This window comes from Pseudomonas sp. Irchel s3f19, from assembly GCF_900187555.1.
Classification (GTDB): domain Bacteria; phylum Pseudomonadota; class Gammaproteobacteria; order Pseudomonadales; family Pseudomonadaceae; genus Aquipseudomonas; species Aquipseudomonas capeferrum.
In genome coordinates, this window is sequence record NZ_FYDW01000003.1 from 228,012 (window position 1) to 284,395 (window position 56,384).

The window sequence follows — 56,384 nt, forward strand, 5'->3', positions numbered from 1 at the left end:
CGCTCGGGCTGGCTGGCGCGGTGGTCTGTGGCACATCGTATTCAAAGGCAACCGAAGCGTTACCGCTCGGGTCGGTCTGCACCAGGCTCAAGTGTTCGCCAGGTTGTACGGCAGGGTCCAAGTCGATCAGGAACGTGCCGTTGGCCAATACCGTACCGGTGCCAATCACATTGCCATTGGCATCGCGCACTTCAACCGTGGCACCCGGCTCGCCACGACCACTTAAGGCCACGCCTCCGGCACCGACGACGATGTTGCTGACGGCAGCAGGCGGCGTAATGTCCGGGGCGTCGAATTGCAGCGGAGCCGAGCTGTTGCCAGCAGCATCCACCAGGCGGATATCCAGTGCCTCGCCGTTTGCTTGAGCGGGGGCGAGGGTGACACTGAACAGGCCATCTGCGCCCACCAGGCCGGTGCCGATCACCGTGCCCGCTGCGTCGCGAACTTGAACCGTAGCCCCTGGCTCGCCACGACCGGTAAGGGTCACGCCTTCGGCCAGGGCCAGGTCGGTCGGCTGCGCCGGTGGCAGCAGGTCTTGCGAAACGACCGAGCCCGGCTGCGAAACGTTGCCAGCGGCATCGGTCAGAGTCACTTGCAAGGTGCTGCCGTCGATCACGGCAGGGTCGAGCGCGATCACGAAGGTGCCATCTGCAGTCACGGTGCCGGTCGCCAGCACATTGCCGGCGGCATCACGCACCTGCACGGTAGTGCCCGCTTCGCCACGGCCAGTGAGTTGATGGCCCGCGAGGCCGATCACCAGATCAACAGGGGCATCAGGCGGCGTGGTATCACCGCCGTCGATGTCCGGTGCGGTGACGGAGCTGGTGGTAGAGGTATTGCCTGCGGCGTCGGTAGCGGTGGCTTGCAGCACTTCGCCATCGACTTGCGGTGGAGCGAGGGTGATGTTGAATACGCCAGTCGGGCCGACTAGGGCAGTGCCCAGCTCGGTGCCGTCGGCGGCAAGAATACGCACGGTGCTGCCGGGTTCGGCGCGGCCAGTGACGACAGTGCCGTCAGCGCTGACGGCCAGCTCACTCGGTGCGGCCGGCGCGGTGATGTCTGGCGCGGTGATCTGCGCAGGCAGGGACGACAGCCCCGTGTCATCAATGGCGACTACGTCCAGCAGTTCGCCGTTGGCCTGGGCCGGGTTGAGTTCGAGAGTGAAGGTGCCATCGGCACCGGCAATGGCGCTGCCGATCAGCGTGCCATTGGCATCGTGGACTTCCACACGGCTGCCGGCTGAGGCGGTACCGGTAAGGGTGGTGCCGTCGGCGTCGATGGCCAGGTCGCTCGGGCTGGCTGGCGCGGTGGTCTGTGGCACATCGTATTCAAAGGCAACCGAAGCGTTACCGCTCGGGTCGGTCTGCACCAGGCTCAAGTGTTCGCCAGGTTGTACGGCAGGGTCCAAGTCGATCAGGAACGTGCCGTTGGCCAATACGGTGCCGGTGCCAATCACATTGCCGTTGGCGTCGCGCACTTCAACCGTGGCACCCGGCTCACCGCGACCACTCAGGGCCACGCCTCCGGCACCGACGACGATGTTGCTGACGGCAGCAGGCGGCGTAATGTCCGGGGCATCGAACTGCAGCGGAGCGGAGGTATTGCCAGCGGCATCCACCTGGCGGATATCCAGTGCCTCGCCGTTTGCTTGAGCGGGGGCGAGGGTGACACTGAACAGGCCATCTGCGCCCACCAGGCCGGTGCCGATCACCGTGCCCGCTGCGTCGCGAACTTGAACCGTAGCCCCTGGCTCGCCACGACCGGTAAGGGTCACGCCTTCGGCCAGGGCCAGGTCGGTCGGCTGCGCCGGTGGCAGCAGGTCTTGCGAAACGACCGAGCCCGGCTGCGAAACGTTGCCAGCGGCATCGGTCAGAGTCACTTGCAAGGTGCTGCCGTCGATCACGGCAGGGTCGAGCGCGATCACGAAGGTGCCATCTGCACCGACGGTGCCGGTCGCCAGTACATTACCGGCAGCATCGCGCACCTGCACGGTAGTGCCCGCTTCGCCACGGCCAGTGAGTTGATGGCCCGCGAGGCCGATCACTAGATCAACAGGGGCGTCAGGCGGCGTGGTGTCGCCGCCGTCTATATCGGGTGCGGTGACGGAGCTGGCTGTCGAGGTATTGCCTGCGGCGTCCGTTGCGGTGGCTTGCAGTACTTCGCCATCGACTTGCGGTGGAGCGAGGGTGATGTTGAATACGCCAGTCGGGCCGACTAGGGCAGTGCCCAGTTCGGTGCCGTCGGCGGCAAGAATACGCACGGTGCTGCCGGGTTCGGCGCGGCCAGTGACGACAGTGCCGTCAGCGCTGACGGCCAGTTCACTCGGTGCGGTTGGAGCAGTGATGTCCGGCGCGGTGATCTGCGCAGGCAGGGACGACAACCCTGTGTCATCGATGGCGACCACGTCCAGCAGTTCGCCGTTGGCCTGTGCCGGGTTGAGTTCGAGAGTGAAGGTGCCATCGGCACCGGCAATGGCGCTGCCGATCAGCGTGCCATTGGCATCGTGGACTTCCACACGGCTGCCGGCTGGGGCGGTACCGGTAAGGGTGGTGCCGTCGGCATCGATGGCCAGGTCGCTCGGGCTGGCTGGCGCTGTTATCAGGGGCACATCGTATTCAAGGGCAACCGAAGCGTTACCGCTCGGGTCGGTCTGCACCAGGCTCAGGTGCTCGCCAGGTTGTACGGCAGGGTCGAGGTCGATCAGGAAGGTGCCGTTGGCCAATACGGTGCCGGTGCCAATCACATTGCCGTTGGCGTCGCGCACTTCAACCGTGGCACCCGGCTCGCCGCGACCACTTAAGGCCACGCCTCCGGCACCGACGACGATGTTGCTGACGGCAGCAGGCGGCGTAATGTCCGGGGCATCGAACTGCAGCGGAGCGGAGGTATTGCCAGCGGCATCCACCTGGCGGATATCCAGCGCCTCGCCATTGGCCTGAGTAGGGGACAGCGTCAGGCTGAAGCTACCGTCTGCACCCACCACGCCGGTACCGATCACGTTGCCTGCGGCGTCACGCACCTGAACCGTAGCCCCTGGCTCGCCACGACCGGTAAGGGTCACGCCTTCGGCCAGGGCCAGGTCGGTCGGTTGTGCCGGTGGCAGCAGGTCTTGCGAAGCGACTGAGCCAGGCTGCGAAACGTTGCCAGCGGCATCGGTCAGGGTGACCTGCAAGGTACTGCCGTCGATCACGGCAGGATCAAGCGCGATCACGAAAGTGCCGTCTGCACCCACAGTGCCCGTCGCCAGCACATTGCCGGCGGCGTCACGCACCTGCACCGTGGTGCCTGCTTCACCGCGGCCGCTGAGTTGCCGCCCGGCCAGGGCGATCAGCAGGTCGGTTGGCGCATCCGGCGGGGTAGTGTCGGGCGGTGTTTCGACATCCGGGGCCGTGATACCGGCGGCTGGCGAAGTGTTGCCAGCCGCATCCTGGGCGGTCACTTCCAGGGCCTGGCCATCAGTCTGCGGAGGCTGCAAAGCAATGCTGAATTGCCCGTCGGCACCGGCCACCGCGCTGCCCAGCAGCACGCCACCGGCGCCCCGCACCGCTACCGTGGAGCCGGGCTCGGCACGGCCGGTGAGGGTTGTACCCTGTTCATTGATGGCAAGCTCGGTCGGCGCTACGGGGGCTGTTGCATCCGGGGCGGTAACACTGCCTGGGGCCGAGACATTGCCAGCGCCATCGGTCAGGGTGACTTGAAGGTTCTCGCTGTTGATCTGCGGGGGGGTAAGCGACACATTGAAACTGCCATCGGCACCCACCGTGCCGCTGCCGATCAGGTTGCCCGAAGCGTCGCGAATGTTCACCGTGGTGCCTGCTTCGCCACGCCCGGTCAGGCGCAGGCCATCGGGGGACACCAGCAGGTCGATGGGCGTGGCAGGGGCGGTGGTATCGCCTGGGTCCGAGCTGCCGCTGCTGCCACCGCCACTGTTGTCTGCAGCGGCCGCCGCGCCGCCGATACCCAGCAGGCTGAGCCCGGCAATCGCCCAGGTGGGCATCTCGCTACCGGCCACACCGATACCCGCGACCAGTTCATCCAGCGACGCCACTTCGTCGAAGGTAAAACCGGTGAATGCCGCTGCATCGTAGTTCGCATGCCACAGGGTGCCGTCTTCACCGACGAAGACGATGTCGCTGCCGACCCCCGCCTGATCCACGGCGAAGAAGTTGCCGATAGTGACCTTCTCGCCCGACTTCAAGGTGACGATCAGGTCTTGCCCGCGCTGGGTTACGGTTGCCACTTTATCGGGAGAAACCGGCATCTGCACGACGCCTGGCCCGTTGAGACTGACATTGCCCCAGGCACTCTGGGTGGCGACTGCGGATTGCTTATCGGCGACGACGATGTTGTCCATGGATGCTCCCTGCTGGTGTGCGGCTACACTGGCTCGACTTCGCGACCCAGGGCCGGCGCAACGTGAAAGAACGTGTTGCGCGCAGCCTCGACCATGACGGCCGTGATACCGGTGGTTAGGGAGATATAGCAGCCCAGCAGGAAGCAACCAGATGGCTTTCTGGGTTAATCCTTTGGTAGATAGCCCTCAGCGAAGCCCCAGCCGACGCGCCAGCCGACTGAGGTTGGCGCGGTCCAGGCCCAGTTCGCGCGCAGCGGCGGCCCAGTTTTCTGCATGCCGTTGCAGGCAGTTTTCGATGACCTGGCGTTGATAGTCATCCATGGCTTCACGCAGCCCACCCTCGGGCAAAGACGCCGCTTGCAGCGGGGTGGGTGAGGGCAGGGGGTGCAACGCGGGGGCGACACGCAAGTCCAGGTCGATGGCACCCAGGGTGAGGATGCGTGGCCGGTCAGGGTGCTGGCCCAGCGCCTTGAGTGCCGAGCGACCGATCAGGTGTTCCAGCTCACGCACGTTGCCTGGCCAGTCGTAGGCCAGCAGCGCGGCCTGGGCTTCGCTGCTCAGGCGCAGGCTGTTCAGGCCCAGGCGCGAACGGTTCTGTTCGAGGAAATAGCCCGCCAATAGCAGCACATCACGCCCACGTTCACGCAGCGGCGGCACGTGCAGCGGGTACACACTCAGGCGATGGTAGAAGTCGGCGCGGTAGTTGCCGTCGCGTACTTCTGTTGCCAGGTCACGGTTGGTGGCAGCGATCAGGCGCACGTCGACCCGGTGCTCACGGTCCGACCCCAGGCGTTGCAGTTGGCCACTCTGCAGCACCCGCAGCAGCTTGGCTTGCACCATCAGTGGCAGTTCACCGACTTCATCAAGGAACAGCGTGCCGCCATTGGCCAGCTCGAACTTGCCAAGGCGTTCGCCATGGGCGCCGGTGAAGGCGCCGCGCACGTGGCCGAACAGTTCGCTTTCCACCAAGGTGTCGGGCAATGCGGCGCAGTTGAGGCTGACCAGGGGCTTGTCGGCACGGTTGCTGGCCTGGTGCAGGGCTTGGGCCACCAGCTCTTTGCCGACGCCGGTCTCACCGGTGATCAGCACGGTCAGTTCGCTGCCGCCGACCAGGCGTATCTCCTCTTCCAGGCGTTTGTGCGCGGCGCTCTGGCCAATCAGCTGCTTGTCTTGGGTGCTGGCCTGGCGGTAGATCTCGGCGCGGTGGTGTTCGTCTTCTGCGCGCAGGGCCAGGTGTTCGATGCGCTCGGCCACCGTCACCGTGGCGGCGGCCAGGCTGGCGAAGGCCTGCAGGGCATCCAGTTCCAGGCTCTGGAACTGCCCTGGGGTGAGTGCGTCGAGGGTCAGCAGGCCCCACGGGCGTTCATCGACCATCAAGGGGCAGCCCATGCAGTCATGCACTTCAAGGTCGGCATCGGCGGCGGTGACCAGGCCGTCGTAGGGGTCGGGCAGTTCCGAATCGCTGGGGAAGCGAGTGGGTTGCGGGCGGCTCAACAAGACCTGGAAGCGCGGGTGCTCGTTGACCTTGAAGCGTCGGCCCAGGGTATCGGCGCTCAGCCCGTCCACTGCCAGAGGCACCAGCCACTCACCGTCCAGGCGCAGCAGCGCGGCAGCGTCGCAAGGCAACAGCCCACGCATGGCCTGAAGCAGTCGACGGTAACGTTCGTGGTCGCTCAGGTCGCGGGACAGGTCGCTGACCAGGGGGAGGAGGGCGGTGAGCAGGGGCTTTGCAGTCATAAGGACTCCTATTGGTCATTATGACTATACGCCGACCTAGGTCATTATGACATGGCCTGCGTCAACCCACTGATTTTGCTAGCGATAAAAGTTGGCACGATTGGTGAAATGCCTAATGCAATCATTTCAAGCCACAGGCTCAGGAGTCGTTGCAATGCTCAATGCCGAACAACGTGCAATCATCAAGGCCACCGTACCCCTGCTGGAAAGCGGCGGCGAAGCACTGACCACCCACTTCTACAAGATGATGCTCAACGAGTACCCGCAAGTACGCCCGCTGTTCAACCAGGCCCACCAGGCCAGCGGCGACCAGCCACGTGCGTTGGCCAACGGCGTGTTGATGTATGCCCGCCACATCGACCAGCTCGAACAGCTCGGTGGCCTGGTCGGGCAGATCATCAACAAGCACGTCGCGCTGCAGATCCTCCCGGAGCACTACCCGATCGTCGGCAGCTGCCTGCTGCGTGCCATCGAAGAAGTGCTCGGCAAGGAAATCGCCACCCCTGAAGTGATCGCTGCCTGGGGCGCCGCGTATGGCCAGTTGGCCGACATCCTCATCGGCGCCGAAGAAAGCCTCTATAAAGAGAAGGAACAAGCCGCCGGTGGCTGGCGCGGTACCCGCGCGTTTCGCCTGGTACGCCGCGAGCAGGAGAGCAGCGAGATCGTCTCGTTCTACTTTGCGCCGGTGGATGGCAAGCCGGTGCTCAAAGCCGAGCCAGGGCAGTACATTGGCCTGCAGTTGTTCATTGACGGTGCAGAGCTGCGTCGCAACTACTCCTTGTCGGCCCTGTGCGACGGCAAGCAATACCGCATCAGCGTCAAGCGCGAAGCCGGTGGCAAGGTCTCCAATTACCTGCATGACGAACTGGTCGTGGGCGAGACGTTGCAACTGTTCCCGCCAGCGGGCGATTTTACCCTGGCCGCCAGCGACAAGCCGCTGGTGCTGATCAGTGGTGGTGTGGGTATCACCCCGACCCTGGCGATGCTTGAAGCGGCGCTTGCGACCCAGCGCCCGGTGCATTTCATCCACTGCGCGCGCAACGGTGCCGTGCACGCCTTCCGTGACTGGATCGATGGGCTGGCCGAGCGCCACCCACAGCTCAAGCGCTTCTATTGCTACGCAGAGCAGGATGCCGACGACCAGGCCGATGCAGTGGGCCTGCTGAGCCAGGAGCTGTTGGCGCAGTGGCTGGGGCGTGAGCGTGACGTGGATGCCTACTTCCTCGGGCCCAAGGGCTTCATGGCAGTGATCAAACGTCACCTCAAGGGCCTGGGCGTGCCTGAACAGCAGAGCCGCTACGAGTTCTTCGGGCCGGCGGCGGCGCTGGAGTAACCTGCGCCTATTGTGGGTAGGCGCCCGACAAGGCCGTGCCTACCCAGAGCACCTCATCTATATAAAGGAGAGATGAAACAGGCCCCGAACCTTTCATCTTTAATCCTCCTTTAATCACGGTATCCTTCACTCCCGGGTGTCGAGGGGCTTGCCCCTGTGCGGCACCCGGGTAGCCGCTTTTTTGCCGTGGCGCGTTGAACCGACGTCGCCAAGGCCGGTCTCAGCCATCTCCGGATAACCCGCGCAGTGCCATCACGCCGCCACCTCGGCACGCTCAAAAGGCCCTGCCCAGCGTGTAGAATTGCGCACAGGCAGGCGGACCACGCGGCCACTATCCATCGAAGGAATCGGCAATGAACGAACAAACATCGCGCCTGAATCGGGAACGGCGCTTTCTGGTGCTGCTAGGGCTGATCTGCCTGTCGCTGATCGGTGGCGCCCTCTATATGCAAGTGGTGCTGGGCGAGGCGCCTTGCCCGCTGTGCATCCTGCAGCGTTATGCCCTTCTGTTTATCGCCGTGTTCGCCTTCATCGCCGCCGCGATGCCGGGGCGCCGCAGCCTGACCTTGTTCGAAGGCCTGGTGGTGCTCAGCGCGGTGGGCGGAATCGTTGCGGCCGGCAACCATGTGTATATACTCGCCAACCCCATGGTCAGTTGCGGCATCGATACCCTGCAGCCAATCGTCGATGACCTGCCCCTGGCCAAGCTGTGGCCACTGGCGTTCCAGGTCGACGGCTTCTGCAGCACGCCGTACCCACCGATCCTCGGTCTGTCGCTGGCGCAATGGGCACTGGTCGCGTTCGTGCTCACCGCCATTCTGGTACCGCTGGGTATCTACCGCAACCGACGTCAGTCTTAGACAAAAGTCCCGAATTGTGTGAGGTCTTTTGCACCGTGTGAGATGCGCAGAAAGTTGCTCCCCGCTTGATCCAGATCAATCACGAAGCCTTGTAGAATGCGGCTTTGAGGGCTACCGGGCGGGGTGCGACAAACTGTCGCGAAGTTGATTCTTCGGGGTGCATTGTTACGTATTCTGTAAAAGACTGTTGCTCAATAAGTCATAGTCAAGGGTTGGCGACCTATCTACAATCGCCCCCAATTTCCGTTCGGCACTGCTTGCGAGTCGCAGGATTGAAGGAAGCCCCAGCGCTCCCTTTTGCTGACTTCGTCAAGTTTCGCCCAGCGGCGATACCGAGCGGACACCCCTCCGCGTTTTCCCGCACCAAATGGACTTGGTCTGAAGTACAGGCCTGTTGCCTACGAAACCATAAGCACCGCTAACACGCTTGAGCCAAGGTCCTGCAGTCGGACCCCAGGCAGGAGCGAGTACGGGCGCGAAATGCCTCACTTGGCAGGACGAAGTGTTGGCTACCAAAACACAAATTGCATTGAAGCAAGCTGATCTAGAGGTCGTGAGATGAGTAAAAAGCGTTACCCCAGACTGTTTGGCATATTGCCCTTTTTAGGCATGCTTTTACTCAGTGGGTGCAACTGGACCCTGCTCGACCCGAAAGGTCAGGTCGGCATTGAGCAAAAGAACCTCATCCTCATCGCTACCGGCCTGATGCTGCTGGTGGTGATTCCGGTCATCATCATGACCGTGGCGTTCGCCTGGAAGTACCGTGCTTCCAACAAGGCTGCGACCTACACGCCTGACTGGTCGCACTCGACCAAGATCGAGGCTGCGGTGTGGATCATCCCGATCCTGATCATCATCGCGCTGGGTTATGTCACCTACAAGTCCACCCACAAGCTGGACCCGTATCGTCCGCTGGATTCGGACGTCAAGCCGATCCAGATCGACGTGGTCGCACTGGACTGGAAGTGGCTGTTCATCTACCCGGAGCAGGGCATCGCGACGGTCAACAAGATCAACTTCCCGGCTAACACTCCGGTCAACTTCCGCGTCACCTCCGACGCCGTGATGAACTCGTTCTTCATCCCGGGCCTGGGCGGCCAGATCTACGCCATGGCCGGCATGACCACCAAGCTGCACCTGATCGCCAACGAGAACGGTGTGTTTGACGGTATCAGCGCCAACTACAGCGGTGCTGGCTTCACCGGCATGAAATTCAAGGCTACTGCCACTTCCCAGGAAGACTTCGACAAGTGGGTCGCCGAAGTGAAGCAGTCGCCTCTGAAACTGGGCAAGGCCGAGTACGAAGCACTGGCCAAACCTAGCGAATACAACCCAGTCGCGCTGTACAGCGAGGCGCCAGCGGAGCTGTTCCAGACCATCGTCGACAAGTACGAAGGCATGAACCGCGGCAAGCCGGTCCACGAAGAAGCAGGCAGCAAAGATCTGGCCACCACCACGGGTGTGGAATCGAGTACGCAACCAGCTGCCGGTGCAGAGGAGTAAGAGATGTTCGGTAAATTAAGCCTGGAGGCGATACCCTATCACGAGCCGATAGTCATGGTGACGCTTGCCATGATCGCGCTCGGCGGTATCGCTGTCGTCGGCCTTATCACCTATTTCCGCAAGTGGACCTACTTGTGGACCGAGTGGCTGACCACGGTCGACCACAAGAAAATCGGGGTGATGTACATCATCGTCGCGATGATCATGCTGCTGCGCGGCTTTGCCGACGCCATCATGATGCGTACACAGCTCGCTGCTGCTACCGGCGGCTCCGAAGGCTACCTGCCGCCTGAACACTATGACCAGATCTTCACCGCTCACGGTGTGATCATGATCATCTTCATGGCGATGCCGTTCTTCACCGGCCTGATGAACCTTGCGGTTCCTCTGCAGATCGGTGCACGTGACGTTGCCTTCCCGTTCCTGAACTCCCTGAGCTTCTACCTGCTGCTGGCAGGCGTGCTGCTGGTCAACATCTCCCTGGGCGTCGGCGAATTCGCCAAGACCGGTTGGGTTGCCTATCCGCCGCTCGCGGGCATTCAGTACAGCCCTGGAGTGGGTGTCGACTACTACATCTGGGCGCTACAGCTCTCCGGATTGGGTACGACGCTTACCGGTGTGAACTTCCTCGTCACCGTGATGAAGATGCGCGCACCTGGCATGAAACTGATGGACATGCCGATCTTCACCTGGACCTGCACCTGGGCCAACGTGCTGATCGTTGCTTCCTTCCCGATTCTGACCGCTGCACTCGCTCTGCTGACTGTTGACCGTTATCTGGACTTCCATATTTTCACCAACGAGCTTGGTGGGAACCCGATGATGTACGTCAACCTGTTCTGGGCGTGGGGTCACCCTGAGGTTTACATCCTGATTCTGCCGGCCTTCGGCGTGTTCTCGGAAGTGACTTCGACCTTCTCCGGCAAGCGTCTGTTTGGCCACCACTCGATGATCTACGCATCGGGCGCAATCGCCATCCTGGGCTTCGCGGTATGGCTGCACCACTTCTTCACCATGGGTGCCGGCGCCAGCGTCAACACCTTCTTCGGCCTGGCGACGATGCTGATCTCCATTCCGACGGGTGTGAAGTTGTTCAACTGGCTGTTCACCATGTACCAGGGCCGTGTGCGCTTCACCGCGCCGATGCTGTGGACCCTGGGCTTCATGATCACCTTCTCCATCGGTGGCATGACCGGCGTTCTGCTGGCAGTACCAGGTGCCGACTTCGTTCTGCACAACAGCCTGTTCGTAATTGCTCACTTCCACAACGTGATCATCGGTGGTGCGGTATTCGGCTACATCGCCGGCTTCGCCTACTGGTTCCCGAAAGCCTTCGGTTTCACCCTGAACGAGAAGTGGGGCAAAGCTGCCTTCTGGTTCTGGATCTCGGGCTTCTACGTTGCGTTCATGCCGCTGTACGCCCTGGGCTTCATGGGCATGACCCGTCGTCTGAACCACTCCGACAACCCACTGTGGGAACCCTACCTGTACGTAGCCGTTGTCGGCGCCGTGCTGATCCTGTTCGGTATCGCTTGCCAGCTGATCCAGCTCTACGTTTCGGTCCGCGACCGCAACCAGAACCTGGACGTGACCGGCGACCCATGGGGCGGTCGTACCCTGGAATGGTCGACTTCGTCGCCACCTCCGTTCTACAACTTCGCCCACATGCCTGAGCAGGTTGGTCTGGATGCATGGCATGAATCCAAGGAAACCGGCGTTGCCTACAAGCCGGCGACCAAGTTCGACGCCATCCACATGCCGAGCAACACCTCTACCGGTTTGTTCATGGGCCTGTTCCTGACCGTCTTCGGCTTTGCCTTCATCTGGCACATCTGGTGGCTGGTTGGCGCAAGCCTGGTTGCAACCATCGCTGTCTTCGTTCGCCACGCCGCGCGTGACGACCAAGGCTTCATGGTTCCGGCCGAAGAAGTGGCGCGCATCGAAGGCGAGCGCATGAAAGCGCTGGCCAAAGCAGGTGCTCTGCCTGCCGGCGCACGTGTCGAATCGTTTGAGCGGGTGTAATCAATGTCCAGTCAAGTAATGCACGGCGCTGCTCATGGTCACGACCATGGGCATGACGACCACCACCACGACTCGGGCCAGATGACCGTACTCGGTTTCTGGCTGTACCTGATGACCGACTGCATCCTGTTTGCGTCGCTCTTCGCCACCTACGCGGTGCTGTCCGGCAGTTTTGCCGGCGGCCCGTCGGGTCATGACATCTTCCAGCTCGATTTCGTGCTGGTAGAAACCGCGTTCCTGCTGCTGTCCTCGATCACCTTCGGCTTCGCCATGCTGAAGATGTTCGCTGGCAATAAAGCAGGTGTACTGGGCTGGTTGGCTGTGACCTTCCTGTTCGGTGCAGGCTTCATCGCGATGGAAATCTATGAATTCCATCACCTGATCGCCGAGGGCTTCGGCCCGCAGCGCAGTGGCTTCCTGTCGGCGTTCTTCGCGCTGGTCGGTACCCACGGCCTGCACGTGACTGCCGGCCTGATCTGGATGGCAATCATGATGTACCAGATCAACAAGCACGGCATCACGCCGACCGCCAAGACCCGCATGAGCTGCCTGAGCCTGTTCTGGCACTTCCTGGACGTGGTCTGGATCTGCGTATTCACCGTCGTTTACCTGCTGGGGGTTCTGTAATGGCTAACGCACACGACACTCATCACGAAGGTAATCACGGTAGCGTGAAGTCCTACATGGTCGGCTTTGTTCTGTCGATCATCCTGACCGCGATCCCGTTCGGCCTGGTGATGTTCCCAAGCCTGCCGAAGAACCTGACCGTCCTGGTCGTGGTGGCCATGGCCGTCATCCAGGTGGTAGTGCACCTTGTGTACTTCCTGCACATGGACCGCTCGCAAGAGCAGCGTTCCAACGTGTCGACGTTCCTGTTCACCGCCATGGTAATTGCACTGCTGGTCGGCCTGTCGCTGTGGATCATGTTCAACATCCACATCGAAATGATGGCCAAGTGAGGTAAGACTGCATGTCCGTTAAGCACTTTATCCAAATCACCAAACCGGGGATCATTTTCGGTAACGTGCTTTCCGTGGCAGGCGGATTCTTCCTTGCCGCGAAGGGCCATGTGGACTTCGCCCTGTTCCTGGCGGTGGTGGTTGGTACTTCCCTGGTGGTGGCGTCCGGTTGTGTGTTCAACAACTGCATCGACCGCGACATCGACATCAAGATGGAACGTACCAAGAACCGCGTCATGGTCCAGGGCGGCATGTCGCTGACCCTCGCGCTGATCTACGCCACCCTGCTTGGGGTGGCGGGTTTCAGCCTGCTGTATGTCCAGGCCAACCCACTGTCGGCGTTCTGTGCGCTGATCGGTTTCATCGTCTACGTCGGTTTCTACAGCCTCTGGCTGAAGCGTAAATCGGTGCACGGCACGTTGGTCGGCAGCCTGTCCGGTGCCATGCCTCCTGTGATCGGCTACTGCGCCGTCAGCAACAGCTTCGACCTGGCTGCAGTGACCCTGCTGGTGATGTTCAGCCTGTGGCAGATGCCGCACAGCTTCGCGATCGCCATCTTCCGCTTCAAGGATTACAGCGCTGCCAACATCCCGGTTCTGCCGGTGGCGCGCGGCATTCTTGCTGCCAAGAAGCAAATCGTGCTTTACGTGCTGGCCTTCGTGCTCGCGACCCTGATGCTTACCCTCGGCGGTTACGCCGGCCTCGGCTACATGGCCGTGGCGGCAGCCATGGGCCTGTACTGGCTGTATATGGCCTGGGGTGGCTACAAGGCCGAGGACGACAGCAAGTGGGCCCGCAAGGTGTTTGGCTTCTCCATCCTCACCGTTACCGCCCTGAGCGTGATGATGTCGGTGGACAGCCAGACCGCTGCGGACGTGCTGATGACCTACGCACGCTGATACCGCTGCCTGTTACACGAAAACCCCGGCCATGTGCCGGGGTTTTTTTATGGGTGTTCTCCTGTGCCGGCCTCTTCGCGGGGCAAGCCCGCTCCCACAGGTGTAGGGCAAGTCCCAATGCCTGTGTATAACCCTGTGGGAGCGGGCTTGCCCCGCGAAGAGGCCGGCCCTGAAAACATAAAATTCTAATTTTCAAAAAATACATCTGAAAAAATATAATAAAACAGGAAATTGTCCTTTACAGGTATCCTGTTTCGGCACTATCTTCTGATCCAGGCCGCTATATCGGCCAACGTCGCTCGGACGGTTCCGGGCGCTTACGTCTGCAGAGGAAACCATGGCCAACCCAGGTTTGCCGCGCCGCTTCGCGCGCATCGATCGTCTCCCCCCTTACGTCTTCAACATCACTGCCGAGCTCAAGATGGCCGCCCGCCGCCGTGGCGAAGACATCATCGACCTGAGCATGGGCAACCCCGATGGCGCCACCCCGCCGCACATCGTCGAGAAGCTGGTGCAGGTCGCCCAGCGCGAAGACACCCACGGCTACTCCACCTCCCGCGGCATCCCACGCCTGCGTCGGGCCATCTCCAACTGGTACAAGGAGCGCTACGAGGTCGACATCGACCCGGAAAGCGAAGCCATCGTCACCATCGGCTCCAAGGAAGGCCTGGCCCACCTGATGCTCGCCACCCTCGACCAGGGCGACACAGTGCTGGTACCCAACCCCAGCTACCCGATCCATATCTATGGTGCAGTGATAGCCGGTGCCCAGGTGCGCTCGGTGCCACTGGTGCCGGGTGTGGATTTTTTCAATGAGCTCGAACGGGCCATTCGCGAGTCCATCCCCAAGCCGAAGATGATGATCCTCGGCTTCCCGTCCAACCCCACCGCGCAGTGCGTCGAGCTGGACTTCTTCGAGCGGGTGGTGGCCCTGGCCAAGCAGTATGACGTGCTGGTGGTGCATGACCTGGCCTACGCCGATATCGTCTACGACGGTTGGAAAGCGCCGTCGATCATGCAGGTGCCCGGGGCCAAAGACATCGCGGTGGAGTTCTTCACCTTGTCCAAAAGCTACAACATGGCCGGCTGGCGTATCGGCTTCATGGTGGGTAACCCAGAGCTGGTCAATGCCCTGGCACGCATCAAGAGCTACCACGACTACGGCACCTTCACGCCCTTGCAGGTGGCCGCCATCGCCGCGCTGGAAGGTGACCAACAGTGCGTGCGGGACATCGCCGAGCAGTACCGTCAGCGCCGTAACCTGCTGGTGAAGGGCTTGCACGAGCTGGGTTGGATGGTCGAGAACCCCAAGGCGTCGATGTACGTCTGGGCGAAGATTCCGCCGGAGTATGCGCACCTGGGCTCGCTGGAGTTTTCCAAGAAGCTGCTGGCCGAGGCCAAGGTCTGCGTGTCGCCAGGTATTGGCTTTGGTGATTACGGCGACGACCACGTGCGCTTTGCTCTGATCGAGAACCAGGACCGTATTCGCCAGGCGATCCGCGGTATCCGCCAGATGTTCAGGGCCGACGGCCTGACCCACAAGTAAACCGCGCGGGGCCGCAACGCGGCCCCCATTGGGCAGGAGGTTGGCCTTCCGTCTGCCTGCCCGTTATGCACGCCAATACCTTCAGCACTCATTCTTCCTGTTCAGGTATTCCAATGAGTGTATTCACAGCCTATTTCTGCGGTACCGCTTCCAACCGTTTCGATGATGCAAACCCCAATTTCTGGAACGGTGAACTGGTCTCGACGTTGGCCAGCAACGATAAAGGGTTCGAGTTCGCTCATTGGATTGCAGTCGATGGGCCTGGTAGCGGCAACCTTCAGGACGACAACCTGTTCGTCGAGCCAGGCGGCTACTTCAACTGGAGTGGCCAGTTGTTCGGTCGCGGTTGGGACGAAAACGTGAACCATGTGCTGCAAGTCATCAAGGGCGAAAGTAACTGGCAGCGCACCAAGCTTAGCGAGGACGCGTACACAAGGCTCAAAGACGCGGGCGTACCGATCCCGGATGCGTCCGCAACGGCATCCTGGTTCTGGCGAACCTACGACTATGGAGACCGCCACCCAACCCCGCAGGAATTGCAGGAGCGGATCATCAGCATCTTCCGCAAGCCGCGCCTGCCCACCCAGGTCAACCTGGTGGGCTGGAGCCGGGGTGGTATCAGTTGCCATATGCTGGCCAATGCGATGGCGCAAGACCCGGTGCTGCGAGATATCCCGGTCAACATTTTTGCCATCGACCCGGTGCCAGGCATTGGCAACATCCAGACGCAACGGGTGAAACTGGCGGGCAATGTCAGAGAGTACGTCGGTTTCTATTCGCGGGATGAGCGCTCCAAAGGTTTTGCCTGCGTGATCCCCTCTGTAGAGAGCGGCACGCACATGTGCATTTATCCGATGCCGGGCCGGCATGCCACCTTGGTCGGCAATGCGTCGGCCAATGGCGCGGGCGACGGCAAAGTGCTGACTGAGCCCGGTTTGATCGTGCGGCATTTCGCCGAAGTCTGCCTGACCCGTTGGGGTGTCGATTTGGACAGGCGACTGGCGCTGGATGACGAACAGTTGATGCAGCATCACCTGGCCATGGCCGCTGCCGATGAGCAATACCAGGCCATGCGTAGCGAGTCGTATACCGTCTTCACCGAAGGCAGCAAGGAGGACCGGCTGGTGCACTGCGGCGAAGCCCAGGCGCACTTCAGCCAAGTGAGCGGCGAAAGCTATGACCCAGGAGAAGGCCTTGGCCTGCAACACTGGGATGCCAGCACTTACAAGGCCCTGCGATAGGTCAGGCGGGCGGCCATCCAGTGGGCTGGCCGCCTGTTTTTCGGGCTTCGGGCTTCCCGGATCAGCGGCGATTTTTTTTGCATTGCCCCTCTATCCAGCCGGCCCCGGTTGGATTGAAAATGGCGCAGCGGGCCCTGCCCCGATAACAACAACCTTCCCTCCGTGGCCTCATGTCCGAATATAACCCTTGCCTTGACTGCGGCGCCTGCTGCGGGTACTTCCGTGTGTCCTTCTTCTGGGGCGAATGCCAGTCTGCCGGGGGCGTTGTGCCTGACGACCTGGTGGTGCAGATCAACCCCACCCGGGTCGCCATGATCGGCACCGATGCCAAGCCTTGCCGCTGCGTGAGCCTTGCGGGCGAGATCGGCAAAGAGGTGGCGTGTACCATTTACGCCAACCGCTCGAGCCCTTGCAGAGAGTTTGAAGCGTCGTGGGAGGGTGGGTTGCATAACCCCAGCTGCGACGATGCTCGCGCGGCCTATGGGCTACCGCCGCTGACCCCGCCAGGGGCTAACGAGCCACATTGGCCGGATGACGGGGCTGAGGTAGCTTGAGGTTACTGAGTGGCCTGTACCCGCGAGAGGGGCATCCTGAATGGCCTGTCGGGGCGCGAGTAATGGCTGAAAGGTGCATGACGCAAGGGCTGCAGCGCTCTTGAGATCGAGCGCCGCCCGCGCGGCGCGGGCGGCGCTCGATTTGCGCCCCACCGCAAGACCCCAAAATGATCCCTAAAACACTATAAAAACCCAAGGCATCCCCCAGCCGCCCCGCTTGACGTTAAACTGTCATCTCCCCAGCAATGGACAGGAGATCCGGCGTGACCCCACCCCGCAGTTTCCCCAGTGACCTCTGCCTCGACAGCCCCCGCCTGCAATTGCGCCCGATGCGCCATGGCGATGCCGCGCAATGGCTGGCGATCATGGCCGACCCCGAGGTCATGCGTTATTGGCATCATGCGCCCTGGCAAGACCTTGCCGAGGCTGAAAGCGCACTGGCCGCTGACCGCGAAGCCTATGCCAATGGCGACCAGCTCAAGCTAGGCATGTACCGCCGTGACAACGGCGAACTGATCGGCATGGTCCAACTGTTCAATATCGACGACGTTTCCCGCCGTGGCGAAATCGGCTACTGCCTGGCCAGCGCCGTGCAGGGCAGGGGCTACATGGACGAGGCATTGACCTGCTTCATCGACTACCTTGCCCATACCCTGCACATGCGCCGCCTTGAGGGCGAAATCGACCCGCGCAACCAGGGTTCGGCACGCACGCTGGAGCGTCAAGGCTTCGTGCTCGAAGGCACCTTGCGGGCGCGTTGGTGCGTGGCCGGCGAGCTGTCCGACTCGGGTATCTACGGCTTGCTGCTGGAGCCACCTGTTGCTTGATGTTGTAGCGAGCATCAACGTTCGCCGAATATCACACCACCGTAGTTGGCCTTTCGCGGCACCTACTTAGATCTGGAAGCGGGGCAGGGCCTGGGTTATGGTCGCAGCCTGTCCCGTTTTCCCCCAGGTGTGCCCCTTGCCCGTTTTCTACCTGAGCATCAGCCTGCTTTTGTACTTGCTCGCGCTTTTTTTCGATGGCGCGCTGATGAGTGGCGGCCGCCACATGCCGGCCTTGCAGATGTTGCTGTATGGGCCCTGGGGCATGCCGTTCGGGTTGTACCAGTGGTTTGCCAACCCGTTGTTGGCGGTGGCAATTCTTGCCCACCAGCGGTTCCGTCGGATGGCGTTGGGGTGCGGGCTGGCCGCGCTGTATCTGGCCGCCAGCAGCTTTGGCATCGACCGCCTGCCAGACAGCCAGAGCTACGACTTCAATGCACGCACCGGCTTTGGTGCGGGCTTTTATCTGTGGCTTGCGGCGATCTTAGTGTTTTGCGCGGGCCAGGCCTGGCATTGCTGGAAGGCCCGCAGCGCAGCCGACATGCCTGGCTGGCGCTGGCTTGATGTGGCCTTGATTGCTGCGCTGGGGGTGGCGTTGTATGCCGCCACGCAGATGCCGTCGTTGCGTTTCGAGCCGGGCAAGGTGCTGATGCCGCCGGAGCAACCGCAGTCATTTTGATACTCACAAGGAGGGTTTGCATGATCAAGCATTACCTGGCAGGCCTGGCACTGGCCTGCGTGCTGCCGCTGGCTGTGGCGGACGACTATACGCCGGCCTATGGGCAGTGCATGGACAAGGCTTCAAGCACCCTGGCCATGAGCGAGTGCATCAACGCCGAGACCCACGTGCAGGACCAGCGCCTGAACCGGGTGTACAAGCAACTGATGGGCAAGCTGGATGCCGGGCAGCAGAAGACCCTTCGGGATGTACAGCGCAAGTGGATGGCCTACCGTGATGGCAACTGTATGTTCCATGTGCAGGCCAGTGGCGGAACCATGGCACAGCTGGAAGGCGGCACGTGCGTGATGGACATGACCCGTGACCGGGCGGCGGAGCTGGAGCGGGTGTTGGGGCCCGTGTAGGAGCGGCCTTGCGTCGCGAAAGGGGCGCGTAGCGGCCCCAAAATATTCGCGGCGAAGCTGAAATCTGGGGCCGCTACGCAGCCCTTTCGCGACGCAAGGCCGCTCCTACGACGAGCGGGCCTTGAGGTATTCGCGCACCTCTACAGCGTCCCCGGCAAACTCGATACGCTCGGCCTTGGCATCGCGCTGATAGGCATACATCGGGTCGTAATACTCCGTCAGCAACCCTTCGATCCAACCCCTGTGCAAATCCACCGAGCCACAGCGCAGTTGCTCGTCCAGCGCTTCACGCATGACCGCCGACAACCGCTGGAATCGCTCACCGCCCAGGCGCTTGTGGATATTGGCCAGGCTCTGCAGCATGCGCTCGGCGAACAGCCGCCGCCCCAGCTCTTCGCCGTGCAGCGCGACGAATTCGGCGCTCAGGTTGACCACGTAGTCGCGCAGGATACGTTCGACACGGTTCTCGAAGCTGTCCTCCAGCCACACCAACGGGTACTGCTGCATGCCTTGGTACAACGCCAGCGGCACCGTGCAACTGCCGACGATACGGCCTTCATCTTCGAGCACGAACTGCTCGATGCCGCGTGCGCGCTTTTTCAGCACATCGACGGCCAGCTTATTTTCGAAGTCGATCTGCGCAGGTTGCGCCGTGGCGCGTTTGCCGAAGCTGGAACCGCGGTGGTTGGCGTGGCCTTCAAGGTCGAGCACGTTGCTCAGTTGCTGCAACACATCGGTCTTGCCGGTGCCGGTAAGGCCACCCAGCAGGACGAAATCGCAGTGCTCCACGGCGTCCTGGGTGGTATCGAGGAGGAAGGTGCGCATGGCCTTGTAGCCGCCCTTGACGCGGGGGTAGTCGATACCCGCTTCATCACGCAGCCACTGCTGGACAATCTGCGAGCGCAGGCCACCGCGCGCGCAATACAGATAGCCGTCAGGGTGGGCCCGGGCAAAGCTGGCCCAGGCGTGCAGGCGCTCACGCTTGGTCGTGCCTCTGACCAGTTGGTGGCCGAGGGTGATGGCGGCGGCCTGGCCCTGCAGCTTGAAACAGGTGCCGACCTTCTGCCGCTCCAGATCGTTCATCAAGGGCAGGTTGACGACACCCGGGAAGGCACCTTTGGCGAATTCGACGGGCGCGCGCATGTCCATCATCGGCACGTCGTTCAAGAACAGCTGGCGGTAGTCGGTGCAGTCGGGGCGCATCAAAGCACCTCGACTGCATGGCCCTGTCGCTCGACCAGGGTGCCGATGGGGGCCAGTGCCAGGCCCAGTTCGGCGGCCACAGCCAGAAACTGCGCTTCACCCTCAGGGCTGACCGCCACCAGCAGGCCACCGCTGGTCTGCGGGTCGCACAGCAGGTGCTTTTGCTCATCGCTCAAGGCGCCGATCTTGTGGCCATAGCTGTCGTAGTTGCGCAGCGTGCCGCCTGGGATGCAGCCCTCGGCCAGGTAATGCTCGACGCTCGGCAGGCGGGGGACTGCAGCGAAGTTCAGCTGGGCGGTGAGGCGGCTGCCTTCAGCCAGTTCTACCAGGTGGCCCAGGAGGCCGAAGCCGGTGACGTCGGTCATCGCCATGACACCGTCGAGCTTGCCGAAGCGGCTGCCGGGGGTGTTGAGGGTACACATCCAGTCGCGTGCCAGGCCCTGGTCCTGTTCACGCAACTTGGCCTGTTTCTCGGCGGTGGTGAGGATGCCGATGCCCAGCGGCTTGGTCAGGTACAGCTGGCAGCCTGCAGTGGCGGTGTCGTTGCGCTTGAGGTGGCGCTTGCTGACCACGCCGGTGACGGCCAGGCCGAAGATCGGCTCCGGGGCATCGATGGAGTGGCCGCCTGCCAGCGGGATGCCGGCTTCGGCACACACCGCACGCCCGCCGCGAATCACTTCGCGGGCGACCTCCGGCGGCAGTACGTTGACCGGCCAGCCGAGGATGGCGATGGCCATCAACGGGTCGCCGCCCATGGCGTAGATGTCGCTGATGGCGTTGGTGGCGGCGATACGGCCGAAGTCGTAGGGGTCATCGACGATCGGCATGAAGAAGTCGGTGGTCGAGACCACGCCGCGTTCCTCGTCCAGGGCATACACGGCGGCATCATCGCGTGAAGCATTGCCAACCCAGAGCTTGGGGTCCAGGGCCTGGGCGCCGCTTTCGGCCAGGATCACGTCCAGCACCTTGGGGGAGATCTTGCAGCCACAACCGGCACCGTGGCTGTACTGGGTCAGGCGGATTGGCTCGCTCATACGTTCCTCAGCAGATCAAATTGTTGCGCGATTGTAGCAAAGCTGGTCATTGCGCCGTGGCCCCTTATACTTTGCACGGACGGCGTGGCAGCCGCCCCTTACCCCGCCACTGTCCCGGAGAATGCCCATGCTCAAACCCCCTCTGGCGCTCGTCGCCGGCCTCGTGTTGTCCTGCTGTGCCGTTGTCGCCCAGGCCGCAGAAACGCTGCGGGTCAGTGCCATCCCCGACGAAGCACCCACTGAACTGCAACGCAAGTTCAAGCCGTTGGGGGAGTACCTGGCCCGTACGTTGGGCATGGAGGTGAAGTTCGTGCCAGTCTCCGACTACCCGGCGGTGGTCGAGTCGCTGGCCTCGGACCGCCTCGACCTGGCTTGGCTGGGCGGCTTCACCTTTGTCCAGGTGCACCTCAAAGACCCCAATGCCACGCCGTTGGTGCAGCGTGAGCAGGACGCGCAGTTCACGTCCAAGTTCATCACCGCCAACCCCAATGTGAAGCGCCTGGCCGACCTCAAGGGCAAGTCGTTCGCGTTCGGGTCGATATCGTCCACCTCGGGCAGCCTGATGCCGCGTTACTTCATGCTCAAAGAGGACAAGATAAAGCCTGAGGACTACTTCAGCCGTGTGGCTTACTCCGGTGCCCACGACGCCACCGCAGCCTGGGTGCAGGCGGGCAAGGTCGATGCTGGGGTGCTCAATGCCAGTGTCTGGCAGAAGCTGGTGGATGCCGGCAAGGTCGATACCAGCAAGGTCAAGGTGTTCGCCACCACGCCCACCTATTTCGACTACAACTGGACCGTACGCGGCAACATGGACCCGGCACTCAAGGCGAAAATCAAAAAGGCATTCCTCGACCTCGACCCGGCCAACCCCGAGCACAAGGCGATTCTCGACCTGCAGGCCGCCAGCCGTTTCATCGAGACCAAACCTGAGAACTACCTGGGCACCGAACAAGCCGCGCGTGAGGCCGGCCTGCTCAAGTGACGGCTATTCGTTTGCACGGTGCCAGCCTGCGCCACGGCCAGGTGCGTGCGCTTGAAGCGGTGAGCCTGAGCATCGAGCAGGGCGAGCGGGTTGCGATCATCGGCCCGTCAGGGGCGGGCAAGTCCAGCTTGCTGCACCTGATGGCCACCGCTATCCAGCCCAGTGACGGGCGGCTGGAGCTGTTCGGTGAACTGCCCTGGGCGCTGTCTGGCAGGGCGCGTCAGCGGTTGCGGGCGCGGGTTGGCTTGGTGCACCAGGCGCCGCCCTTGCCGCCGCGCCAACGGGTGGTCACGGCGGTGCTGGCGGGGCGGCTGGGGCAGTGGGGCACCTTGCGTGGCTTGCTCAACCTGTTGTACCCGACCGATGTAGCGGGCGTGCGCCAGGCGTTGGCAGAGTTGGGGCTGGCCGACAAGCTTTTCGTGCAGTGCGGGCAGCTGTCTGGCGGCCAGTTGCAACGGGTGGGCATCGCCCGGGTGTTGTATCAGCGGCCGGCACTGCTGCTGACCGACGAGCCTGTGTCGGCGATGGACCCGGTGCTGGCCGACCACAGCCTGGCATTGCTCAACCGTCACGCCCAGGCCAACGGCGTCACGCTGGTGGCCAGCCTGCACGCGGTAGAGCTGGCATTGGCGCACTTCCCGCGGGTGATCGGTATCCGTGAGGGGCAGGTGGTGTTCGACAGCCCCGCCGCAGCCGTCAGCCCGCAGATGCTGGCGGCACTCTACGCCAACGAACAATTGGCGCCGCCGCCTACGCCGGGGCCTACGCCTGCGTTGACGGTACAGATCCCGCGATGCTGAAGGCCGATACCCGCGACCCAGCGGCGCTGCCACGGTTGCTGCTGACCCTGCTGGCCTTGGCGGTGTTATGGCCGGGGGTGCAGTTGAGCGAGCTGAACCCGGGTGTGCTGTGGCAGGCCGAGAACCGTCAGCAGATCGCCAGTTTCACCCAGGCGTTCTGGCCACCGGCGCATGATGCCGAGTTTTTGCTGCTGCTGTTCGAGGCCACGCTGCAGACCCTTGCCGTGGCCACGGCCGGCATGGCCCTGGCGCTGCTGCTGGCGGTGCCGGCCAGCCTGCTGGCCAGCCGCGCCTTGTCGTTGCGGGCGGCCTCGCGCGGCGGCCGGGCCGGGCTGTTGTCGCGGGTGCTGCGCATGCCGGTGCGCGGGCTACTGATCTTTCTGCGTAGCGTGCCGGAAATCGTCTGGGCCTTGCTGTTCGTGCGTGCCGTAGGGCTTGGGCCAACGGCCGGTGTGCTGGCCATCGCCATTACCTACAGCGGCATGCTCGGCAAGGTCTATGCGGAAATCTTCGAGTCGGTCGACCAGCGCCCGGCCCATGCGCTGTTGCAGGCGGGCAGTGGCCGGCTGATGGCTTTCTTCTACGGCATCTTGCCCAATGCCGTGTCGGAGGTGGTGTCCTACACCGTCTACCGCTGGGAGTGCGCGGTGCGGGCTTCGGTGGTGATGGGCTTTGTCGGTGCCGGCGGCCTGGGGCAGCAGATCGACCTGTCGATGCGCATGTTTGCCGGTGCGCAAGTGGCGAGCATGCTGCTGACATTCCTGTTGCTGGTGTCTTTTGCTGACATGCTCAGCCGCTTCCTGCGGGCGAGGCTGGCATGAACCGGGTGATCAACCTGCTGGTGCTCGGCGCGCTTGTGGCAGCGGTGGTGGCCTCGTTCGCTTACCTGGAGCTGGACCTCCAGGCGCTGGTAGGTGACGGCGGGTTGGGGCAGATGGCCGAATATGCGCGGCGCTTCCTGCAGCCAGACCTGTCCGCCGAGCATTTGCGCGCGGTGGGGCGTGGCGCCTTGGAGACCTTGGCCATGTCTGGCCTGGGTACCTTGCTGGCGGTGGTGCTGGGGATGCTGCTGGCGTTGCCGGCGGCGGGCCGGTTCGGCTGGCCGCTGCAGACTGCGGCGCGGGTGCTGCTCAATGCCTTGCGGGCCATCCCCGAGCTGGTCTGGGCGGCGCTCACCGTGCTGGCAGCAGGGCTTGGCCCGAATGCCGGCACCCTGGCCCTGGCGTTGCACACCGCCGGGGTGCTGGGCCGGTTGTTTGCCGAGGCCCTGGAGAACGCGCCGGCCGAGCCTGCGGCCGCCATTCGTTTGCAGGGTGGCAGCCAGGTTGCGGCGTTCTGCTTTGGCACTTTGCCCAACCTGTGGCCGCAGTTGTTGGCCTACAGCCTGTACCGCTGGGAGAACAACATCCGCATGGCCAGCGTGCTGGGGTTTGTTGGGGCGGGTGGCTTGGGGCAGATGCTCTATACCACCTTGAGCCTGTTCCAGGAGGCGCAGGCCAGCACGGTGATCCTGGCGATGCTGGTGCTGGTGTTGCTTGTGGATGCGTTGAGTGATGTGCTGCGCCAGCGCTATGTGCGCGCCTGATCGGGGCTGCAAAGAGGCCCCGACAGCCGTCAGGTCACCTGTTCCCCATGCTGCGCCTCCCGTTGCATCGACTCCAGGTTGCGCTCGATCGTCTCGCAGATGGTATCCATCTGGATCTGGTGCTCGCTGAACCGGAACGGGCTCTGCAGGTCGGTGCCGATGCGCTCGATGGCCAGCAGCATGAACCCCACCACCGTCGAGGCCAGCGGGGTAAACCAGCCCAGCGACTCGACCAGCCCCACCGGCACGATCAGGCAGAACAGCGTGATGAACAGCCGCGGAAAATACACATAAGGGTAGGGCAGCGGTGTGTTGGCAATCCGCTCCATTCCGCCCTGAGCATTGGACAGGTCCACCAGCGTCGACTCCAGCCTCGCCAGGCGGATGCTGTCCAGGCGCCCGGCCTGGTACTCCCGCGCCAGCAGGGCCGCCGAGCCGCTGAGGATGTCATTGGCGAAGTTGTTCGAGCGGTTGCGCCGTTCGAACTCCGCTGGGGGGATGAACGCCATCAGTTCATCCGGGCAACGCTCACCTTTGAGGTGCGCCGCCAGGCAGTTCACATAGGCGATATGGCGGCGCAGCAAGGTGGCTTTGGCCGGGTTCAGGCTATCGTCCGGGTCGTCGATCAGGGTCAGCGTCTGCCGGGCAAAGCTGCGCGAACTGTTGACCAGGGCACCCCACAACGTGCGCGCCTCCCACCAGCGGTTGTAGGCACTGCTGTTGCGAAAGCTCACCAGCACCACCAGCGCCGAACCCAGCAAGGTCAATGGAATCAGCGGCAGGGTGAACTTGCTGTTGAAGAACAGCATGAAGTCGATGGTGACCAGCACATCCCAGATCAGCAGCCAGAACAGCGACCAGCCGATGTAACCGATGGTCTTCACGACCAGGCGGTACTTGCGGGCGATGATCTCTTTCACACGGGGTACCTCGGAACGCGGGGGATGCAGGATCGGACGCCGAGTGAGGGTTATGGTTCGGTGTAGTCTCTCTTAGGGTGTTAACAGAAGTGTCGAGCTACCCAAGTATTTGCCTCATCTGCACCAACGCCACCCGCTTCCCATCCGGCGCCTGGCGCGCCTCGATGCCGAACGGCACAAAGCCCATCTGTGGATAAAGCAGCAACCCCGCCGTGTTGTGATTGAAGCACGACACCCAAACCTCCCGTGCCGCAAACTGCTTGCGGGCCAGCTCGACCATGGCGTTGACCAGGTAGCTGGCCACACCATGGCCGCGGGCCGCTGGGGCCACGACCACGTTGCCCAGGGCGCATACACCGCCGTGCTCGGCTTTGTAGAAGTTGGCGAAGGCCAGCACCATGCCGCCGCCTTCCACCACCGTGGACCCGTTGCGCTGGGCGATGGCGTCGGTCAGTTGCGCGGGCGTGAGCGGGTAGGTGGCCTTGGGGAACATGTAGAACAGTTCGTCCGGGCCTTGAGGGAAGCAGCAGATGGCGGGGATGTCATTGGGCTGTACAGGGCGGTGGCTGAGGTGCATGGCAGGTCCTTTTACAGGCGTGTGGCTGGCGCTCACAGCGTAGCACTGCGCATGGGGCGCGGGCCTGTCGGGAGCGCCTGGCCGCCGCTCAAGGTTTGGCGGCCACCGCCACAAACCCCTTGATCGCGGCAGGCGCATGCGGTTTGGCCTTGCGTGCCAGCAGGTACTGGAAGCGCCGCCATTCCTTGTCGATCTCGCTGTACGACATGAACACGCTGACGCGCTCTTTATCGGCGAGGTCCGGGCGAGCGCGCACGTCGATCTCGTTCTTGGGGATGAACGCGACATTGATACCCACCACCTGGCCGTCATCGGCGAACACCGGCCCGCCCGACATGCCCTTGACCATGGGGCCGTCGTGCAACGAGTAGAAGACACTGCCCGGGGTGCCTTCGAGGCGTACCAGTGATGGCATGGCATGGCCCTTGCCCTGTACGGGCATCATCAGGCTGTTGAAGCCGACGGCCGTCACCGACTCACCTGGCACGTATTGCCGCCAATGCGGTACCTCACGCGCCTTGTGCTTGAAGAACACGACATCACCGAGGCCCTCGTGGACCACGTTGCGCAGGAAGGGTGTGTGTTTTGCGGTCACTGCGTAGTCTTCGTTCCACTGGATGGCACTGGCCATCAGCAACATCGGCAACGGCGCACCTGAGGTGACCACGAAAGCCTGGCTGTAGACGGGATCGGAGACGTAGGACGTTGGCACTCCATTGCACCCACTGAGCAGCATCATTGCCGCCAGACAGGGCACGGTTGTTTTCATGTGTCACACAGTCATGGAAAAATGGGAGCGCAAATATGGCTAAGTGATATCACTCTGGCAATACTTTGTGCATATATCCGACGAGTAACATCTTAAGTAGGGGGGAGGAGGCTAGCCAATAGATTCGAGGCATGGCTGCTGCCCCGCTCGTCAGGCACGCGGCGTCAATTTGATGAGGGATCAAGGGCGCGATTTTCGTGTTACTCACCACTCGCGATGAGGGTGATGAGCTCCATTGAGCTCTATTGAGCTGTATTGAGCTTGTCGGACAGTGAGAAGCTGCAGTTTGAGCCCTTGTTGCAGGCTGAACTGGATACCCTGACACTGCATAACTGGTATCGGCTGGGCATGAGCCAGGTGCAAGCGTGGATCGAGGCCGGACGCCCACGTTGACGAGGCGTACGCAGGGCATTGGTCGCACGTATTCATAGATCAAAACTGAAAGGAATCAAACATGCTGAAGCTCAATCCCCTGGTCCCCGAACTCATTGTTTCCGACCTCACACGAAGCCTTGCCTTCTACTGCGACATACTCGGCTTCAAGGTCGAGTACGAGCGGCCAGAAGATCATTTCGCTTTTCTTTCTTTCGGCGGCAGCCAACTTATGTTGGAACAGGACTGGCACAGTGAATCGCCTTGGCGGGTCGGGCCTCTTGAGCCGCCTTATGGGCGTGGTATCAACCTGTCCATCGAATGCCCGAACGCTTCAGCGCTGGTGTCGGCACTGGAGGCGGCCGGGTATCCCCTCAGAAACCCGGTTGAAGAGCACTGGTACCGCAGCGGTGAACTACTGTTTGGTCAGCGCAATTTTCTGCTGCTCGACCCGGATGGTTACTTGCTCCGTTTTGCAGAAGCTATCGGCAGCAAACCCTGCTAGCCGCACCTGTCAAAGCGACTACCCATTCGGGTTGATTGGATCATCGCTATCATCCAAGGCGCCATTCGATGTCCCGGTGTGTGCTGGCCATTTCTACGGATTGCCCAATTCGATCACGCTATAGGTGAACTCGTTGGCCTGCTTGGCCTTGCCGCGCGCAGACTCGGCAACCTGAACCCGGTCATCATCGTGGACCACCATTACCTGGCGGGCATTCAACGCTACAACGCCTTCCGGTTTGTTATCGAACCACAAGGGCGAGCCGTCGGGCCCGAGGAACGGTAGCGGTGTACCCGACCCGTCCGGTTCAAGCAGTGGCAGTGGCAATGCCCACAAATAGCCACCAATCTGGTCACCCTGCTCATGGCTGGTGGTGGCCAGCAGGCGCTTGTTGAAGGGGTCGTATTCCAGGCTGGAAAGGCTCAGTGGTCTGTCGTCGCCCTGCACGCGCGGTTCGAATTGATAGGCCAGTTCGAAGGCGCCACTGATCTCGGGCTCACCGGCCTGCACTGTGATCGGCGCCTGCAGGGTTAATTTTCATTTTGCGGCTCCTTGCACGAGAGATGAAGGCAAGGGCCAGCGTAGGGAAGGGTGCTGAGCCGGGGCAGAGGGCAGTTGTGCCAAGGGGCCGCGCGACGGTGCTTGAGGATTGCTAAACGCCAGGCACAAAAAAACCGACCATAAGGTCGGTTTTTTCTGGATTTTGGTGCCCCGAGGGAGACTCGAACTCCCACTCCTTTCGAAAACGGATTTTGAATCCGCCGCGTCTACCAATTCCGCCATCAGGGCTTGTGGCGCGCAGTATAGAGAGGTGCCTCGGGTCGGTCAATCGGGTTTCATGGTCAATTTTCACACATTGGGCTAAACTTCCCGGCCCTGCCGAACCGAACATCATCATGCGCGTCGCCGATTTTTCCTTCGAACTCCCCGATTCCCTGATCGCCCGCCACCCTCTGGCCGAGCGCCATGGTAGCCGTCTGCTGGTCCTCGATGGGCCGAGCGGCGCCTTGGTACATCAGCAATTCACCGATCTGCTCGACTATTTGCGCCCGGGCGACCTGATGGTATTCAACAATACCCGGGTTATCCCGGCGCGCTTGTTCGGCCAGAAAGCCTCCGGCGGCAAGCTGGAAGTGCTGGTCGAACGCGTGCTGGACAGCCACCGGGTATTGGCCCACGTGCGCTCCAGCAAGGCGCCCAAGGTGGGTGCTCAGATTCTCATCGATGGCGGTGGCGAGGCCGAAATGGTCGCGCGCCACGAAACGCTGTTCGAGCTGCGCTTCACCGAAGAGGTGCTGCCACTGCTCGAACGCGTCGGGCACATGCCGCTGCCGCCCTATATCGACCGCCCCGACGAGGGCGCCGACCGTGAGCGTTACCAGACCGTCTACGCCGAGCGTGCCGGAGCGGTCGCAGCGCCCACGGCCGGCCTGCACTTCGACCAGGCGCTGCTGGAGCAGATTGCCGCCAAGGGCGTGGAGCGGGCCTTCGTGACACTGCACGTCGGCGCGGGCACCTTCCAGCCGGTGCGGGTCGACAAGATCGAAGACCATCACATGCATAAAGAGTGGCTCGAAGTGAGCCAGGATGTGGTGGATGCGGTTGAGGCCTGCCGTGCCCGCGGCGGGCGTGTGGTGGCCGTGGGCACCACCAGCGTGCGCTCGCTGGAAAGCGCGGCGCGCGACGGCGTGCTCAAGGCATTCAGCGGTGATACCGACATCTTCATTTACCCGGGCCGGCCATTCCATGTGGTCGATGCCCTGGTCACCAACTTCCACCTGCCGGAGTCCACGCTGCTGATGCTGGTCTCGGCCTTCGCCGGCTACCCCGAGACCATGGCCGCCTACGCGGCTGCGGTCGAGCAGGGGTACCGCTTCTTCAGTTACGGTGATGCCATGTTCATCACCCGCAATCCGGCGCCACGCGGGCCCGAGGATCAAGCATGAGTCGCACCTGTCGAATGTCCTTCGAACTGCTGGCCACCGACGGCAAGGCCCGTCGTGGTCGCATTACCTTCCCCCGAGGTACCGTGGAAACCCCGGCGTTCATGCCGGTAGGCACCTACGGCACGGTCAAAGGCATGCTGCCCCGCGACATCGAGGCCATCGGCGCCGAGATGATCCTGGGCAACACCTTCCACCTGTGGCTGCGCCCGGGCACCGAGGTGATCAAGAAGCACAACGGCCTGCACGACTTCATGCAGTGGAAAGGCCCGATCCTCACCGACTCCGGTGGCTTCCAGGTGTTTAGCCTGGGCGCCATGCGCAAGATCAAAGAGGAAGGCGTGACCTTCGCCTCGCCCGTCGACGGCTCCAAAGTGTTCATGGGCCCCGAAGAGTCGATGCAGGTCCAGCGTGACCTGGGCTCGGACGTGGTGATGATCTTCGACGAGTGCACCCCTTACCCGGCCGAGCACGACGTGGCACGCACCTCCATGGAGCTGTCGCTGCGCTGGGCCCAGCGCTCGAAAAACGCCCACGCCGACAACACAGCGGCGCTGTTCGGCATCGTCCAGGGCGGCATGTACCAGGACCTGCGCATGCGCTCGCTGGAAGGCCTGGAAAACATCGGCTTCGACGGCCTGGCCATCGGCGGCCTGTCGGTGGGCGAGCCCAAGCACGAGATGATCAAGGTGCTGGACTACCTGCCGGACCAGATGCCTGCTGACAAACCTCGTTACCTTATGGGGGTAGGCAAACCGGAAGATCTCGTTGAGGGTGTGCGCCGCGGCGTCGACATGTTCGACTGCGTGATGCCGACGCGTAATGCGCGCAACGGCCATCTGTTCGTCGATACCGGGGTGATCAAGATCCGCAATGCGTTCCATCGCCACGATGAGTCGCCGCTGGATCCGACCTGCGATTGCTATACCTGCACCAACTTCTCCCGCGCGTACCTCCACCACCTGGACAAATGCGGCGAAATGTTGAGCAGCATGCTGAATACCATCCACAACTTGCGCCATTACCAGCGCTTGATGGCCGGTTTACGCGAGGCTATTCAACAGGGTAAATTGGCCGCCTTTGTCGACGCCTTCTACGCCAAACGCGGGCTGCCTGTGCCGCCTTTGGGCTGATTGTCAGCACTTAAATATTAAAACTCAGTAATGGAGTGCCTCATGAGCTTTCTGATTCCCGCCGCTTACGCGGACGCAGCAGCACCTGCCGCCGGCCCAGCCGGTACCGGTTTCGAGTGGATCTTCCTGGTCGGCTTCCTGGTCATCTTCTACCTGATGATCTGGCGTCCACAGGCCAAGCGCGCCAAAGAGCAGAAGAACCTGCTGGGCAACTTGCAAAAAGGTGACGAAGTTGTCACCAACGGCGGCATCGCCGGCAAGATCGTCAAGGTCACCGATGATTTCGTGGTGCTGGAAGTTTCCGACACCGTCGAGCTGAAGTTCCAGAAGGGCGCCATCGCCGCGACCCTGCCAAAAGGTACGCTCAAGGCTATCTGAGTTACCGGTTTTATTTTTCCAGTCGGGGCGCGCAACGCGCCCCGCGTCTTGAACGGGCGGCGTGATGCTGAACAAATACCCTCTGTGGAAATACGCACTGATCCTGCTGGTACTGGCGATCGGTTTTATTTATTCCGCTCCCAACCTCTACCCGGATGATCCGGCGGTGCAAGTCAGTGGTGCCAGTTCGGCGCTGCAGGTAAACCAGGCCGACCTCGATCGCGTCTCCAAGGCGCTGACCGATGCCGGTATCACCGTCAAGGGCGCCAGCCTGGGTGAAAAGGGCAGTGCGCTGATTCGCCTGACCAACCAGGAAGACCAGCTTCCAGCCAAGGATGTAGTGCGCAAGGCACTGGGCGATGATTACGTCGTGGCCCTGAACCTGGCCCAGACCACTCCGCAATGGCTGCGTAACCTGGGTGCAAGCCCGATGAAACTGGGCCTGGACCTGTCCGGTGGTGTGCACTTCCTGCTGGAAGTGGACATGGACAAGGCCATGACCGCCCGTATGAAGGTGTATGAAGGGGAGGTCAAAACCCTCCTGCGCAAAGAGCGCATCCGCTACCGCAGCCTGCCTCAGCAGGATGGCGGCATCATGCTGGGCTTCGCTGACGATGCAACCCGCGAGCAGGCACGTGCCCTGATCCGCAAGAATTTCTCCGATTTCGACCTGACTGCCACCGAGCGCAATGACCTCGCCGTGCTGCGTCTGGCGCTGACTCAGGCGAAAGTCGCCGAGATCCGCGAATACTCGATCAAGCAGAACCTGACCACCGTGCGCAACCGCGTCAACGAGCTGGGCGTGGCCGAGCCGCTGGTTCAGCGTCAGGGCGCCAACCGTATCGTGGTCGAGCTGCCAGGCGTGCAGGACACTGCCGAAGCCAAGCGTATCCTCGGCAAGACCGCTAACCTTGAGTTCCGCTTCGGTGCCGAACCTGGCGCGTCCAAGGCAACCACCGAGGTCTTCGAGTTCCGCGAGGGCGGCCGCTCCGCCCCGGTCGAGCGTGGCCTGATCATCACCGGTGACCAGGTTACCGACGCCCAGGCCAGCTTCGACGAGCACGGCCGCCCGCAAGTGAACATCCGCCTGGATGGCCACGGCGGCGAGCTGATGAGCCGCGCCACGCGCAGCAACGTCGGGCGCAGCATGGCGGTGATCTTCATCGAGCAGAAGCCGGTCACCCGCTACGTCAAGCAGACCGTCGACGGCGTCGAGAAGGAAGTGCCGGTACAGAGCTTCCAGGAAGAGAAGAAGATCATCAGCCTGGCGACCATTCAGTCGCCGCTGGGTAGCCAGTTCCGCATCACCGGCCTGAACGGCCAGGGCGAATCGTCCGAGCTGGCCCTGCTGTTGCGTGCCGGTGGTCTGGCTGCGCCGATGTATTTCGCTGAAGAACGTACCATTGGCCCAAGCCTGGGTGCGGACAACATCACCAAGGGTATTGATGCGTCGCTGTGGGGCATGCTGTTCGTCTCGCTGTTCATCATCGCCATCTACCGCGGCTTCGGCGTGATCGCCACCATCGCCCTGGCGGGCAACATGGTCTTGCTGCTGGCGCTGATGTCGCTGCTGGGCGCGACCCTGACCCTGCCGGGTATCGCGGGTATCGTGTTGACCATGGGTATGGCGGTAGACGCCAACGTGCTGATCTTCTCGCGTATCCGTGAGGAGCTCAAAGCCGGCATGTCGGTGCAGCGCGCCATCCATGAAGGTTTCAACCGCGCCTTTACCGCGATCATCGACGCCAACCTGACCAGCCTGCTGGTCGGCGGCATCCTGTTCGCCATGGGTACCGGCCCGGTCAAGGGCTTTGCGGTCACCATGTCCCTCGGGATTTTCACCTCGATGTTCACCGCCATCATGGTGACCCGCGCAATGGTCAACCTGACCTGCGGCGGGCGTGACATCAAGAAGCTGTGGGTTTGAGGGAGCTGCGATGAAAACCATCAACTTCATGGGCGTGCGCAATGTCGCGTTCGCCATCACTGTGCTCCTCACCGTCCTGGCGCTGTTCAGCTGGTGGCAGAAGGGCCTGAACTTTGGCCTGGACTTCACCGGCGGTACGCTCATCGAGCTGACCTACGAGCGCCCGGCCGACCTCAAGGCGGTACGTGCCGAACTGGTCAACTCCGGCTTCCACGAGGCCGTGGTGCAGAGCTTTGGCGCAACCACCGACCTGCTGGTGCGTATGCCGGGCGATGACCCGCAACTGGGCAGCAAGGTAGCCGAGGCACTGCAAAAAGCCGGCGGCGACAACCCGGCCACGCTCAAGCGCGTCGAGTTCGTAGGCCCGCAGGTGGGTGAAGAGCTGCGTGACCAGGGTGGCATGGGCATGCTCCTGGCCCTGGGCGGCATCCTCATCTACCTGGCCTTCCGCTTCCAGTGGAAGTTCGCCGTGGGCGCGATCATCTCGCTGATCCACGACGTGGTGGTGACGCTGGGTATCCTGTCGTTCTTCCAGATCACCTTCGACCTGACGGTATTGGCGGCGGTGCTGGCGATCATCGGTTACTCGCTCAACGACACCATTGTCGTATTCGACCGGGTGCGTGAGAACTTCCGTGTGATGCGCAAGGCGTCGCTGATCGAGAACATCAACGTCTCGACCACCCAGACCCTGCTGCGTACCATCGCCACCTCGGTGTCGACCTTGCTGGCCATCGCCGCACTGCTGTTCTTCGGTGGCGACAACCTGTTCGGCTTCTCGCTGGCGCTGTTCATCGGGGTCATGGCCGGTACCTACTCGTCGATCTATATCGCCAACGTGGTACTGATCTGGCTGAACCTGAACAGTGAAGACCTGATTCCGCCAGCCAAGACCGAAGGCGTGGACGAGCGTCCGTAAGGGCTTTTCCTACGCCGTTTGGCGAATCAAGAGGCGCGAGTATTGAACTCGCGCCTTTTTTTTTGCTCCAAGGCAGGGAGAAGGCGGGCTATGTCCCGCAGGGAAGATCAGGAGGTTCAGGTGAATAAATCAATGCTGGTGGGTGCGGTACTGGGTGCTGTCGGTGTAACTGCCGGAGGTGCTGTGGCGACCTACAGCTTGGTGAACAAAGGGCCGGAGTACGCCCAGGTCACCGATGTGCAGCCGATCAAGCAGCAGGTCAAGACACCGCGTGAGGTCTGCAAGGACGTCACCGTGACGCGTCAGGCGCCGGTCAAGGACCAGCACCAGATCGCCGGTACCGTCGTGGGTGCCCTGGCCGGTGGCCTGCTGGGTAACCAGATTGGTGGTGGTACCGGCAAGAAGATCGCCACCGTGGCCGGTGCGGTCGGTGGTGGCTATGCCGGTAACAAGGTGCAGGAAGGCATGCAGCAGCGTGACACTTACACCACGACGCAAACCCGCTGCAATACGGTCAATGACATCAGCGACAAGGTCGTTGGTTATAACGTGAAGTACACCATTGGTGACCAGGCGGGGCAGGTGAAGATGGACCGCGAGCCGGGCTCGACCATCCCCCTGGACAAGAATGGCAAGCTGATTCTCAGTGACAACCAGGCCGGGCAGTAAAGCTCACATTGGCCAGTTTGAGGAGGCGGGCTGGCGAGCCCGCTCCCAAGCCGGTCTAGCGTAGTTGTTGCTGCGCGCCTAGCTGCTTGCGAAGCCGGACGCGGTCCGGCTTGCCGGTCGGCGTCATGGGTATCCGTTCAAGCACTGCGATACTGGCACTAATGCCCAGGCGTTCCAGCCCCCCGGTCAGTTTCGCCAACCGCTCATGTGCGTCAGCCGTGTTGCCTTGCACGATCACATGGGCGCGCCGGCGATCCTGCTCGTCTACCAGTACCACCACGCGCTCGAACTTCATGGCCTGTGCGATCTGCGCTTCCAGGGCGGGGGCAAACTGCATGCCTTGTTGCGTGAGCAGGGCATCCGTCGCGCGCCCCAGCGGCATCAGGCTGCCGTCGGCAAGGCGCCGGGCGATATCGCCGGTGGCATAGGCCTGGTCCTCGCAAGGGATCGGTGCAGGTGGGAAGTACCCCGAGCCGCGGTGCGTGGAGCGGGCGATGATTTCGCCTACTTCCGGTTGCGCGGGGTCCAGCGGTTCCAGCGTCACCTCGACATCACCTACCGGGCGCATGCCGCAGCCGACCTGCAGGTTCGGCGTGAAGTTTGCCAGGACCATGCCGAACTCCGTCGAGCCGTAGATCCTTTTCAGGTGCACGCCCAGGTGGCGCTCGCTTTCCAGCACCACATGGTCGTCCAGGTAGGCGCCGCCGCAGAAAGGTTTGCTCAGTGCTGGCAGGCGGATGCCGGTGTTCTGTGCGGCCTGTGCCAGCTCCAGGTACTGCGACGGCAGTGCGCTCATCACGCTGATGCGCTGTTCGTGCAGGGTGCGCAGGGTGTGCTCAACCTGGGTCGCATCACCCAGGTACAGCGTCGCACCCGTCAGCAAAGCCGGGAATACATGCAGGTCTACTGCATGCCCGCCATCGAGGCTATGGATATTCAGGTAGCGCGCACCGGCGTCCAGGCCGGCGCTGTCTACCCAATGCATGATTTCACGGTACAGCCGGTCCTGGCGCCACAGCGCAAGTTTGGGTGCGCCGGTGCTGCCTGAGGTTTCCTGCATGCGCATCAGCCCGGCGCAGTCGCGCCACGCTGGGGTCTTGAGGTTGACAGGTGTGGGCGAATAGAGGGTAAAGCCTGGTACACCAAGGCCCGCCGGCACTATGCCGGCTTCGGTGATCAGTAGGGCGGCGCCGACCTGGCCCAGGCGCATTGCCCGCTGGTGTGTGCTGCTGGCCACGCTCACGGGGCAGTGAATCAGCCCCAGGCTTGCCATGGCAAACAGCAGCGCCACATAACCGGTACTGTTGCCCAGTTGAGTGGCTACCACATCACCTTCGCGCAGGCCTGCAGCATGCAGCCTGGCGCGCAACTGGTCGATGTCCTGCAGCAGTTCGCCGTAGCTGCGGGTTTTGCCATGGCTGTCGACGACCGCCGGGTAGTCGCGATGGCGCGCAACCATGCTGAAGAACTGTTGCTGGAACATGCAGGAGGGCTCCTTGTGGGTCAGCCGAAATACAGCTTCAGGTGTTTTCCCGTGCCGTCCATGTGCATCGTGGTGCTGCCTGCCGGTGCAGGCTGGTGCCACGCTAGTAAATAGGCTGCGCGCAGCGCCTGGTACCTCCCAGAACAGGGAGGTTGTGGCGGGTTGGGCAACTGACTAGTGTCTGCGACCGCTTGCTTCTCGTCGGCGAGCACTCTATGCACGTTGATTTCAATGTGCCATGTAACTATCTTATCGACCCACCTGAATGAGGGAGTCGATATTCCCTCGCGTGTTGTCTCGCCATGAGACCACCGTCAAACGGTGCCTACGAGGAAGGGAATGACCCTACTGGTAATGGATGAGCTGCTGCGACTCAGCGAAATGGAGCGCTTTGAGGACTGGCTGGCTCACCTTAAAATCCTGACCCGCAAGCTGGGATACTCGAACTTTCTGATCGGTCTCAAGCCTGCGCCCACTGACGCCAATCAGCAGGTGCTGATCTACAGCGACTACCCTGATGCGTGGCGCACACGTTACGACGCCGAGTCCTACGCTGCGGTCGATCCGGTGGTTCAGCACTGCCTGAACGCAAACCGGCCACTGCTCTGGGACCGGGACAACTACCGCCGTCCCTCAGAGTCGGAATTCTTCGAAGAAGCCGCCGCACATGGCTTGCAGCAAGGCCTTGCGCTGCCCTTGCATGGTCCGCGCGGCGAGGCGGGCATGCTCTGCCTGAAACCCTCTGAAAGTGGTCCGCGAGCGACTGCTACGATGATCGAGTCCTTGCCTATGGCGACCCTGCTGCGCGATTACGCGATGGAAGGGATGCTCAAGGCACGCATCGAATGCTCCACACCCGTGCACCTGACGAGCCGGGAAAAAGAGGTGCTGCAGTGGAGCGCAGCAGGCAAGACCACCTGGGAAATTTCGATGATTCTGTCGTGCACGACCTCGGCCATCGACTTCCACTTCAAGAACATCCGCCGCAAGTTCCAGGTCAGCTCGCGCCAGATGGCGGTGCTCAAAGCCATCCAGCAAAAATCGATCACGCCCTGAGTGTCACTGCGGGCGTTGGGCCAGGTCGCTTTCCTCCAGGCGACCGCTGAGGTAAAGGCGCAGCAGGATATACACCGGGGCGGGCACTTGACTGGTGCATTCGATGCGGCTGGCGCAGGCCTGGCTGATGCCGAACCTTGACCAGAATTCGGTCTGGCTCTGCTTGAGGCCCAGGCGCAGGCTGATGGCTTGATGGGCGACCTCGCGCACAGCTGAGGTATTGAGTAGCTTCATCGGGAATCAATCCTGCAAAAGCCGAAAAATTAACAAGTCTGGTTAATGTCGGCCACCTCCCAAATTAGGTAGGATTTTATTTAACCGGCATGAATATACCGTGGGTGGCAATTCAAACCCCTGCCGGTAATTGCCCCTATGCTTATCTCCATTGATCGCCGCACTAACATCGACCCGCAAGCGCTGAATGCCATGCATAAACTTCGGGCACGTATCTTCAAAGTTAAAAAGATGTGGGACATCCCGCTGATCAATGACATGGAGATCGATGGCTACGATGCGCTCGACCCCTATTACATGATCATCAACCGCGATGACGAGGCGGGCTATGTCTGTGGGTGCTGGCGGATACTGCCGACCACGGGCCCGAACATGCTGGCGCATACCTTCCCCGAACTGCTGCATGGGCATCCTGCACCGTGCTCCGACGCCATCTGGGAGCTGAGCCGCTTTGCCATCGAGCTGCCGGACGGCAATCGGTTCGGCTTCTCCCAGGGCACCACGCAGGCTATTCATGCGATCGTCAGCTATGCCATTGGCTGTGGCGTGAAACAGTTCGTCACGGTGACCACGGTGGGGGTCGAGAAAATGTTGATCCGCCTGGGGTTGGATATCAGCCGCTTCGGCCCGGCGTTGCAAATTGGTGTCGAGCGTGCGGTGGCGTTGCGCATCGAGTTGAATGAGAAGACGACGTCGGCATTGGAGGCGGCCATCAAGAATAACTGCCATTGAATAGGCCGCGGCTGCCGTGCGGCTGTTATATCAATACGTTGTAAGGCTGGTGAAGTGTCGAGCACAATACGTCGCCATAAAAAAAGCACCCCGAGGGGTGCTTCTTTATAACGCCAACGGTACTTAGCGCTTCATGCTCTCTGGCAGGTGCGGCTGGATAGCCGTCAGTACTGCCTTGAAGCACTTGATGTTGCCCGCGACGATGTGGCCCTTGTCGAGGAAGTCGTGGCCACCGTTGAAGTCGCTTACCAGGCCGCCTGCTTCTTGAATCAGCAGTACGCCTGCAGCCATGTCCCACTCGGACAGGCCCGACTCCCAGAATGCATCGAAGCGGCCGGCGGCGACGTAAGCCAGGTCCAGGCTGGCGGAGCCTGCGCGGCGGATGCCTGCAGTCTGGCCAGTCAGGGCGCGGAACATGCCCAGGTAGTTGTCCAGGTCGGCCATCTGGCTGTCACGGAACGGGAAACCGGTGCCCAGCAGGGCGCCTTCCAGGCTGGTGCGCGAGCTGACGCGCAGGCGGCGGCCATTGAGTTGGGCGCCACGGCCACGGCTGGCGGTGAATTCTTCCTGGCGAACCGGGTCGAGAACCACAGCGTGCTCAAGGCGACCACGGTATTTGCAGGCGATGCTGACAGCGAAATGAGGGATGCCGCGCAGGAAGTTGGTGGTGCCGTCCAGTGGGTCGATGATCCACAGGTAGTCCTTGCCTTCTTCGCCGGTGCCCGCGTGCATGCCGGTCTCTTCACCCTGGATGGAGTGGTTCGGGTAGGCCTTGCGCAGGGCGTCGACGATTTTCTGCTCGGCGGCGCGATCGACTTCGGAAACGTAGTCCTTGGCCTCTTTCTCATCGACCTTGATGCTATCCAGGCGTTCGATGGAGCGGAAAATCAGTTCACTGGCGCTGCGAGCGGCGCGCAGGGCGATATTCAGCATAGGCTGCATGGGCGGGTCACCTGGAGATGTTAAAGAAGAAAGCCGATCATTCTAGCAGAAAACTTTGACGGCAGAAGTGTCACATTTGCTTTCATGGCGTTACGTCTGTCGGTTCTGTAAGATCGAAGGCCCTGATATCTGCCTCTGAGAGCACAACACCGTGCTGCAAAATATTCGTGTTGTTCTGGTCAATACCAGCCACCCCGGCAACATCGGCGGCGCTGCGCGTGCCATGAAAAACATGGGCTTGTCGCGTCTGGTGCTGGTGCAGCCAAAAGCGTTTCCCGATGCCGAAGCCAGTGCCCGGGCCTCGGGCGCCGACGATGTGCTGGGTAACGCCCAGGTTGTCGACAGCCTTGAGCAGGCGCTGGTCGGCTGTAACCTGGTGATGGGTACCAGTGCCCGCGAGCGCAGCATCCCCTGGCCATTGATCGACCCTCGCGAATGCGGGGCCAAGGCTGTGGAGCATGCGCTGGGCGGCGAGGAAATCGCCCTGGTGTTCGGTCGCGAACACGCCGGCCTGACCAACGACGAACTGCAGCGATGTCACTTCCACGTGCACATTCCCTCGAACCCCGACTTCAGCTCGCTGAATCTGGCCGCCGCGGTCCAGGTGCTCTCTTATGAGGTGCGCATGGCCTGGCTGGCAGCCGAGGATGCCCCGGCGAAAGTCGAGAAGGCCGACGCCAGCGAGCTGGCGACCATGGACGAAATGGAGCTGTTCTACGACCACCTGGAAAAGACCCTGGTGGACATCGGCTTCCTTGACCCCGAGAAGCCCAAGCACCTGATGGCGCGCCTGCGTCGGCTGTACGGGCGCAGCTCGGTGAACCGTCCGGAAATGAGCATTTTGCGCGGCATCCTCACCGAGACCCAGAAAGTGGCTCGGGGCGAACCGCATAAAAGGAAGGACTGACAGATGTTCGAACGCCTGCGTGAAGATATTCAAAGCGTATTCCATCGTGACCCGGCAGCGCGCAACGCCTTCGAGGTGCTGACCTGCTACCCGGGCATGCATGCCATCTGGCTGCACCGGCTGGGCAATGCCTTGTGGACGCGTGATTTCAAGTGGCTGGCCCGGCTGGTGTCGAACTTCGGGCGCTGGATGACCGGGATCGAGATCCACCCTGGCGCCACCATTGGCCGGCGTTTCTTCATCGACCATGGCATGGGGATCGTCATCGGCGAGACTGCCGAGATCGGCGACGACGTCACGCTTTATCAGGGTGTGACCCTGGGCGGCACCAGCTGGAATAAAGGCAAGCGCCATCCGACCCTGGAAAACGGCGTGGTGGTGGGGGCGGGGGCCAAGGTGCTGGGCCCGTTCACCGTCGGTGCCGGGGCCAAGATCGGCTCCAATGCGGTGGTGACCAAGGCCGTGCCGGCGGGGGCGACCGCAGTGGGTATCCCGGGCCGCATCATCGTCAAGAGCGAAGAAAACGAAGTCGAAGCCCGGCGCAAGGCCATGGCCGAGAAGATCGGTTTCGATGCGTATGGCGTCAGTGGCGACATGCCAGACCCGGTCGCACGTGCCATCGGGCAGATGCTCGACCACCTGCAAGCGGTGGATGAGCGCCTGGAGGGCATGTGCGGCGCGCTGACCAAGATGGGCAGCGACTACTGTGCCAAGGAGTTGCCGGCACTGCCGGAGGATGACTTCACCGAAGCTGCCCAGGCCGCCCAGCGCGACACTCAGGCGCATTGATCGCGTCGCGCTGAAACCGTGGTGACATACGGGGCGTGTGCTCACGCCCCTCGTCTGCTACAATCGCGCCCGCCTCCCGACGTAAAACCCGACTAAAGCAGTAGGTCTAATAGTTGACTTAAATGCTCGGGAATCGCATACTCGCTCACATCCTGTAACTCCCGTGGTACCCAATAGCCATGCGACTGACTACTAAAGGCCGATACGCCGTGACAGCCATGCTCGACCTGGCGTTGCACGCGCAGCATGGGCCCGTGTCTTTGGCCGACATTTCCGAGCGCCAGGGCATTTCCCTCTCTTATCTGGAGCAGCTGTTCGCCAAGCTGCGCCGCAGCAGCCTGGTATCCAGTGTGCGCGGTCCAGGCGGTGGCTATCAGCTGTCGCGGGGCATGGAAACCATCCAGGTGGCTCAGGTCATCGACGCGGTCAACGAATCGGTCGATGCCACCCGTTGCCAGGGCCTAGGGGATTGCCATGCCGGTGATACCTGTCTGACCCACCACCTGTGGTGCGATCTCAGCCAGCAGATCCATGAATTCCTCAGCGGCATCAGCCTGGCCGACCTCGTCAAGCGCCGTGAGGTGCAGGAAGTCGCCCAGCGCCAGGACCTGCGTCGTGTCGCAGGCCGATCCGCCCAGTTGGACAAGATTGAGACGTCCGCCGTCGACTGACCTTTATAACAGCGACGAGCGACGCCACCGCCTGATAGGAGATATCCATGAAGTTGCCGATCTACCTCGATTACTCCGCGACCACCCCGGTCGACCCACGTGTCGCCCAGAAGATGGCCGACTGCCTGCTGGTCGACGGAAACTTCGGTAACCCGGCTTCGCGCTCCCACGTCTTCGGCTGGAAAGCCGAGGAAGCGGTCGAGAACGGTCGTCGCCAGGTCGCCGAACTGATCAACGCCGATCCGCGTGAAATCGTCTGGACCAGCGGTGCCACCGAGTCCGACAACCTCGCTCTCAAAGGTGTCGCGCACTTCTATCAGACCAAGGGCAAGCACATCATCACCTCCAAGATCGAGCACAAGGCGGTCCTGGATACCGCTCGCCAGCTCGAGCGTGAAGGTTTCGAAGTCACCTACCTGGAGCCAGGCGAAGACGGCATCGTCACCCCGGCCATGGTCGAGGCCGTGCTGCGCGACGACACCATTCTGGTCTCGCTGATGCACGTCAACAATGAAGTCGGCTCGATCAACGACATCGCCGCCATCGGTGAGCTGACCCGCTCGCGCGGCGTGCTGTTCCATGTCGACGCGGCCCAGTCGGCCGGCAAGGTCGAGATCGATGTGCAGAAGCTGAAGGTCGACCTGATGTCGTTCTCGGCGCACAAGGTCTACGGCCCCAAAGGCATCGGCGCACTGTACGTCAGCCGCAAGCCGCGTGTGCGCCTCGAGGCAATCATTCACGGCGGTGGCCATGAGCGCGGCATGCGTTCGGGCACCCTGCCAACCCACCAGATCGTCGGCATGGGCGAGGCGTTCGCCATCGCCAAGCAAGAGATGGCCAGTGAAAATGTGCGCATCAAGGCCCTGAGCGACCGCTTCTTCAAGCAGGTTTCGGACCTCGAAGAGCTGTACGTCAACGGCAGCCAGACCGCCCGTGTACCGCACAACCTGAACCTGAGCTTCAACTACGTCGAAGGCGAGTCGCTGCTGATGTCGCTGAAGGACATCGCGGTATCGTCCGGTTCGGCCTGTACCTCCGCTTCGCTCGAGCCGTCGTACGTACTGCGCGCTCTGGGCCGCAATGACGAGCTGGCGCACAGCTCGATCCGCTTCTCCTTCGGCCGCTTCACCACTGAAGAAGAAGTCGACTACGCCGCGCAGAAAGTCTGCGAGGCCGTTAACAAACTGCGTGAGCTGTCGCCGCTGTGGGACATGTACAAAGACGGCGTTGACATCTCCAAGATCGAGTGGGCCGCCCACTAAGCAGTCGCCGGCAAGAGCGGCTCCCTGATGAGGAAGGAATTGCACCATGGCATACAGTGAAAAGGTCATCGACCACTACGAAAACCCGCGCAACGTCGGCAAGATGAATGCCGAGGACCCGGATGTCGGTACCGGCATGGTCGGCGCGCCGGCCTGCGGTGACGTGATGCGTCTGCAGATCAAGGTCAACGAGCAGGGCGTCATCGAAGACGCCAAGTTCAAGACCTACGGCTGCGGTTCGGCCATCGCCTCCAGCTCCCTCGCCACCGAGTGGATGAAGGGCAAGACCCTGGACGAAGCCGAAACCATCAAGAACACCCAGCTGGCCGAAGAACTGGCGTTGCCGCCGGTCAAGATCCACTGCTCGGTACTCGCCGAGGATGCCATCAAGGCAGCCGTACGCGATTACAAGCAGAAGAAAGGCTTGATCTAAGTCGCCTGTTGCGAGGTAAGGAGTTCTGATGGCTATCAGCATGACAGAAGCCGCCGCCAACCATGTGCGGCGTTCCCTCGAGGGGCGCGGCAAGGGCGAAGGTATTCGCCTGGGCGTGCGCACCACCGGTTGTTCGGGCCTGGCCTACGTGCTGGAGTTCGTCGACGAGCTGGCTGACGAAGACACGGTGTTCGAGAACCATGGCGTCAAGGTGATCATCGATCCCAAGAGCCTGGTGTACCTCGACGGCACCGAACTGGACTTCGTCAAGGAAGGGTTGAACGAAGGCTTCAGGTTCAACAACCCCAACGTGCGCGGTGAGTGTGGCTGCGGCGAAAGCTTCAACGTCTGAGGCTGGCTGTGGGTACTCCTTGTCATTTCGCACTGTTTGACCTCCAGCCAAGCTTCCGCCTGGATCTCGACAAGCTGGCCACTCGCTACCGCGAGCTGGCCCGCGAAGTCCATCCTGATCGCTTTGCCGACGCCTCCGAGCGTGAGCAGCGCGTAGCGCTGGAAAAATCCGCAGCCCTCAACGACGCCTACCAGACCCTGCGTAATGCGCCGCGCCGAGCCCGCTACCTGCTGGCCATCGGTGGCCATGAAGTGCCTCAGGAAGTCACGGTCCACGACCCCGACTTCCTGTTGCAGCAGATGCAGTTGCGCGAAGAGCTCGAAGAGCTGCAGGACGAAGCCGACCTTGAGGGTGTCGGCGTGTTCAAGAAGCGCCTCAAGGTCGCCCAGGACACGCTGAACGAGGACTTCGCCGCCTGTTGGGACGTTGCAGACGAGCGCGAGAAGGCCGAGCGCCTGATGCGCCGCATGCAATTCCTCGACAAGCTCGCCCAAGAAGTGCGCCAACTGGAAGAGCGCCTCGACGATTAACCCGGTGTCTTTCGTGATGACGCCTAAGGTATTCAGATAAGCATGGCCCTACTGCAGATCGCCGAACCCGGTCAGACCCCTCAGCCGCACCAGCGTCGCCTGGCGGTGGGTATCGACCTGGGTACCACCAATTCTCTGGTCGCCGCCTTGCGCAGCGGTCGTAGTGAGCCCCTGCCCGATGCGCAGGGTAATGTCATTCTGCCGTCTGCGGTGCGCTACCTCGAAGGGCGCAGCGAAGTCGGGCAGGCTGCGCGCGATGCCGCTTCCAGCGACCCACTGAACACCGTGCTGTCGGTAAAGCGCCTGATGGGGCGTGGTCTGGCCGACGTCAAGCAATTGGGCGAACAGCTGCCTTACCGCTTTATTGGCGGTGAGTCGCACATGCCGTTCATCGACACCGTCCAGGGGCCGAAAAGCCCGGTGGAGGTGTCCGCCGATATCCTCAAGGTGCTGCGTGAGCGCGCCGAGCAAACCCTCGGCGGCGATCTGGTGGGGGCGGTGATCACCGTGCCGGCCTATTTCGACGACGCCCAGCGCCAGGCCACCAAGGACGCTGCGCGCCTGGCCGGCCTCAATGTGCTGCGCCTGCTCAACGAGCCGACCGCAGCGGCCGTGGCCTATGGCCTGGACCAGAACGCCGAAGGCGTTGTGGCCATCTATGACCTGGGTGGCGGTACCTTCGACATTTCCATCCTGCGCCTGACGGCCGGTGTCTTCGAAGTGCTGGCCACCGGCGGCGATACCGCCCTGGGCGGCGATGATTTCGACCATGCCATTGCTGGCTGGATCATCGAGCAGGCTGGCCTGTCCTCCGATCTCGACCCCGCCACCCAGCGCCAGTTGCTGCAGGCCGCCTGCGCCGCCAAGGAAGCCCTGACCGATGCCGACGTTGTCAGCGTCCGCCACGGTGCCTGGCAGGGCGAGCTGAGCCGCGCGGCCTTTGAAGCCATGATCGAGCCGTTGGTCGCCCGCAGCCTCAAGGCCTGCCGCCGCGCCGTGCGCGACAGCGGCGTCGAGCTGGAAGAGGTCGGTGCCGTGGTGATGGTGGGCGGTTCGACCCGCGTACCCCGCGTACGTGACGCTGTCGGCAGTCTGTTCGGCCGCACCCCGCTGACCTCGATCGACCCGGACCAGGTGGTGGCCATCGGTGCTGCCATCCAGGCCGACACCTTGGCTGGCAACCGCCGCGAAGGTGGCGAGTTGCTGCTGCTCGATGTCATCCCGCTGTCCCTGGGCCTTGAGACCATGGGTGGCTTGATGGAGAAAGTGATTCCGCGCAACACCACCATTCCGGTGGCGCGTGCCCAGGAATTCACTACCTATAAAGATGGCCAGTCGGCCATGATGATCCACGTGCTGCAGGGCGAACGCGAGCTGATCAGCGACTGCCGCTCCCTGGCGCGCTTCGAACTGCGCGGCATCCCGGCGATGGTTGCCGGCGCCGCGAAGATCCGCGTGACCTTCCAGGTCGATGCCGATGGCCTGCTCAGCGTCGCGGCCCGCGAGCTGGGGTCGGGGGTCGAGGCCAGCATTCAGGTCAAGCCATCCTACGGCCTGACCGACGGCGAGATCGCCCGCATGCTCAAGGATTCGTTCGAGCACGCAGGCACCGACAAGCAGGCGCGTCAGCTGCGTGAACACCAGGTTGATGGCGAGCGTCTGCTCGAAGCGGTGCAGGGCGCCCTGGACGCCGATGGCCAGCGGCTGCTCAGCAGCGAAGAACGCGAAGCCATTGAATTCCAGATGCAAGAACTGCGTGATTTGCTGACCGGCACCGATGGCCCTGCCATCGAGCAACAGACCAAGCGTCTGTCGCAGGTGACCGATGCATTTGCCGCCCGTCGCCTTGATTCGACGGTCAAAGCCGCACTGGCCGGGCGCAACCTGAATGAGATCGAGGAGTAACCGATGCCGCTGGTGACATTCCTGCCGCATGAGAAGTTCTGCCCGGAGGGGCTGACCGTGGAGGTCGCGCCCGGGACCAACATCCTGGAGCTGGCCCACGACCATCACATCGAGATGGAAAGCGCCTGCGGTGGCGTAAAGGCCTGCACCACCTGTCACTGCATTGTTCGCAAAGGTTTCGAGTCGCTCGATGAAGCCGACGAGCTGGAAGAGGACATGCTGGACAAGGCCTGGGGCCTGGAGGCCCAGTCGCGCCTCGGCTGCCAGGTAGTCGTCGGTGACCAGGACCTGGCCATCGAGATCCCCAAGTATTCGCTCAACCACGCTGCCGAAGCGCCCCACTGAGGATTTTTGCATGAGTCTGAAATGGGTTGATGTACTTGAGATCGCCATCCAGCTTGCAGAAAGCAAGCCGGAAGTCGATCCTCGTTACGTGAATTTCGTCGATCTGCACCGCTGGGTGCTGGCATTGCCAGAGTTCAGCGACGATCCGTCACGCGGCGGTGAGAAAGTGCTCGAGGCCATCCAGGCGGCCTGGATTGATGAAGCCGACTAAGCGCGACGCTGCAGGTTAGGCAATCCCCTGGAACCCGCGTATAATTCGCGGGTTTAATTTTTCGCAACACTCATATTTCTGGAGTTTTCCATGGCTGTTCAACGTACTTTCTCGATCATCAAGCCTGACGCAGTTGCCAAAAACGTCATCGGCAAGATCACCACTCGCTTCGAAGACGCCGGCCTGAAAATCGTTGCCTCGAAAATCAAGCAACTGTCCAAAGCCGAAGCCGAAGGCTTCTACGCTGAGCACAGCGAGCGCGGCTTCTTCGGCGACCTGGTTGCCTTCATGACTTCCGGTCCGGTTGTCGTTCAGGTTCTGGAAGGCGAAAACGCAATCGCTCTGAACCGTGAGCTGATGGGCGCTACCAACCCTAAAGAAGCTGCTGCCGGCACCATCCGTGCTGACTTCGCCGAGTCGATCGACGCCAACGCCGTTCACGGTTCGGACTCCGAAGCTGCTGCTGCTCGCGAAATCGCTTACTTCTTCGCTGCTACCGAGGTAACCACTCGCTAAGCGAAAGCTTACGGGTGAGGGTGAATCCATGACGACATCTACTGGCAAAATCAACCTGTTGGGCCTGACCCAGCCGGAAATGGAACAATTCTTCGACTCTATCGGGGAGAAGCGCTTCCGTGCCGGCCAGGTGATGAAATGGATTCACCATTTTGGCGTCGATGATTTCGCCGCCATGACGAACGTCGGCAAGGCCTTGCGCGAAAAGCTCGAGGCTGTTGCCGAAATTCGCCCACCGGAAGTGGTCAGTGAAGACATTTCCGCCGACGGCACCCGTAAATGGGTGATCCGCGTTGCCTCCGGCAGCTGCGTCGAGACCGTCTACATTCCCACCGACGACCGCGGCACTTTGTGCGTCTCGTCGCAAGCCGGCTGCGCCCTGGATTGCAGTTTCTGCTCCACCGGCAAGCAAGGCTTCAACAGCAACCTCACCGCCGCCGAAGTGATCGGCCAGGTGTGGCTTGCCAACAAATCTTTCGGGACCGTCCCGGCCAAAGTCGACCGCGCGATTACCAACGTGGTCATGATGGGCATGGGCGAGCCTCTGCTGAACTTCGACAATGTCATCGCCGCCATGAAGATCATGATGGATGATCTGGGCTATGGCATTTCCAAACGTCGCGTCACCTTGTCCACCTCGGGCGTGGTGCCGATGATCGACGAGCTGGCCAAGCACATCGACGTGTCGCTGGCCCTGTCGCTGCACGCGCCGAACGACGCGCTGCGCAACCAGTTGGTGCCGATCAACAAGAAGTACCCGTTGAAGGTGCTGCTGGAGTCGTGCATGGGCTACATGGCCACCCTGGGTGGCAAGCGCGTGCTGACGGTCGAGTACACCCTGCTCAAGGACGTCAACGACCAGCCCGAGCACGCCGCACAGATGATCGAGCTGCTGCGTGACGTGCCGTGCAAGATCAACCTGATCCCGTTCAACCCGTTCCCGCATTCCGGTTACGAGCGTCCTAGCAACAATGCTATCCGCCGCTTCCAGGACCTGCTGCACCACGGCGGCTTCAACGTCACCACCCGTACCACCCGTGGCGAGGACATCGACGCCGCTTGTGGTCAGCTGGTCGGCCAGGTCAACGACCGCACCCGCCGCAGTGAGCGCTACATCGCCGTGCGCCAGTTGTCTGCCGACGCCGAGCTGCCAGACAGCGCCGCGCGCCACTGACCGAGAACCTAGCCATGAGCCTGCGCGCCGCGCTGTCGATCCTTGCGCTTTTGCTGCTGGCCGGCTGCGTGTCGGGCGGCGCGGGCGATCCGCTGGCCAGTCGGCAGGGGCGGGAAGAGGCGGGCAGGGCTTATGTGCAGCTTGGGCTTGGGTATTTGCAACAAGGCCTGACCGAGCAGGCCAAGGCGCCGCTTGGCAAAGCCCTCGCCCTCGACGCCAGCGATGCCGGCGCACACGCCGCCCTGGCGCTGGTGTTTCAGGCGCAGGGTGAGCCGGGGTTGGCCGAGAAACACTTTCAAAAAGCCCTGCAGGCACGCCCTGGCGATACGCGAATTCGCAACAATTACGGCAGTTTCCTTTATGCTCAGGGGCGATTTGCCGAGGCCAAGCAGATGTTTCGCCTGGCCAGCGCCGATACCCTGTATCCTGAACGCTCCCGCGTGTACGAGAACCTTGGCCTGACTGCCCTGAAGCTCGAACGTCGTGACCAGGCCCACACATATCTGTTCAAAGCGTTGCAACTCAACCCGCAGCAACCGAGAGCGTTGCTGGAAATGGCTGAGTTGTCCTACGAAAACAGGCATTATGTGCCGGCCCTGGACTACTACGATCGTTTCAGCCGGTTGAGCGACCATGACGCCCGTAGCCTTCTGCTGGGCAGCCGCCTTGCCCGGGTATTCGACGAGCAGGGCACACTGGCCGACCTGGGCCAGCAATTACAACGACTTTATCCCGGTACGCCGGAATATCAGCAATACCTGTCGGAGCAACGATGAACGCCGCGCATCCCGAAGTAGCAGTAGCGCCTGGCCAGAACCCCGGTGAGCTTTTGCGCCAGGCCCGTGAGAAGCGGGACTGGTCACAAGCCGAGGTGGCCCGCAAGCTCAACCTCACTGTCAGTTCGTTGAACCACGTGGAAACCGGCGCCTTCGACAAGCTGCCCGGGCACACCTTCGCCCGTGGCTATATCCGCGCCTATGCCAAACTGATGGACCTGGACCAGGCCGCGTTGGTCGAGGCCTTCGACCAGTACACCGGTACCCACGCCAAGGGCAGTGAAGTGCATTCGCTGGGCCGCATCGAAGAACCGGTGCGCCTGTCGCACAACATCCTGCGCGGTGTCAGCCTGTTGCTGCTGGTGGCAGTGGTCGGTGGTGGTTTCGTTTGGTGGCAGGACCAGGGCAGCTTGCGGGGCAAGGACCTGGCCAAGATCGCCCTCGAGCACGTCGAGGTCGAGAGCGCCGACGGCACCACGCAGATCCACCCGCTGGACGAGCCTGAAGACCAGGCCGTGACGGCAGGCCAGCAACCCGAAAGCGCACCGTTGCCGCTGGAGCAGGCCGCTGGCGAACAGCCGCTTGCCGCCGCCGAGCAAGTGCCGGCCAGCCCTGCGCAAACCCCAGCTGCAAACGCAACGCCAGCCCCGGCCGCGCAGGCACAAGTGCCCGCCGCAGCCACGGCGCCAACGCCAGCACCGGCTGCAGTAGCACCTGCTGCCACGGCACCTGCCGCTGCTGCCCCTGTGGTCGCCGCCGCCGAGCCGGCCGCACCGGTCGCAGTACCTGCCGGTAGCGCCAAGGTCGCCATCCAGTTCACTGCCGATTGCTGGACCCAGGTCTCCGACGGCAACGGCAAGGTGCTGTTCAGCGCCGTCAAGCGCAAGGGCGACAACCTCGAGCTGACCGGCAAGCCGCCGTTCGCGGTACGCCTGGGCTTTGCCCGTGGCGCCCAGGTCAGCTACAACGGCCAGGCCGTCGATGTTGCTCCGTTCACCAGTGGCGAGACTGCTCGCCTGAAGTTGGGACAGTAAGTCATGCACGGCGAATCTCCGATCAAACGTCGCGAATCCCGCAAAATCTGGGTCGGCAATGTGCCGGTGGGTGGTGATGCGCCCATCGCGGTGCAAAGCATGACCAACACCGACACCAACGATGTCGACGCCACTGTCGGCCAGATCCAGCGTCTGGTCGATGCCGGTGTCGACATCGTGCGCGTCTCGGTACCGGACATGGACGCCGCCGAAGCGTTTGGCCGCATCAAGCAACGGGTGAGTGTGCCGCTGGTCGCCGACATTCATTTCGACTACAAGATCGCGCTGCGCGTGGCCGAGCTGGGTGTCGACTGCCTGCGTATCAACCCGGGCAACATCGGCCGTGAAGACCGTGTACGCGCGGTGGTCGATGCCGCCCGTGACCGCGGTATCCCGATCCGTATCGGCGTCAACGCAGGCTCCCTGGAAAAGGACCTGCAGAAGAAGTACGGCGAACCGACCCCAGCGGCGCTGGTCGAGTCGGCGCTGCGCCATGTCGAGCACCTGGACCGCCTGGATTTCCAGGACTTCAAGGTCAGCGTCAAGGCCTCCGACGTGTTCATGGCCGTCGAAGCCTATCGCCTGCTGGCCAAGCAGATCATCCAGCCCCTGCACCTGGGCATCACCGAAGCCGGTGGCCTGCGTTCGGGGACGGTGAAATCCGCCGTCGGCCTCGGTATGCTGCTGGCCGAGGGCATCGGCGATACCATTCGTATCTCCTTGGCCGCTGACCCGGTCGAAGAAGTGAAGGTCGGCTACGACATCCTCAAGTCGCTGCACCTGCGTTCGCGTGGCATCAACTTCATCGCCTGCCCGAGCTGCTCGCGGCAGAACTTCGATGTGGTCAAGACCATGAACGAGCTGGAAGGGCGCCTGGAAGACCTGCTGGTACCGCTGGACGTGGCGGTGATCGGTTGTGTGGTCAACGGCCCCGGCGAAGCCAAGGAAGCCCATGTAGGGCTGACCGGCGGTACGCCGAACCTGATCTACATCGACGGCAAACCGGCGCAGAAGCTAACCAATGACAACCTGGTCGATGAGCTCGAGAAGCTCATCCGCCAGAAAGCGGCCGAGAAGGCCGAGGCCGACGCGGCGCTGATCGCCCGTGGCTGACACACAGCATTCGTAAGGACTTTTCGTGAGCAAATCGCTGCAAGCCATCCGTGGCATGAACGACATCCTGCCAGAACAGTCGCCACTGTGGCGCTACTTTGAAGGCACCGTGGCCAGTCTGCTGGATACCTACGGGTACAGCCAGATCCGCACGCCGATCGTCGAGTTCACCGAGCTGTTCAAACGCTCCATCGGTGAAGTGACCGACATCGTCGAAAAAGAGATGTACACCTTCGAGGACCGCAACGGCGATTCGCTCACCCTGCGCCCTGAAGGTACCGCCGCCTGCGTGCGTGCCGTGCTGGAGCATGGCATCACCGGCAACGGCCAGGTGCAGAAACTGTGGTACATCGGCCAGATGTTCCGCCACGAGCGCCCGCAGAAAGGCCGTTACCGCCAGTTCCACCAGATCGGCGTGGAAGTGTTCAACCTCGATGGCCCGGACATCGACGCCGAGCTGATCATGCTGACCTGGCGCCTGTGGGGCCTGCTGGGCATCCAGGACGCGGTCAAGCTCGAGCTCAACAGCCTGGGTACCAGTGAAGCCCGTGCGCGCTACCGTGATGCGCTGGTCGAGTTCCTGTCGGCACGCCTTGAGCAGCTGGACGAAGACAGCCAGCGTCGCCTCAAGAGCAACCCGCTGCGCATCCTCGACAGCAAGGACCAGAACACCCAGGCGGTGCTGGTCGGTGCACCGAAGCTCGAAGATTACCTGGACGAAGCGTCCCGCGTGCACTTCGAGGGCCTCAAGGCCCGTCTGGATGCGGCTGGCATCCCGTTCGTGATCAACACCAAGCTGGTGCGTGGCCTGGACTACTACAGCAAGACCGTGTTCGAGTGGGTGACCGACAAGCTCGGCGCCCAGGGCACCGTCTGTGCCGGTGGCCGCTACGACGGCCTGGTCGAGCAGATGGGCGGCAAGCCGACCACTGGTGTAGGTTTCGCCATGGGTATCGAGCGCCTGATCCTGCTGCTGGAGACCCTGGGCAAGGTGCCCGAGTCGATCAGCCGTCAGGTCGATGTCTACCTCTGCGCCTTCGGTGAACAGGCAGAGCTGGCTGGCCTGCGCCTGTCCGAAAGCCTGCGTGATCGCCTGCCGGGCCTGCGCCTGGTGGTCAACGCTGGTGGCGGCAGCTTCAAGAGCCAATTCAAGAAAGCCGACAAGAGCGGCGCGCTGTTGGCCCTGATTCTTGGCGACGACGAGTTGGCCAAGCAGGAAATCGGCGTGAAGCCCCTGCGTGGCCAGGGCGAACAACAGAACATTGCCTGGGATGCTCTGGCTGAGCACCTGGAAACCGCAATCGCTCAGGCGTAACGCGGTTCAACAAGCGAATAGGCGAAAAGGAGTATTGGGGTGTCGAGTACAGATGATGATGACCTGGCAGGGGTCAAGGACTGGTGGAACCGCAACGGCAAGCCACTGCTGACCGGTGCCCTGCTGGCCGGCGTGGTGGTGTTGGGCTGGAATACCTGGCACAAGTACCAGAACAACCAGTCGCAAGGTGCCTCGCAGCTGTACCAGGCATTGCTTGAGACCAGCCTGACGCCAAGCGGCCAGCCAGACGCGACCAAGGTCGCGGAACTGGCCGGCAAGCTCAAGAGCGAATTCGGCGGTACCGCCTACGCCCAGTATGGCAGCCTGTTCGTGGCCAAGGTCGCGGTCGAGAGCGGCAAGCTCGACGACGCCGCCGCCGAGCTCAAGGGTGTGCTGGACAAGCCTGCCGATACCACGCTGGGCGAAATTTCGCGCCAGCGCCTGGCCCGTGTACTGGCTGCCCAGGACAAGGCCGACGAGGCCCTCAAGCTGCTCGACGGCGACGCCGACAAGGCGTTCCTGGCCAGCCGCGAAGAATTGAAGGGTGACCTGCTGGTACAGCTTGGTCGCGCCGACGATGCCCACAGCGCTTATGAAAAAGCCAAGGCCGCGCTGTCCGATGAAGCGGCGGTCGGTGGCCTGCAATTGAAGCTGGATGACCTGGCCAAAGGGGACGCCTGACGTGATCGGTTGGAAACAAGCAGCAGTGCTGACCCTGGCCGTTCTGGCCGCGGGTTGCAGCAGCAACAGCAAGAAGGAACTGCCCCCGGCCGAGCTGACCAAGTTCACCGAGGAAGTGGTACTGAAGAAGCAGTGGAGCCGTTCGATCGGTGACGGCCAGGGCGAGACGTACAACACCCTGGTACCGGCCATCGAAAACGACCGTATCTACGCCTCCGACGTCAACGGTGAAGTCTTCGCCCTCGACCGTATCACCGGCGACGTGGCCTGGAAAAAAGACCTCGACCTGCAGGTGTCGGGCGCTGTCGGTGTGGGTTACGGGCTGGTCATGCTCGGTACCCTCAAAGGCGAAGTCATCGCGCTGGACTCCAGCACCGGTGAAGAGCGCTGGCGTTCACGCGTGACCAGTGAAGTGCTGGCACCACCAGCCAACAATGGTGACGTGGTGGTGGTGCAGACCCAGGACGACCGCCTGATCGGCCTCGATGCCGCGACCGGCGACCGCCGCTGGATCTATGAAAGCACCCCGGCCGTGCTGACCCTGCGGGGCACCGGCGCGCCGATCGTGACCAACCGCATGGCGGTTGCCGGCCTGTCCACCGGCAAAGTGATCGCGGTGGATATCAGCAACGGCGTGCCGGTGTGGGAGAGCCGCGTGGCCATCCCGCAGGGGCGTTCCGAGCTGGACCGCGTAGTGGATATCGACGGCGGCTTGCTGCTGTCCGGTGGTACCCTGTACGTCAGCACCTACCAGGGCCGCGTAGCGGGCCTGGACCTGGAAAGCGGCCGTGTGCTGTGGCAGCGAGATGCTTCCAGCTACGTGGGTGTCGCCCAGGGTTACGGTAACGTCTATGTCAGCGAAGCCTCGGGTACCGTTGAAAGTGTCGACGAGCGCTCTTCCAGCGCCCTGTGGACCAACGATTCCATGGCTCGCCGTCAGCTGTCGGCACCGGAAGTGTTCTCCAGCTACGTGGCTGTAGGTGACTTCGAGGGTTACCTGCACCTGCTCAGCCAGGTCGATGGCCGCTTCGTCGGCCGCGAGCGAATCGACAGTGATGGCCTGCGCGCCCGGCCCTTGGTGGTCGGCGACACCATCTACGTCTTCGGCAACAGCGGCAAGCTCGAGGCACTGACCGTCCGCTGAAGCTAAGCTCAAGTCCGCCAACGGGCTTGAGCCGCGGTGTAGGAAACGCCGCACAAACTCCGGCCGCTGCCTTGCAGCGGCCTTTGCATTTTCAAGAATTCAAGAGTGGAGAGCCGCATGGTTCCCGTAATCGCCCTGGTGGGACGGCCGAACGTCGGCAAATCCACCATGTTCAACCGCCTGACCAAAACCCGCGATGCCATCGTCGGTGACCTGTCGGGTTTGACCCGTGACCGCCAGTATGGTGATGCCTCCTGGCAGGGTCGTTCCTTCATCCTGATCGACACCGGTGGTATCACCGGTGACGAAGTGGGCATGGACGAGAAGATGGCCGAGCAGTCGCTCATGGCCATCGAAGAAGCCGACTATGTGCTGTTCCTGGTCGATGCCCGTGCGGGCATGACCGCAGCAGACCTGATGATCGCCGAGCACCTGCGCAAGCGGAACAAGTCGGCGATTCTGGTCGCCAACAAGATCGACAACATCGACCCTGACGTCGCCCGCGCCGAGTTCTCGCCGATGGGCATGGGCAACGCCATCCCGGTGGCGGGCTCCCAGGGCCGTGGTATCAGCGCCCTGATGGAAGCCGTGCTCGGCCACCTGCCACGCGATGCCGAAGACGAAGCGCTGGACCAGGACGTCGCCGAAGGCGAGGAAGCCGTGCGCATCCCTGGCCCGAGCGAAAAGGATGGCATCAAGATCGCCATCATCGGCCGCCCGAACGTCGGCAAGTCGACCCTGGTCAACCGCATGCTCGGCGAAGAGCGCGTGGTGGTCTACGACGAGCCGGGTACTACCCGTGACAGTATCTACATCCCGTTCGAGCGTGATGGCGACAAGTACACCTTCATCGACACCGCCGGGGTGCGCAAGCGCGGCAAGATTCACGAGGAAGTCGAGAAGTTCTCCGTGGTCAAGACGCTGCAGGCGATCAAGGACGCCAACGTCGTGATCTTCGTCATGGATGCCCGCGAAGGGGTGGTCGACCATGACCTGAACCTGCTGGGCTTCGCCCTCGAAGCCGGCCGCGCCATCGTCATCGCCCTGAACAAGTGGGATGGCATGGAGCCGGGTGAGCGCGCCTACGTGAAGACCGAGTTGGAGCGCCGGCTATTCTTCGTCGACTTCGCCGACATCCACTTCATTTCCGCGCTGCACGGCACGGGCGTGGGCAACCTGTACAAGTCGGTACAGGCCGCGTTCATGTCGGCGGTAACCCGCTGGCCGACCAGCCGCCTGACGCAGATCCTCGAAGACGCCGTGAGCGAGCACCAGCCGCCGCTGGTCAATGGCCGCCGCATCAAGCTGCGCTATGCGCACTTGGGGGGGGCCAACCCGCCGCTGATCGTGATCCACGGCAACCAGACCGACAGCATTCCCAAATCGTACTCGCGTTACCTGGAAAACACCTATCGCCGCGTGCTCAAGCTGGTCGGTACGCCGATCCGTATCGAGTACAAGGGTGGTGAAAACCCGTACGAGGGCAAGAAAAACACCCTCACCGATCGCCAGGTCAACAAGAAGCGCCGCTTGATGTCGCACCACAAGAAGGCCGAGAAGAAGCGCCGCGACAAGCGCTAACTAGCGGCAAGCTACAAGCTCAAAGCTGCAAGAAAAAGCAGGCGTTGATGCATGCCGCTTTTTCTTGTGGCTTGAAGCTTGTAGCTTATAGCTCTCAGTCCCCAGGAAAGAGGGCTCCATGATCCGCAGCAAACTGCCGAATGTCGGCACGACCATCTTCACTACCATGTCCCAGCTCGCCGTGCAGACCGGTGCGCTCAACCTCTCCCAAGGTTTCCCTGACTTCAATGGCCCGCAGGCCCTGCTCGATGCAGTGGGCCGGCATGTGGCCGCCGGGCATAATCAGTACGCGCCGATGACCGGCCTGCCGGCCCTGCGCCAGCAGGTTGCGGCCAAGGTCGAGCGCCTGTATGGGGCCAAGGTCGATGCCGATCAGGAAGTGACCATCACCCCCGGTGCCACCGAGGCGATCTTCTGCGCCATTCAGGCGGTGATCCACAGCGGTGACGAGGTGATCGTCTTCGACCCTTGTTACGACAGCTATGAGCCTTCCGTAGAGCTGGCCGGCGGACGTTGCGTGCATGTACAACTCAGTGACGGCGACTTTCGCATCGACTGGCAGAAGTT

General features: G+C 62.3%; 58 protein-coding genes and 1 tRNA gene (1 of these 59 only partly in view). 47 read left to right on the forward strand and 12 right to left on the reverse strand.

What is annotated here, in order from left to right:
* On the reverse strand, positions 1-4,354 hold a 4,354-nt coding region (locus tag CKW22_RS27795), incomplete at its 3' end, for an Ig-like domain-containing protein (protein ID WP_256577290.1).
* 186 nt (positions 4,355-4,540) lie between these two features.
* Positions 4,541-6,091, reverse strand: coding sequence for a nitric oxide reductase transcriptional regulator NorR (norR, locus tag CKW22_RS08945; RefSeq protein WP_095064029.1), 1,551 nt, complete (start codon positions 6,089-6,091; stop codon positions 4,541-4,543).
* 154 nt (positions 6,092-6,245) lie between these two features.
* Between norR and hmpA the strand changes: the two genes are divergently transcribed.
* From hmpA to CKW22_RS09015, 13 genes are all read left to right on the forward strand, one after another.
* Entirely contained in the window at positions 6,246-7,424 is a 1,179-nt protein-coding gene (hmpA, locus tag CKW22_RS08950) for an NO-inducible flavohemoprotein (RefSeq protein WP_095064030.1), read from the forward strand.
* A gap of 353 nt (positions 7,425-7,777) precedes the next feature.
* Complete coding sequence (locus CKW22_RS08955) at positions 7,778-8,284, forward strand: disulfide bond formation protein B (RefSeq protein WP_033701229.1); 507 nt, start codon at positions 7,778-7,780, stop codon at positions 8,282-8,284.
* Between the two features lie 558 nt (positions 8,285-8,842).
* Positions 8,843-9,787, forward strand: a complete 945-nt coding sequence (cyoA, locus tag CKW22_RS08965) for a ubiquinol oxidase subunit II (protein WP_012316183.1) — start codon at positions 8,843-8,845, stop codon at positions 9,785-9,787.
* Positions 9,788-9,790: 3 nt separating this feature from the next.
* The gene (cyoB, locus tag CKW22_RS08970; RefSeq protein ID WP_033701227.1) at positions 9,791-11,809 is read left to right on the forward strand and encodes a cytochrome o ubiquinol oxidase subunit I; all 2,019 of its coding nucleotides are present in this window, start codon (positions 9,791-9,793) and stop codon (positions 11,807-11,809) included.
* Positions 11,810-11,812: 3 nt separating this feature from the next.
* Entirely contained in the window at positions 11,813-12,436 is a 624-nt protein-coding gene (gene cyoC, locus CKW22_RS08975; protein WP_033701226.1) for a cytochrome o ubiquinol oxidase subunit III, read from the forward strand.
* Positions 12,436-12,768 (forward strand): cytochrome o ubiquinol oxidase subunit IV, encoded by a 333-nt coding sequence (gene cyoD, locus CKW22_RS08980; RefSeq protein ID WP_033701225.1) that lies wholly within the window; start codon positions 12,436-12,438, stop codon positions 12,766-12,768. The genes cyoC and cyoD overlap by 1 nt, the downstream gene beginning before the upstream one ends.
* A gap of 11 nt (positions 12,769-12,779) precedes the next feature.
* Positions 12,780-13,667: a heme o synthase gene (gene cyoE / locus CKW22_RS08985; protein WP_047583869.1), complete on the forward strand. Its 888-nt coding sequence runs from the start codon at positions 12,780-12,782 to the stop codon at positions 13,665-13,667.
* 337 nt (positions 13,668-14,004) lie between these two features.
* Complete coding sequence (gene alaC / locus CKW22_RS08990) at positions 14,005-15,213, forward strand: alanine transaminase (protein WP_033701220.1); 1,209 nt, start codon at positions 14,005-14,007, stop codon at positions 15,211-15,213.
* Between the two features lie 113 nt (positions 15,214-15,326).
* Complete coding sequence (locus CKW22_RS08995) at positions 15,327-16,454, forward strand: hypothetical protein (protein WP_095064031.1); 1,128 nt, start codon at positions 15,327-15,329, stop codon at positions 16,452-16,454.
* Between the two features lie 170 nt (positions 16,455-16,624).
* Positions 16,625-17,008: a YkgJ family cysteine cluster protein gene (locus CKW22_RS09000; RefSeq protein WP_095064032.1), complete on the forward strand. Its 384-nt coding sequence runs from the start codon at positions 16,625-16,627 to the stop codon at positions 17,006-17,008.
* Positions 17,009-17,271: 263 nt separating this feature from the next.
* Positions 17,272-17,835, forward strand: coding sequence for a GNAT family N-acetyltransferase (locus tag CKW22_RS09005; RefSeq protein ID WP_027595514.1), 564 nt, complete (start codon positions 17,272-17,274; stop codon positions 17,833-17,835).
* Between the two features lie 136 nt (positions 17,836-17,971).
* Entirely contained in the window at positions 17,972-18,511 is a 540-nt protein-coding gene (locus CKW22_RS09010) for a hypothetical protein (protein WP_095064033.1), read from the forward strand.
* Between the two features lie 20 nt (positions 18,512-18,531).
* Positions 18,532-18,915 carry a lysozyme inhibitor LprI family protein gene (locus CKW22_RS09015; protein ID WP_033701215.1) on the forward strand — a complete coding sequence of 128 codons (384 nt, stop codon included), beginning with the start codon at positions 18,532-18,534 and terminating at the stop codon, positions 18,913-18,915.
* Positions 18,916-19,020: 105 nt separating this feature from the next.
* Here CKW22_RS09015 and mnmH read toward each other — a convergent pair whose 3' ends face one another.
* Both mnmH and selD read right to left on the reverse strand, forming a co-directional pair.
* Positions 19,021-20,118 (reverse strand): tRNA 2-selenouridine(34) synthase MnmH, encoded by a 1,098-nt coding sequence (gene mnmH, locus CKW22_RS09020; protein ID WP_033701214.1) that lies wholly within the window; start codon positions 20,116-20,118, stop codon positions 19,021-19,023.
* Entirely contained in the window at positions 20,118-21,152 is a 1,035-nt protein-coding gene (gene selD, locus CKW22_RS09025; protein WP_047583872.1) for a selenide, water dikinase SelD, read from the reverse strand. The genes mnmH and selD overlap by 1 nt, the downstream gene beginning before the upstream one ends.
* A gap of 127 nt (positions 21,153-21,279) precedes the next feature.
* On the opposite strand from selD, the gene CKW22_RS09030 reads away from it, so the two are divergent.
* From CKW22_RS09030 to phnE, 4 genes are read left to right on the forward strand one after another with little or no spacing between them, the layout of a single operon-like run.
* Positions 21,280-22,134 carry a putative selenate ABC transporter substrate-binding protein gene (locus CKW22_RS09030; RefSeq protein WP_095064034.1) on the forward strand — a complete coding sequence of 285 codons (855 nt, stop codon included), beginning with the start codon at positions 21,280-21,282 and terminating at the stop codon, positions 22,132-22,134.
* Positions 22,131-22,934: a phosphonate ABC transporter ATP-binding protein gene (locus CKW22_RS09035; RefSeq protein WP_033701210.1), complete on the forward strand. Its 804-nt coding sequence runs from the start codon at positions 22,131-22,133 to the stop codon at positions 22,932-22,934. Before CKW22_RS09030 ends, CKW22_RS09035 begins: the two co-directional genes overlap by 4 nt.
* Positions 22,928-23,755: an ABC transporter permease gene (locus tag CKW22_RS09040; RefSeq protein WP_033701209.1), complete on the forward strand. Its 828-nt coding sequence runs from the start codon at positions 22,928-22,930 to the stop codon at positions 23,753-23,755. Before CKW22_RS09035 ends, CKW22_RS09040 begins: the two co-directional genes overlap by 7 nt.
* Positions 23,752-24,519 carry a phosphonate ABC transporter, permease protein PhnE gene (gene phnE, locus CKW22_RS09045; RefSeq protein WP_033701208.1) on the forward strand — a complete coding sequence of 256 codons (768 nt, stop codon included), beginning with the start codon at positions 23,752-23,754 and terminating at the stop codon, positions 24,517-24,519. The genes CKW22_RS09040 and phnE overlap by 4 nt, the downstream gene beginning before the upstream one ends.
* 29 nt (positions 24,520-24,548) lie before the next feature.
* Here the strand turns inward: phnE and CKW22_RS09050 are convergent, their stop codons facing one another.
* The 3 genes from CKW22_RS09050 to CKW22_RS09060 form a co-directional block, all read right to left on the reverse strand.
* Positions 24,549-25,439: a bestrophin family protein gene (locus tag CKW22_RS09050; protein WP_033701207.1), complete on the reverse strand. Its 891-nt coding sequence runs from the start codon at positions 25,437-25,439 to the stop codon at positions 24,549-24,551.
* Positions 25,440-25,536: 97 nt separating this feature from the next.
* Positions 25,537-26,016 (reverse strand): GNAT family N-acetyltransferase, encoded by a 480-nt coding sequence (locus CKW22_RS09055; RefSeq protein ID WP_033701206.1) that lies wholly within the window; start codon positions 26,014-26,016, stop codon positions 25,537-25,539.
* An 88-nt stretch (positions 26,017-26,104) separates the two neighbouring features.
* Complete coding sequence (locus tag CKW22_RS09060) at positions 26,105-26,752, reverse strand: trypsin-like peptidase domain-containing protein (RefSeq protein WP_095064153.1); 648 nt, start codon at positions 26,750-26,752, stop codon at positions 26,105-26,107.
* A gap of 288 nt (positions 26,753-27,040) precedes the next feature.
* Between CKW22_RS09060 and CKW22_RS27460 the strand changes: the two genes are divergently transcribed.
* Together CKW22_RS27460 and CKW22_RS09065 are read left to right on the forward strand one after the other, a co-directional pair.
* Positions 27,041-27,178, forward strand: coding sequence for a hypothetical protein (locus CKW22_RS27460; protein ID WP_160015171.1), 138 nt, complete (start codon positions 27,041-27,043; stop codon positions 27,176-27,178).
* A 61-nt stretch (positions 27,179-27,239) separates the two neighbouring features.
* Positions 27,240-27,662, forward strand: coding sequence for a VOC family protein (locus CKW22_RS09065; RefSeq protein WP_033701203.1), 423 nt, complete (start codon positions 27,240-27,242; stop codon positions 27,660-27,662).
* A gap of 93 nt (positions 27,663-27,755) precedes the next feature.
* Here the strand turns inward: CKW22_RS09065 and CKW22_RS09070 are convergent, their stop codons facing one another.
* Positions 27,756-28,172, reverse strand: a complete 417-nt coding sequence (locus CKW22_RS09070; RefSeq protein ID WP_033701202.1) for a hypothetical protein — start codon at positions 28,170-28,172, stop codon at positions 27,756-27,758.
* Between the two features lie 194 nt (positions 28,173-28,366).
* Positions 28,367-28,451: transfer RNA gene (locus CKW22_RS09075), tRNA-Leu, on the reverse strand.
* Positions 28,452-28,558: 107 nt separating this feature from the next.
* Here CKW22_RS09075 and queA point away from each other — a divergent pair.
* From queA to CKW22_RS09105, 6 genes are all read left to right on the forward strand, one after another.
* On the forward strand, positions 28,559-29,608 hold the full coding sequence (gene queA, locus CKW22_RS09080) for a tRNA preQ1(34) S-adenosylmethionine ribosyltransferase-isomerase QueA (protein WP_033701201.1): 1,050 nt from the start codon (positions 28,559-28,561) through the stop codon (positions 29,606-29,608).
* 14 nt (positions 29,609-29,622) lie between these two features.
* A complete protein-coding gene (tgt, locus tag CKW22_RS09085; RefSeq protein ID WP_077068621.1) occupies positions 29,623-30,738 on the forward strand; it encodes a tRNA guanosine(34) transglycosylase Tgt in 1,116 nt (371 codons plus the stop codon).
* Between the two features lie 42 nt (positions 30,739-30,780).
* Positions 30,781-31,116, forward strand: coding sequence for a preprotein translocase subunit YajC (yajC, locus tag CKW22_RS09090; protein WP_027595530.1), 336 nt, complete (start codon positions 30,781-30,783; stop codon positions 31,114-31,116).
* A 64-nt stretch (positions 31,117-31,180) separates the two neighbouring features.
* Entirely contained in the window at positions 31,181-33,043 is a 1,863-nt protein-coding gene (secD, locus tag CKW22_RS09095) for a protein translocase subunit SecD (RefSeq protein ID WP_033701200.1), read from the forward strand.
* Positions 33,044-33,053: 10 nt separating this feature from the next.
* The gene (gene secF, locus CKW22_RS09100; RefSeq protein WP_047583875.1) at positions 33,054-33,962 is read left to right on the forward strand and encodes a protein translocase subunit SecF; all 909 of its coding nucleotides are present in this window, start codon (positions 33,054-33,056) and stop codon (positions 33,960-33,962) included.
* Positions 33,963-34,082: 120 nt separating this feature from the next.
* Positions 34,083-34,631, forward strand: a complete 549-nt coding sequence (locus CKW22_RS09105; RefSeq protein WP_033701198.1) for a glycine zipper 2TM domain-containing protein — start codon at positions 34,083-34,085, stop codon at positions 34,629-34,631.
* Between the two features lie 55 nt (positions 34,632-34,686).
* Here the strand turns inward: CKW22_RS09105 and CKW22_RS09110 are convergent, their stop codons facing one another.
* Positions 34,687-36,114 (reverse strand): class I adenylate-forming enzyme family protein, encoded by a 1,428-nt coding sequence (locus CKW22_RS09110; RefSeq protein ID WP_095064035.1) that lies wholly within the window; start codon positions 36,112-36,114, stop codon positions 34,687-34,689.
* A gap of 339 nt (positions 36,115-36,453) precedes the next feature.
* On the opposite strand from CKW22_RS09110, the gene CKW22_RS09115 reads away from it, so the two are divergent.
* Positions 36,454-37,170: a LuxR family transcriptional regulator gene (locus CKW22_RS09115; protein ID WP_052040694.1), complete on the forward strand. Its 717-nt coding sequence runs from the start codon at positions 36,454-36,456 to the stop codon at positions 37,168-37,170.
* Between the two features lie 3 nt (positions 37,171-37,173).
* Here the strand turns inward: CKW22_RS09115 and CKW22_RS09120 are convergent, their stop codons facing one another.
* Positions 37,174-37,404 (reverse strand): hypothetical protein, encoded by a 231-nt coding sequence (locus CKW22_RS09120; protein ID WP_027595536.1) that lies wholly within the window; start codon positions 37,402-37,404, stop codon positions 37,174-37,176.
* A 138-nt stretch (positions 37,405-37,542) separates the two neighbouring features.
* Here CKW22_RS09120 and CKW22_RS09125 point away from each other — a divergent pair, with 138 nt between their 5' ends.
* On the forward strand, positions 37,543-38,136 hold the full coding sequence (locus tag CKW22_RS09125) for an acyl-homoserine-lactone synthase (RefSeq protein WP_033701194.1): 594 nt from the start codon (positions 37,543-37,545) through the stop codon (positions 38,134-38,136).
* 123 nt (positions 38,137-38,259) lie between these two features.
* Here the strand turns inward: CKW22_RS09125 and suhB are convergent, their stop codons facing one another.
* Complete coding sequence (gene suhB / locus CKW22_RS09130) at positions 38,260-39,078, reverse strand: inositol-phosphate phosphatase (protein ID WP_033701193.1); 819 nt, start codon at positions 39,076-39,078, stop codon at positions 38,260-38,262.
* A 151-nt stretch (positions 39,079-39,229) separates the two neighbouring features.
* Here suhB and trmJ point away from each other — a divergent pair, with 151 nt between their 5' ends.
* From trmJ to CKW22_RS09230, 20 genes are all read left to right on the forward strand, one after another.
* The gene (trmJ, locus tag CKW22_RS09135; RefSeq protein WP_033701191.1) at positions 39,230-39,985 is read left to right on the forward strand and encodes a tRNA (cytosine(32)/uridine(32)-2'-O)-methyltransferase TrmJ; all 756 of its coding nucleotides are present in this window, start codon (positions 39,230-39,232) and stop codon (positions 39,983-39,985) included.
* A gap of 3 nt (positions 39,986-39,988) precedes the next feature.
* Positions 39,989-40,774 carry a serine O-acetyltransferase gene (gene cysE, locus CKW22_RS09140; protein WP_095064036.1) on the forward strand — a complete coding sequence of 262 codons (786 nt, stop codon included), beginning with the start codon at positions 39,989-39,991 and terminating at the stop codon, positions 40,772-40,774.
* A 179-nt stretch (positions 40,775-40,953) separates the two neighbouring features.
* A complete protein-coding gene (gene iscR / locus CKW22_RS09145) occupies positions 40,954-41,445 on the forward strand; it encodes a Fe-S cluster assembly transcriptional regulator IscR (protein ID WP_027595541.1) in 492 nt (163 codons plus the stop codon).
* A gap of 47 nt (positions 41,446-41,492) precedes the next feature.
* On the forward strand, positions 41,493-42,707 hold the full coding sequence (locus tag CKW22_RS09150; protein WP_033701189.1) for an IscS subfamily cysteine desulfurase: 1,215 nt from the start codon (positions 41,493-41,495) through the stop codon (positions 42,705-42,707).
* 46 nt (positions 42,708-42,753) lie between these two features.
* Complete coding sequence (iscU, locus tag CKW22_RS09155) at positions 42,754-43,140, forward strand: Fe-S cluster assembly scaffold IscU (RefSeq protein WP_003248539.1); 387 nt, start codon at positions 42,754-42,756, stop codon at positions 43,138-43,140.
* 28 nt (positions 43,141-43,168) lie between these two features.
* Positions 43,169-43,492, forward strand: coding sequence for an iron-sulfur cluster assembly protein IscA (iscA, locus tag CKW22_RS09160; protein WP_033701188.1), 324 nt, complete (start codon positions 43,169-43,171; stop codon positions 43,490-43,492).
* An 8-nt stretch (positions 43,493-43,500) separates the two neighbouring features.
* Positions 43,501-44,022 carry a co-chaperone HscB gene (gene hscB, locus CKW22_RS09165; protein WP_033701187.1) on the forward strand — a complete coding sequence of 174 codons (522 nt, stop codon included), beginning with the start codon at positions 43,501-43,503 and terminating at the stop codon, positions 44,020-44,022.
* 42 nt (positions 44,023-44,064) lie between these two features.
* On the forward strand, positions 44,065-45,927 hold the full coding sequence (gene hscA, locus CKW22_RS09170) for a Fe-S protein assembly chaperone HscA (RefSeq protein ID WP_033701185.1): 1,863 nt from the start codon (positions 44,065-44,067) through the stop codon (positions 45,925-45,927).
* 3 nt (positions 45,928-45,930) lie between these two features.
* On the forward strand, positions 45,931-46,272 hold the full coding sequence (gene fdx, locus CKW22_RS09175) for an ISC system 2Fe-2S type ferredoxin (RefSeq protein ID WP_033701184.1): 342 nt from the start codon (positions 45,931-45,933) through the stop codon (positions 46,270-46,272).
* Positions 46,273-46,282: 10 nt separating this feature from the next.
* Complete coding sequence (gene iscX / locus CKW22_RS09180; RefSeq protein ID WP_003248529.1) at positions 46,283-46,483, forward strand: Fe-S cluster assembly protein IscX; 201 nt, start codon at positions 46,283-46,285, stop codon at positions 46,481-46,483.
* A gap of 90 nt (positions 46,484-46,573) precedes the next feature.
* Positions 46,574-46,999: a nucleoside-diphosphate kinase gene (gene ndk, locus CKW22_RS09185; RefSeq protein WP_033701183.1), complete on the forward strand. Its 426-nt coding sequence runs from the start codon at positions 46,574-46,576 to the stop codon at positions 46,997-46,999.
* A 28-nt stretch (positions 47,000-47,027) separates the two neighbouring features.
* Positions 47,028-48,173 carry a 23S rRNA (adenine(2503)-C(2))-methyltransferase RlmN gene (gene rlmN / locus CKW22_RS09190; RefSeq protein WP_033701180.1) on the forward strand — a complete coding sequence of 382 codons (1,146 nt, stop codon included), beginning with the start codon at positions 47,028-47,030 and terminating at the stop codon, positions 48,171-48,173.
* Positions 48,174-48,187: 14 nt separating this feature from the next.
* Positions 48,188-48,949, forward strand: coding sequence for a type IV pilus biogenesis/stability protein PilW (gene pilW / locus CKW22_RS09195; RefSeq protein WP_033701179.1), 762 nt, complete (start codon positions 48,188-48,190; stop codon positions 48,947-48,949).
* Complete coding sequence (locus CKW22_RS09200) at positions 48,946-49,983, forward strand: RodZ domain-containing protein (protein WP_033701178.1); 1,038 nt, start codon at positions 48,946-48,948, stop codon at positions 49,981-49,983. The genes pilW and CKW22_RS09200 overlap by 4 nt, the downstream gene beginning before the upstream one ends.
* Positions 49,984-49,986: 3 nt before the next feature.
* On the forward strand, positions 49,987-51,096 hold the full coding sequence (gene ispG / locus CKW22_RS09205; RefSeq protein WP_033701177.1) for a flavodoxin-dependent (E)-4-hydroxy-3-methylbut-2-enyl-diphosphate synthase: 1,110 nt from the start codon (positions 49,987-49,989) through the stop codon (positions 51,094-51,096).
* Between the two features lie 25 nt (positions 51,097-51,121).
* Complete coding sequence (gene hisS / locus CKW22_RS09210; protein WP_033701176.1) at positions 51,122-52,411, forward strand: histidine--tRNA ligase; 1,290 nt, start codon at positions 51,122-51,124, stop codon at positions 52,409-52,411.
* Positions 52,412-52,450: 39 nt separating this feature from the next.
* A complete protein-coding gene (locus CKW22_RS09215; protein WP_033701175.1) occupies positions 52,451-53,092 on the forward strand; it encodes a tetratricopeptide repeat protein in 642 nt (213 codons plus the stop codon).
* A 1-nt stretch (position 53,093) separates the two neighbouring features.
* Complete coding sequence (gene bamB / locus CKW22_RS09220) at positions 53,094-54,236, forward strand: outer membrane protein assembly factor BamB (protein WP_033701523.1); 1,143 nt, start codon at positions 53,094-53,096, stop codon at positions 54,234-54,236.
* Positions 54,237-54,353: 117 nt separating this feature from the next.
* On the forward strand, positions 54,354-55,817 hold the full coding sequence (gene der / locus CKW22_RS09225) for a ribosome biogenesis GTPase Der (protein WP_033701174.1): 1,464 nt from the start codon (positions 54,354-54,356) through the stop codon (positions 55,815-55,817).
* Positions 55,818-55,935: 118 nt separating this feature from the next.
* Positions 55,936-56,384: the 5' portion of a pyridoxal phosphate-dependent aminotransferase gene (locus CKW22_RS09230; RefSeq protein WP_095064038.1), read on the forward strand. The gene runs 700 nt beyond the window's last position; only the first 449 of its 1,149 coding nucleotides appear in the window; its start codon is at positions 55,936-55,938; the stop codon falls past the right edge of the window.

Coding starts and splice junctions, on each gene's coding strand:
- cyoC (WP_033701226.1), top strand. CDS start 11,813: ATGTCCAGTCAAGTAATGCACGGCGCTGCTCATGGTCACGACCATGGG.
- CKW22_RS08995 (WP_095064031.1), top strand. CDS start 15,327: ATGAGTGTATTCACAGCCTATTTCTGCGGTACCGCTTCCAACCGTTTC.
- CKW22_RS09120 (WP_027595536.1), bottom strand. CDS start 37,404: ATGAAGCTACTCAATACCTCAGCTGTGCGCGAGGTCGCCCATCAAGCC.
- tgt (WP_077068621.1), top strand. CDS start 29,623: ATGTCCTTCGAACTGCTGGCCACCGACGGCAAGGCCCGTCGTGGTCGC.
- hmpA (WP_095064030.1), top strand. CDS start 6,246: ATGCTCAATGCCGAACAACGTGCAATCATCAAGGCCACCGTACCCCTG.
- rlmN (WP_033701180.1), top strand. CDS start 47,028: ATGACGACATCTACTGGCAAAATCAACCTGTTGGGCCTGACCCAGCCG.
- phnE (WP_033701208.1), top strand. CDS start 23,752: ATGAACCGGGTGATCAACCTGCTGGTGCTCGGCGCGCTTGTGGCAGCG.
- pilW (WP_033701179.1), top strand. CDS start 48,188: ATGAGCCTGCGCGCCGCGCTGTCGATCCTTGCGCTTTTGCTGCTGGCC.
- CKW22_RS09200 (WP_033701178.1), top strand. CDS start 48,946: ATGAACGCCGCGCATCCCGAAGTAGCAGTAGCGCCTGGCCAGAACCCC.
- CKW22_RS09000 (WP_095064032.1), top strand. CDS start 16,625: ATGTCCGAATATAACCCTTGCCTTGACTGCGGCGCCTGCTGCGGGTAC.
- CKW22_RS09055 (WP_033701206.1), bottom strand. CDS start 26,016: ATGCACCTCAGCCACCGCCCTGTACAGCCCAATGACATCCCCGCCATC.
- CKW22_RS08955 (WP_033701229.1), top strand. CDS start 7,778: ATGAACGAACAAACATCGCGCCTGAATCGGGAACGGCGCTTTCTGGTG.
- der (WP_033701174.1), top strand. CDS start 54,354: ATGGTTCCCGTAATCGCCCTGGTGGGACGGCCGAACGTCGGCAAATCC.
- CKW22_RS09015 (WP_033701215.1), top strand. CDS start 18,532: ATGATCAAGCATTACCTGGCAGGCCTGGCACTGGCCTGCGTGCTGCCG.
- iscA (WP_033701188.1), top strand. CDS start 43,169: ATGGCTATCAGCATGACAGAAGCCGCCGCCAACCATGTGCGGCGTTCC.
- cyoD (WP_033701225.1), top strand. CDS start 12,436: ATGGCTAACGCACACGACACTCATCACGAAGGTAATCACGGTAGCGTG.
- yajC (WP_027595530.1), top strand. CDS start 30,781: ATGAGCTTTCTGATTCCCGCCGCTTACGCGGACGCAGCAGCACCTGCC.
- selD (WP_047583872.1), bottom strand. CDS start 21,152: ATGAGCGAGCCAATCCGCCTGACCCAGTACAGCCACGGTGCCGGTTGT.
- cyoB (WP_033701227.1), top strand. CDS start 9,791: ATGTTCGGTAAATTAAGCCTGGAGGCGATACCCTATCACGAGCCGATA.
- cysE (WP_095064036.1), top strand. CDS start 39,989: ATGTTCGAACGCCTGCGTGAAGATATTCAAAGCGTATTCCATCGTGAC.
- iscR (WP_027595541.1), top strand. CDS start 40,954: ATGCGACTGACTACTAAAGGCCGATACGCCGTGACAGCCATGCTCGAC.
- CKW22_RS09125 (WP_033701194.1), top strand. CDS start 37,543: ATGCTTATCTCCATTGATCGCCGCACTAACATCGACCCGCAAGCGCTG.
- secD (WP_033701200.1), top strand. CDS start 31,181: ATGCTGAACAAATACCCTCTGTGGAAATACGCACTGATCCTGCTGGTA.
- CKW22_RS09040 (WP_033701209.1), top strand. CDS start 22,928: ATGCTGAAGGCCGATACCCGCGACCCAGCGGCGCTGCCACGGTTGCTG.
- fdx (WP_033701184.1), top strand. CDS start 45,931: ATGCCGCTGGTGACATTCCTGCCGCATGAGAAGTTCTGCCCGGAGGGG.
- CKW22_RS09115 (WP_052040694.1), top strand. CDS start 36,454: ATGACCCTACTGGTAATGGATGAGCTGCTGCGACTCAGCGAAATGGAG.
- cyoE (WP_047583869.1), top strand. CDS start 12,780: ATGTCCGTTAAGCACTTTATCCAAATCACCAAACCGGGGATCATTTTC.
- norR (WP_095064029.1), bottom strand. CDS start 6,091: ATGACTGCAAAGCCCCTGCTCACCGCCCTCCTCCCCCTGGTCAGCGAC.
- alaC (WP_033701220.1), top strand. CDS start 14,005: ATGGCCAACCCAGGTTTGCCGCGCCGCTTCGCGCGCATCGATCGTCTC.
- CKW22_RS09060 (WP_095064153.1), bottom strand. CDS start 26,752: ATGCTGCTCAGTGGGTGCAATGGAGTGCCAACGTCCTACGTCTCCGAT.
- iscU (WP_003248539.1), top strand. CDS start 42,754: ATGGCATACAGTGAAAAGGTCATCGACCACTACGAAAACCCGCGCAAC.
- CKW22_RS09065 (WP_033701203.1), top strand. CDS start 27,240: ATGCTGAAGCTCAATCCCCTGGTCCCCGAACTCATTGTTTCCGACCTC.
- CKW22_RS09110 (WP_095064035.1), bottom strand. CDS start 36,114: ATGTTCCAGCAACAGTTCTTCAGCATGGTTGCGCGCCATCGCGACTAC.
- iscX (WP_003248529.1), top strand. CDS start 46,283: ATGAGTCTGAAATGGGTTGATGTACTTGAGATCGCCATCCAGCTTGCA.
- queA (WP_033701201.1), top strand. CDS start 28,559: ATGCGCGTCGCCGATTTTTCCTTCGAACTCCCCGATTCCCTGATCGCC.
- CKW22_RS09030 (WP_095064034.1), top strand. CDS start 21,280: ATGCTCAAACCCCCTCTGGCGCTCGTCGCCGGCCTCGTGTTGTCCTGC.
- ndk (WP_033701183.1), top strand. CDS start 46,574: ATGGCTGTTCAACGTACTTTCTCGATCATCAAGCCTGACGCAGTTGCC.
- secF (WP_047583875.1), top strand. CDS start 33,054: ATGAAAACCATCAACTTCATGGGCGTGCGCAATGTCGCGTTCGCCATC.
- ispG (WP_033701177.1), top strand. CDS start 49,987: ATGCACGGCGAATCTCCGATCAAACGTCGCGAATCCCGCAAAATCTGG.
- mnmH (WP_033701214.1), bottom strand. CDS start 20,118: ATGCGCCCCGACTGCACCGACTACCGCCAGCTGTTCTTGAACGACGTG.
- hscA (WP_033701185.1), top strand. CDS start 44,065: ATGGCCCTACTGCAGATCGCCGAACCCGGTCAGACCCCTCAGCCGCAC.
- CKW22_RS09150 (WP_033701189.1), top strand. CDS start 41,493: ATGAAGTTGCCGATCTACCTCGATTACTCCGCGACCACCCCGGTCGAC.
- suhB (WP_033701193.1), bottom strand. CDS start 39,078: ATGCAGCCTATGCTGAATATCGCCCTGCGCGCCGCTCGCAGCGCCAGT.
- cyoA (WP_012316183.1), top strand. CDS start 8,843: ATGAGTAAAAAGCGTTACCCCAGACTGTTTGGCATATTGCCCTTTTTA.